The 57671-nt window shown below is 72.3% G+C and carries 41 protein-coding genes and 2 pseudogenes (1 of these 43 running past the window's edge); 25 read left to right on the forward strand and 18 right to left on the reverse strand.

Going from position 1 to position 57671, the window contains the following annotated elements; all coding sequences use genetic code 11:
- The 8 genes from ACIGQF_RS19795 to ACIGQF_RS19830 all read left to right on the forward strand — a co-directional run.
- Positions 1 to 2093, forward strand: a 2093-nt coding sequence (locus tag ACIGQF_RS19795) for a type I polyketide synthase (RefSeq protein WP_399711694.1), incomplete at its 5' end; no start/stop codon positions are given.
- Positions 2094 to 2396: 303 nt separating this feature from the next.
- Positions 2397 to 3146, forward strand: coding sequence for a thioesterase II family protein (locus ACIGQF_RS19800; RefSeq protein WP_399711696.1), 750 nt, complete (start codon positions 2397 to 2399; stop codon positions 3144 to 3146).
- A 387-nt stretch (positions 3147 to 3533) separates the two neighbouring features.
- A complete protein-coding gene (locus tag ACIGQF_RS19805; protein WP_399711698.1) occupies positions 3534 to 6428 on the forward strand; it encodes an AAA family ATPase in 2895 nt (964 codons plus the stop codon).
- A gap of 23 nt (positions 6429 to 6451) precedes the next feature.
- The gene (locus tag ACIGQF_RS19810) at positions 6452 to 9304 is read left to right on the forward strand and encodes a LuxR C-terminal-related transcriptional regulator (RefSeq protein ID WP_399711700.1); all 2853 of its coding nucleotides are present in this window, start codon (positions 6452 to 6454) and stop codon (positions 9302 to 9304) included.
- The gene (locus tag ACIGQF_RS19815; protein ID WP_399711702.1) at positions 9294 to 12089 is read left to right on the forward strand and encodes an ATP-binding protein; all 2796 of its coding nucleotides are present in this window, start codon (positions 9294 to 9296) and stop codon (positions 12087 to 12089) included. Before ACIGQF_RS19810 ends, ACIGQF_RS19815 begins: the two co-directional genes overlap by 11 nt.
- Positions 12090 to 12590: 501 nt before the next feature.
- Positions 12591 to 13172, forward strand: a complete 582-nt coding sequence (locus tag ACIGQF_RS19820) for a LuxR C-terminal-related transcriptional regulator (protein WP_399712592.1) — start codon at positions 12591 to 12593, stop codon at positions 13170 to 13172.
- Between the two features lie 677 nt (positions 13173 to 13849).
- Positions 13850 to 14611, forward strand: a complete 762-nt coding sequence (locus ACIGQF_RS19825) for a DeoR/GlpR family DNA-binding transcription regulator (RefSeq protein ID WP_399711704.1) — start codon at positions 13850 to 13852, stop codon at positions 14609 to 14611.
- A gap of 356 nt (positions 14612 to 14967) precedes the next feature.
- The gene (locus tag ACIGQF_RS19830; RefSeq protein WP_399711706.1) at positions 14968 to 15432 is read left to right on the forward strand and encodes a hypothetical protein; all 465 of its coding nucleotides are present in this window, start codon (positions 14968 to 14970) and stop codon (positions 15430 to 15432) included.
- Positions 15433 to 15625: 193 nt separating this feature from the next.
- Here ACIGQF_RS19830 and ACIGQF_RS19835 read toward each other — a convergent pair.
- A pseudogene (locus tag ACIGQF_RS19835) lies at positions 15626 to 16225 on the reverse strand (class I SAM-dependent methyltransferase).
- A gap of 572 nt (positions 16226 to 16797) precedes the next feature.
- Between ACIGQF_RS19835 and ACIGQF_RS19840 the strand changes: the two are divergent.
- The 6 genes from ACIGQF_RS19840 (at position 16798) to ACIGQF_RS19865 (ending at position 21385) form a co-directional block, all read left to right on the forward strand.
- A complete protein-coding gene (locus ACIGQF_RS19840) occupies positions 16798 to 17622 on the forward strand; it encodes a HipA family kinase (protein ID WP_399711708.1) in 825 nt (274 codons plus the stop codon).
- Complete coding sequence (locus ACIGQF_RS19845; RefSeq protein ID WP_399711710.1) at positions 17619 to 18014, forward strand: DUF3037 domain-containing protein; 396 nt, start codon at positions 17619 to 17621, stop codon at positions 18012 to 18014. The genes ACIGQF_RS19840 and ACIGQF_RS19845 overlap by 4 nt, the downstream gene beginning before the upstream one ends.
- A gap of 225 nt (positions 18015 to 18239) precedes the next feature.
- Positions 18240 to 19001 (forward strand): 3-oxoacyl-ACP reductase FabG, encoded by a 762-nt coding sequence (gene fabG / locus ACIGQF_RS19850; protein ID WP_223736559.1) that lies wholly within the window; start codon positions 18240 to 18242, stop codon positions 18999 to 19001.
- Between the two features lie 94 nt (positions 19002 to 19095).
- Entirely contained in the window at positions 19096 to 19848 is a 753-nt protein-coding gene (locus tag ACIGQF_RS19855; protein ID WP_399711712.1) for an SDR family oxidoreductase, read from the forward strand.
- 206 nt (positions 19849 to 20054) lie between these two features.
- On the forward strand, positions 20055 to 20732 hold the full coding sequence (locus ACIGQF_RS19860; protein WP_399711714.1) for a uracil-DNA glycosylase: 678 nt from the start codon (positions 20055 to 20057) through the stop codon (positions 20730 to 20732).
- A 167-nt stretch (positions 20733 to 20899) separates the two neighbouring features.
- The gene (locus tag ACIGQF_RS19865) at positions 20900 to 21385 is read left to right on the forward strand and encodes a hypothetical protein (RefSeq protein WP_399711716.1); all 486 of its coding nucleotides are present in this window, start codon (positions 20900 to 20902) and stop codon (positions 21383 to 21385) included.
- Positions 21386 to 21476: 91 nt separating this feature from the next.
- Here ACIGQF_RS19865 and ACIGQF_RS19870 read toward each other — a convergent pair whose 3' ends face one another.
- On the reverse strand, positions 21477 to 21992 hold the full coding sequence (locus ACIGQF_RS19870; RefSeq protein ID WP_399711718.1) for a DinB family protein: 516 nt from the start codon (positions 21990 to 21992) through the stop codon (positions 21477 to 21479).
- 328 nt (positions 21993 to 22320) lie between these two features.
- Here ACIGQF_RS19870 and ACIGQF_RS19875 point away from each other — a divergent pair, with 328 nt between their 5' ends.
- Positions 22321 to 23226 carry a Gfo/Idh/MocA family protein gene (locus ACIGQF_RS19875; RefSeq protein ID WP_399711720.1) on the forward strand — a complete coding sequence of 302 codons (906 nt, stop codon included), beginning with the start codon at positions 22321 to 22323 and terminating at the stop codon, positions 23224 to 23226.
- A 71-nt stretch (positions 23227 to 23297) separates the two neighbouring features.
- On the opposite strand, the gene lnt is transcribed toward ACIGQF_RS19875, so the two are convergent.
- From lnt to ACIGQF_RS19895, 4 genes are all read right to left on the reverse strand, one after another.
- The gene (lnt, locus tag ACIGQF_RS19880) at positions 23298 to 24884 is read right to left on the reverse strand and encodes an apolipoprotein N-acyltransferase (protein ID WP_399711722.1); all 1587 of its coding nucleotides are present in this window, start codon (positions 24882 to 24884) and stop codon (positions 23298 to 23300) included.
- Between the two features lie 184 nt (positions 24885 to 25068).
- Positions 25069 to 25584: a nuclear transport factor 2 family protein gene (locus ACIGQF_RS19885; RefSeq protein ID WP_399711724.1), complete on the reverse strand. Its 516-nt coding sequence runs from the start codon at positions 25582 to 25584 to the stop codon at positions 25069 to 25071.
- Positions 25585 to 25698: 114 nt separating this feature from the next.
- Entirely contained in the window at positions 25699 to 27588 is a 1890-nt protein-coding gene (locus tag ACIGQF_RS19890; protein ID WP_399711726.1) for an ABC transporter ATP-binding protein, read from the reverse strand.
- A 199-nt stretch (positions 27589 to 27787) separates the two neighbouring features.
- Positions 27788 to 29845 carry a heavy metal translocating P-type ATPase gene (locus ACIGQF_RS19895; RefSeq protein WP_399711728.1) on the reverse strand — a complete coding sequence of 686 codons (2058 nt, stop codon included), beginning with the start codon at positions 29843 to 29845 and terminating at the stop codon, positions 27788 to 27790.
- 165 nt (positions 29846 to 30010) lie between these two features.
- Between ACIGQF_RS19895 and ACIGQF_RS19900 the strand changes: the two genes are divergently transcribed.
- Positions 30011 to 30388 carry a metalloregulator ArsR/SmtB family transcription factor gene (locus ACIGQF_RS19900; RefSeq protein ID WP_052863329.1) on the forward strand — a complete coding sequence of 126 codons (378 nt, stop codon included), beginning with the start codon at positions 30011 to 30013 and terminating at the stop codon, positions 30386 to 30388.
- Positions 30389 to 30421: 33 nt separating this feature from the next.
- Here ACIGQF_RS19900 and ACIGQF_RS19905 read toward each other — a convergent pair whose 3' ends face one another.
- A complete protein-coding gene (locus tag ACIGQF_RS19905; RefSeq protein ID WP_399711731.1) occupies positions 30422 to 31783 on the reverse strand; it encodes an NAD(P)/FAD-dependent oxidoreductase in 1362 nt (453 codons plus the stop codon).
- 804 nt (positions 31784 to 32587) lie between these two features.
- Between ACIGQF_RS19905 and ACIGQF_RS19910 the strand changes: the two genes are divergently transcribed.
- Entirely contained in the window at positions 32588 to 32932 is a 345-nt protein-coding gene (locus ACIGQF_RS19910) for an STAS domain-containing protein (RefSeq protein ID WP_399711733.1), read from the forward strand.
- Between the two features lie 63 nt (positions 32933 to 32995).
- Here the strand turns inward: ACIGQF_RS19910 and ACIGQF_RS19915 are convergent, their stop codons facing one another.
- Complete coding sequence (locus ACIGQF_RS19915; RefSeq protein WP_399711735.1) at positions 32996 to 33862, reverse strand: serine/threonine protein kinase; 867 nt, start codon at positions 33860 to 33862, stop codon at positions 32996 to 32998.
- 117 nt (positions 33863 to 33979) lie between these two features.
- Positions 33980 to 35023 (reverse strand): Gfo/Idh/MocA family protein, encoded by a 1044-nt coding sequence (locus tag ACIGQF_RS19920; RefSeq protein ID WP_399711737.1) that lies wholly within the window; start codon positions 35021 to 35023, stop codon positions 33980 to 33982.
- Positions 35024 to 35234: 211 nt separating this feature from the next.
- Here ACIGQF_RS19920 and ACIGQF_RS19925 point away from each other — a divergent pair, with 211 nt between their 5' ends.
- Positions 35235 to 37361, forward strand: a complete 2127-nt coding sequence (locus ACIGQF_RS19925; RefSeq protein WP_399711739.1) for a SpoIIE family protein phosphatase — start codon at positions 35235 to 35237, stop codon at positions 37359 to 37361.
- Positions 37362 to 37401: 40 nt separating this feature from the next.
- Here ACIGQF_RS19925 and ACIGQF_RS19930 read toward each other — a convergent pair whose 3' ends face one another.
- The 3 genes from ACIGQF_RS19930 to ACIGQF_RS19940 all read right to left on the reverse strand — a co-directional run bounded on the left by ACIGQF_RS19930 (position 37402) and on the right by ACIGQF_RS19940 (position 40009).
- Complete coding sequence (locus ACIGQF_RS19930; protein WP_399711741.1) at positions 37402 to 38418, reverse strand: LacI family DNA-binding transcriptional regulator; 1017 nt, start codon at positions 38416 to 38418, stop codon at positions 37402 to 37404.
- A gap of 116 nt (positions 38419 to 38534) precedes the next feature.
- Positions 38535 to 39125 carry a flavin reductase family protein gene (locus ACIGQF_RS19935; RefSeq protein WP_399711743.1) on the reverse strand — a complete coding sequence of 197 codons (591 nt, stop codon included), beginning with the start codon at positions 39123 to 39125 and terminating at the stop codon, positions 38535 to 38537.
- Positions 39126 to 39349: 224 nt separating this feature from the next.
- The gene (locus ACIGQF_RS19940; protein WP_399711745.1) at positions 39350 to 40009 is read right to left on the reverse strand and encodes a GntR family transcriptional regulator; all 660 of its coding nucleotides are present in this window, start codon (positions 40007 to 40009) and stop codon (positions 39350 to 39352) included.
- Between the two features lie 95 nt (positions 40010 to 40104).
- Between ACIGQF_RS19940 and glyA the strand changes: the two genes are divergently transcribed.
- From glyA to ACIGQF_RS19970, 6 genes are all read left to right on the forward strand, one after another.
- The gene (glyA, locus tag ACIGQF_RS19945) at positions 40105 to 41403 is read left to right on the forward strand and encodes a serine hydroxymethyltransferase (protein ID WP_399711747.1); all 1299 of its coding nucleotides are present in this window, start codon (positions 40105 to 40107) and stop codon (positions 41401 to 41403) included.
- Positions 41400 to 42620, forward strand: a complete 1221-nt coding sequence (locus tag ACIGQF_RS19950) for a sarcosine oxidase subunit beta family protein (RefSeq protein WP_399711749.1) — start codon at positions 41400 to 41402, stop codon at positions 42618 to 42620. Before glyA ends, ACIGQF_RS19950 begins: the two co-directional genes overlap by 4 nt.
- Before the next feature lie 11 nt (positions 42621 to 42631).
- Positions 42632 to 42928, forward strand: a complete 297-nt coding sequence (locus tag ACIGQF_RS19955) for a sarcosine oxidase subunit delta (protein ID WP_399711751.1) — start codon at positions 42632 to 42634, stop codon at positions 42926 to 42928.
- Positions 42925 to 45819: a sarcosine oxidase subunit alpha family protein gene (locus ACIGQF_RS19960; RefSeq protein ID WP_399711753.1), complete on the forward strand. Its 2895-nt coding sequence runs from the start codon at positions 42925 to 42927 to the stop codon at positions 45817 to 45819. The genes ACIGQF_RS19955 and ACIGQF_RS19960 overlap by 4 nt, the downstream gene beginning before the upstream one ends.
- Positions 45812 to 46441: a sarcosine oxidase subunit gamma gene (locus ACIGQF_RS19965; protein ID WP_399711755.1), complete on the forward strand. Its 630-nt coding sequence runs from the start codon at positions 45812 to 45814 to the stop codon at positions 46439 to 46441. The genes ACIGQF_RS19960 and ACIGQF_RS19965 overlap by 8 nt, the downstream gene beginning before the upstream one ends.
- Positions 46442 to 46611: 170 nt before the next feature.
- Positions 46612 to 47799 (forward strand): glycoside hydrolase family 6 protein, encoded by a 1188-nt coding sequence (locus tag ACIGQF_RS19970; protein WP_399711757.1) that lies wholly within the window; start codon positions 46612 to 46614, stop codon positions 47797 to 47799.
- Here ACIGQF_RS19970 and ACIGQF_RS19975 read toward each other — a convergent pair.
- Together ACIGQF_RS19975 and ACIGQF_RS19980 are read right to left on the reverse strand one after the other, a co-directional pair.
- Positions 47747 to 49675: a galactose oxidase-like domain-containing protein gene (locus ACIGQF_RS19975; protein ID WP_399711759.1), complete on the reverse strand. Its 1929-nt coding sequence runs from the start codon at positions 49673 to 49675 to the stop codon at positions 47747 to 47749. The genes ACIGQF_RS19970 and ACIGQF_RS19975 overlap by 53 nt on opposite strands.
- 733 nt (positions 49676 to 50408) lie before the next feature.
- Positions 50409 to 52277 (reverse strand): annotated as a pseudogene (locus ACIGQF_RS19980) (glycosyltransferase family 2 protein); the annotation flags it as partial.
- A 298-nt stretch (positions 52278 to 52575) separates the two neighbouring features.
- Between ACIGQF_RS19980 and ACIGQF_RS19985 the strand changes: the two are divergent.
- Entirely contained in the window at positions 52576 to 52869 is a 294-nt protein-coding gene (locus ACIGQF_RS19985; protein ID WP_399711761.1) for a chaplin, read from the forward strand.
- A gap of 136 nt (positions 52870 to 53005) precedes the next feature.
- Here the strand turns inward: ACIGQF_RS19985 and ACIGQF_RS19990 are convergent, their stop codons facing one another.
- The 4 genes in view from ACIGQF_RS19990 to ACIGQF_RS20005 are tightly spaced (at most 29 nt apart) and all read right to left on the reverse strand, a layout consistent with a single transcriptional unit that may run on beyond the window.
- A complete protein-coding gene (locus tag ACIGQF_RS19990; RefSeq protein ID WP_399711763.1) occupies positions 53006 to 54046 on the reverse strand; it encodes a 2-hydroxyacid dehydrogenase in 1041 nt (346 codons plus the stop codon).
- 29 nt (positions 54047 to 54075) lie between these two features.
- The gene (locus tag ACIGQF_RS19995; protein WP_399711765.1) at positions 54076 to 54702 is read right to left on the reverse strand and encodes a histidine phosphatase family protein; all 627 of its coding nucleotides are present in this window, start codon (positions 54700 to 54702) and stop codon (positions 54076 to 54078) included.
- Positions 54699 to 56201 (reverse strand): FGGY-family carbohydrate kinase, encoded by a 1503-nt coding sequence (locus ACIGQF_RS20000; protein ID WP_399711767.1) that lies wholly within the window; start codon positions 56199 to 56201, stop codon positions 54699 to 54701. Before ACIGQF_RS20000 ends, ACIGQF_RS19995 begins: the two co-directional genes overlap by 4 nt.
- Positions 56201 to 57671: the 3' portion of an FGGY family carbohydrate kinase gene (locus ACIGQF_RS20005; RefSeq protein WP_399711769.1), read on the reverse strand. 32 nt of this gene lie beyond the right edge of the window; 1471 of the gene's 1503 nt are visible here — the last part of the coding sequence; its start codon lies off the right edge, out of view; its stop codon occupies positions 56201 to 56203. Before ACIGQF_RS20005 ends, ACIGQF_RS20000 begins: the two co-directional genes overlap by 1 nt.

Raw genomic sequence — 57671 nt, forward strand, 5'->3', positions numbered from 1 at the left:
TGGCGTCTGCGGGCAGGGACGCGTTGTCCGTGCGGGCGGTGGATCCGGCCGGTGCGCCGGTCGTCGCCGTGGACTCGCTCCTCACCCGCACCGTCGCCGGTGACCAGCTGCGGTCCGCTGCCGGCGGAACGCACCAGGACGCCCTGTTCGGCGTGGACTGGGTCCCGGCCACGGCCGTGAACGCGGGAGCGCCCACGTCCGTAGCCGTCGTCGGCGCCGACAGGTTCGGCATCGCCGACGCGCTCATGGACGCCGTCCCGGCCGTCGGTGCCCACGCCGATCTCTCCGCACTCGCAGGTGCCGAGGCGGCGCCGGTACCGGACGTCGTCCTCGTACCGGTCGGCGGTGCGCCCACCGACGGCGATCCGGCCGACGTGCCGGCCGCCGTCCGGGAGACCACCGCCTACGTGCTGGAACGGGTCCAGCAGTGGCTCGCGGAGGACGCGTTCACGGCGGCGCGGCTGGTGTTCGTCACGCGCGGTGCGGTTCCCGCCGACGACGCCGGCACCACCGCGGACCTCGCGGGCGCGGCGGTGCACGGACTCGTCCGCTCGGCACAGTCCGAGAACCCGGGCGTCTTCGGCCTCCTCGACCTCGATCCGGCCGGGGCCGTGTCCCCGGCGGGGCTCGGCGCGGCCCTGGCCGCGGTGGCCGAGGAGCCACAACTGGTGCTGCGCGGTGAGGAGGTGCGGGCCGCGCGCCTGACCCGGGTCGCCGCGGCGGCGTCCACGAGCACGGACCAGGCACATGACACCGTGCCCGGCACCGCGTCCGGCACCGTGCTCGTCACCGGCGGCACCGGCGGCCTCGGCGGCATACTCGCCCGGCACCTGGTGGCCGAGCGGGGCGTACGGAGCCTGGTGCTCGCCAGCCGCCGGGGGCTCGCGGCCGACGGCGCCGCGGCGCTCGTCGCCGACCTCGAAGCGCTCGGTGCCGAAGTATCGGTGCGGGCCTGCGACGTCGCCGACGCGGATGCCGTGGCGGAGCTCGTGGCGAGCGTGCCGGAGGACCGCCCGCTGACCGCGGTCGTGCACACCGCCGGCGTCCTGGACGACGGTGTCATCGGTTCGCTGACGCCGAAGCGCCTGGACGCGGTGCTGCTGCCGAAGGCGGACGGCGCGTGGTACCTGCACGAGGCGACGCGCGGACTGGACCTGGACGCGTTCGTCGTGTTCTCGTCCGCCGCCGGTGTCTTCGGCGGCGCGGGCCAGGCGAACTACGCGGCGGCCAACGCGTTCCTCGACGCCCTGGTGGCACAGCGCAGGGCCGAGGGCCTGCCGGGTGTGTCCCTCGCCTGGGGCCCGTGGGAGCAGTCCGGCGGTATGACGGGCACGCTGACGGACGCGGAGGCCGAGCGCCTCGCCCGCTCCGGGATGCCGCCGCTCTCCGTCGAGCAGGGCCTCGCGCTGTATGACGCGGTCACGGCCGGGAGCCGGGCCCTGGCGGTCCCGGTGCGGCTGGACCTGGCCGCGCTGCGGGCGCTGGGCGAGGTGCCGGCGCTGCTGCGCGGCCTGATCCGGACGCCGGCCCGGCGGGCAGCGGCCGGCGGCGCGGCACCGTCCGCCGGCACGCTCTCCCAGCGGCTCGCCGGACTCGGCGCGGCGCAGCAGGCGGAGGTCCTGCTGGAGTTGGTGCGGGGCCAGGCCGCTGCGGTGCTCGGGTACGCCGACGGGGCGGCGCTCGGTGCCGACCGGCAGTTCCAGGAGCTGGGCTTCGACTCGTTGACGGCGGTGGAGTTCAGGAACCGGCTCAACGCGGCCACCGGGCTGCGGTTGCCGGCCACCCTGCTCTTCGACCACCCGACGCCGGCCGATGCCGTCCGGTACCTGCGGTCCCAGCTCGTCACGGAGGAGGTGACCGGCGCGGGCTCCGTGCTCGCGGCGCTCGACAGGCTGGAAGAGGCCATCGCCGGCCTCACCGCCGAGGACGCGGGGGAGCACCAGCGGGTGGCCGGCCGGATCGAGGTGCTGCGGACGAAGTGGGCCGAGCTGCGGCAGGCGGAGAAGGACGGCGATGCCGCTCGGGTGGACATCGAGGACGCGTCCGACGACGACATCTTCGCCCTGCTGGACGACGAACTCGGACTGAACTGACCCAGTCGGCAGAAATGGCGTGAACAACAGAGAAAGCCTGGTAGGGCGGTCGGACCTGGTGTCCGGCCGCCCTACCGGCCGGTTCGCCGTCGAAAATTTAGGGATTCACCCACTCTCCGGCCCCCGGGGCGGGAACTCCGCCGCTCAGATGCCTCGTCGCGGACGAAGTGACTTACGGTGTGAGACGCATGTCCCGGTCGGCGGAAGGGTGTTGCGAGATGTCGCGGCCCGTCCCGTCGCGGCGTCCCGTCAGGACCGTCCGGCAGTACGTACCGCTCGGTCCGTCCCTAGGAGGATCCTCACATGACGACGTCCACAGAGGAGAGCCTGTGGGCCCGGTGCTTCCACCCGGCACCGGCCAGCCCCACCCAACTGTTCTGCTTCCCGCACGCGGGTGGCTCGGCCCCCTTCTACTTCCCCGTGTCGGCCCAGCTCTCCTCGGTGACCGAGGTGTTCGCGGTCCAGTACCCGGGACGCCAGGACCGCCGCAAGGAAGTGGCCCCCGCCGACCTCAACACCCTGGCCGACCAGGTCTACGAGGCGCTGCGTCCCTCGCTGAAGGCCCGCCCCACGACCTTCTTCGGGCACAGCATGGGTGCCACCCTCGCCTTCGAGGTGGCCCACCGGCTGGAGGCCGATGGAGGCGAACTCAGCCACCTCTTCGCCTCAGGGCGCCGCGCCCCCTCCCGCGTACGCGACGAGAGTGTGCACCGGCGGACCGACGAGGGCATCGTCGACGAGCTGAAGCTGCTGGCCGGGACGGACACATCGCTCCTCGGCGACGAGGAGATCCTGCGGATGATCCTGCCCGCGATCCGCAGTGACTATCAGGCCATCGAGACCTACCGCTGCGCACCCGACGTCACGGTCGGAGCGCCGGTGACCGTCCTGACCGGCGACAGTGACCCGAAGACCTCGCTCGACGAGGCCGAGGCGTGGCGCGGCCACACCACCGGCCCCTTCGACCTCAAGGTCTACCCCGGTGGACATTTCTTCCTCAGTGCCGAAGCTCCCGCGATCATCGCCCTCCTCAGGAAACACCTCACCTCTTAGGACGGGCGGACGCCGTCCGGCAATCCCGCAACCGGAAGGCCCGGGAGCCGTCGGGCCGGCGCCCAGGGGCGCCCGGAAGGCCCGGCCGGCGAAGCACCCGGCGTCCGTGTCCGACGGCGGCACGCGGCCCCGCGTACGACGGGGCGGCCGCTCGGGCATCCGGCGGCCGGCCGTGGAGGGAACTTCGAGTGTCCTCGGTGATGTTCTGTTCCTGCTGGACAGAGCCATGATCAAGTGATGTGGCAGGAACGGAGCGTGCTACTTTCTAGCTCCTTGCATGCATGCATTGGGATATTCGGGTTTTCGTGCACTCCGGTTCCGGGTTCCCCGGGAAGGCGGCGGCACAAGCCCGACCCGTCCGATGCCCTGAGGGGAGGCGAGAACGTGATGCGGAACCGGCTCCTTCCTTCCGGTGCACCGGCCACGCTGGTGGGGCGCGATGAAGAACTGCGCACCCTCGTCCGCCATGCAGAGGCCGCGCGCGGCGGACACGCGGGCCTGGTGATGCTGTACGGGCCGGCCGGCATGGGCAAGACCAGCCTGCTGCGCGCCTTCGCCGCGAGCGGCGCCTGCCGCGGTGCGACCGTCCTGTACGGCTCCTGCGGTGAGACCGCCGCGGGTGCCGGGTACAGCGGCGTGCGCGAACTCTTCGGGTCGCTCGGGCTCAGTGGTGAGGAGGCGCGTAACTCACCCCTGCTGTCGGGGCCGGCGGCCCGTGCGCTGCCCGCGCTCACCGCCGCCCCGGCAGGGCGTGACGCCGCCGCTTCGGCCGCCTACCCGGTCCTGCACGGCCTGTACTGGCTGGCGGCCGACCTCATGTCCGAGCGCCCGCTCGTCCTGATCCTCGACGACGTGCACTGGTGCGACGCGCGCTCCCTCGGCTGGATCGACTTCCTGCTGCGGCGCGCCGAGGACCTGCCCCTGCTAGTGGTACTGGCCCAGCGCAGCGAGGCCGAGCCGCTGGCATCGGACTTACTGGCCGACATAGCGGCGCAGCGCCGGCCCACGACCATCAGCCTCACTCCGCTCGGCCACGACGACGTCGCGGAGCTGGTGCGCCAGGTCTTCGGCACCACGGCCGCGCCGGCCTTCGTGCAGCGCGTCGCCGCGGTGTCCGGCGGCAACCCCCTCACCCTCGCGCGCCTCTTGGCCGAACTGCGCGCCGAAGACGTCAAGCCGGACGCCGACGGTGAGCGCCGGGCCGCGGAGGTGGGCAGCCACGTCCTCGCCCGCTCCGTCCAGGCCCTGCTGGACCGGCGGCCGCCCTGGGTACGGGACGTGGCACGCGCCATCGCCGTACTCGGCGAGGAGGCCACCGAGTTGGTCGCCGCCCTCGCGGGCGTCCCCGCGGCCATGGTCGACGAAGGCGTACAGATCCTGCGCCGCGCCGGCATCATGGCCACCGAGCGCGCCGACTTCGTGCACGACGTCGTCCGCTCCGCCGTCCTGGACTCCGCCGCCCCGCGGACCCTCGCCGAATGGCGCACCAGCGCGGCGCTGTTACTCAGCGACGCGGGCCGGCCCTCCGAGGAACTGGCCAGCCAGCTCATGCTGTTGCCCGTTCTCGACCAGACGTGGATGGCCGGTGTGCTGCGCGACGCCGCCACCCAGGCGGAGAACCGCGGGGCTCCGGAGGCCGCGGTGCGCTGCCTGTACCGCGTCCTGGAGGTCGAGCCGGACAGTGTCTCCGTCCGTATCCAAATGGCCAGGGCGCTCGCCGAGATGGACCCGCCGGAGGCCATCCGGCTGCTGAAGGAGGCCCTGCCGCTCGCCCCCGACCTGCACACCCGCGCACAGGTCGCGGTGCAGTACGGCTTGACCTGCCTCAGTGTGCAGCAGTCGCCGTCCGGTGTGCGGATGCTCGAAGGCGTCCTCGCCGAGCTGGAGGCCGAGCCGGGCCCCGGCCCCGCCGACCGGGAGCTGCGCACCCTCGTCGAATCCGTCCTGCTCATAGTCGGCGCCGACGAGAAGGAGACCATCGGGTCCGTCCGGGACCGCGCGGCCCGTCTCACCGTGCCGCCCGGCGACACCCCGGCCCAGCGCCAGATGCTCGCCATGACGACCGTCCTCACCGCGATGGACGGCCGGGACGCCGAGCAGGCCGTCGGCCAGGCCCGCCGCGCGCTGGGCTTCCCCGGTGTCGAACTGGAGACCTGGTCGCTGCTCACTTCCTCTTTCGCGCTCATGCTCGCCGACGAGATCGACGACGCCCAGTACGCCCTGGACCGCATGATGCAGTACGGGCAGGACAACGCGGCCGTGTGGACGTACGTCCTCGCGCTGTCCACGCGCGCCTTCCTGCACCAGAGCACCGGGGCCTTCCCGGACGCCCTCGCCGACGCCCAGACCGCCATCGAGATCATCGGTGCGGAACGCTGGCGCGACACCGCCGTCATGCCGCACGTCGCCCTCGCCACCGTGCTCACCGACCGCGGCGAGCCCGAGCGCGGCGAAGAGGTGCTCGGCAGCATCAAGCGCGGCAACCTCGACCGCTTCGTCATCGAGTACCACTGGTACCTGACCGCCCGCGCCCGCGCCCGCTGGGCCCGTGGTGACCTCCAGGGCGCCCTGGACCTCTTTCTCGCCTGCGGGAAGTCCCTGGAGGAGGCGCGCTTCAGCAACCCGGCGTTCCTGCCGTGGTGGGCCGACAGCGCGATCCTCCTGGCCGCTCTCGGCCGCCACGGTGAGGCCAGGGAGACCGCTGAGTACGGCAGCGAGCTCGCCGCACGCTGGGGCACCGCGCGCGGACTCGGCCTCGCCCGCATGGCCCACGGTGTCGCCGCGCCCGTCAGCGAGGGCATCGAGCACCTCACCGAAGCGGTGTCCCTGCTCGCCGACTCCCCGGCGCGCGCGGTGGAGGCCCAGGCCGAGTGCCTCCTCGGCCGGGCCCTGCTGCGGGCCGGCGACCAGCGCACCGCCCGGGAGCACCTGCGCACGGCCGGCGACCTCGCCCAGCGCTGCGGCGCGGTGCTCCTCGGCGCCGAGGCCAGGCGGCTCCTGGTCGCCGCCGGCGGCCGGGCCCGGAAGATGACCACCTCGCCGCTGGACATGCTCACCGGCATGGAACGCACCGTCGCCGGCCTCGCCGCGAAGGGCGCGAGCAACCGTTCCATCGCGGAGACACTCTTCGTCACTGTGAGGACCATCGAGACCCACCTGACCAGCGTGTACCGCAAGCTCGGCGTCGCACGGCGCACGGAACTGGCCGCCATCCTCCAGATCAGGGACACCGCCGACCGGCAGCCGCCGGCCTGGGTGTCCCAGGGCCGGAGGCGCGGTTGAGAAGGACAGCACGAGAGGAACCGGTGACGATCAGCAGCAACGAGACGCCGGCCGGCCGGAGCACCTGCACGCCCGAGTGCCCGCCCGATGCGCACGGCGATCCGACGATGCTGCTCGAATGCGGCCGTGAACAGGAAATCGTCGGCGGCCTCCTGGACCGGCTCGGCCAGGGCACCGCCTCGATCCTCACCCTCACCGGCCGGCCCGGCCACACACAGAACGCGCTCGTGCGCTGGGCCGCCTGTCGCGCACGGTCCGGAGGCTTGCGGGTCCTGCGGGCCCGGGCCACCCCCATGGAACGCGAACTGCGCCACGGCGTCGTCCTGCAACTCCTGACGCCCGTCGACGACATCGTGCCCGGTGCCCTGCCCGGTCACCGACTGCCCGACCCCACGACCGGGGTCGACGGGCTGCTGACCGCCGCCCGCACCACACCGACCCTGATCGTGGTCGAAGACATCCAGTGGCTCGACGAAGCCTCGTTGACCTGGATGCAGGCCCTGCTGCGCCGTCTCAGGCCGCGCACCCCGCTCGCCGTGCTCGCCAGCAGCAGCGCGGGCGACATCGCCGTCCACGGCACCGACTGGTGCGGCGACGAAACCTCGCTGGAGACCACCGTGCCCGTCCAGCGCACCGCGGTGCCGGCCCTCACCGACCGGGGCGTCGCCGCCACCGTACGGGCCCGCTGCGGCAGCGCGGGGGACCAGGAGTTCGTCGCCGCACTCACCTCTGCCACCGCCGGCAACCCGGCGATCCTGCTCGACGTCCTGCACGAATTCACCGCCCAGGGCCACCCGCCCGTCGCCGCCCGCCTGCCGGAGCTGCACGCCATCACCGCGGACGTCGTCGGCGACCACACCGTGCGGGCCCTGGACGGACTGCCCGGCGAGGTGAACTCGGTCCTGCGGGCCCTGGCCGTCTGCGGTGACCTGCTCGACTTCTCCCTCGTACGCACCCTCGCCGGCTCCCGCACGATCCCGGAGGACAGGATCCGCGTCCTGCTCGAAAGCGTCGGCCTGACGGTGTCCGTCGGGGACAAGGTGCACATCCGCTTCCCCGTGGCCAAGGCGCGGGTGCTGGAGGACATGCCCGCCGGGGAACGCGCCGGCCTCTACGCCCGTGCCGCCGATCTCGCCCACCGCTCGTCCGTCAACGACGAGGACCTCGCCCACATCCTGCTGCGATCACCCGAGCTCGGTGCGGCCTGGGTGGTGCCCGTCCTGCGCCGCAGCTTCGCCGCCGCACTGCGCCGGGAGGACCACCACCGCGCCTGCGCGTGCCTGACCCGCGCCCTGCAGGAGCCCCTCGACCCCCGCGAACGCACCCGGCTCACCCTGGAGCTCGCCGCCGCCGAAGCCGTCGCCCGGCCCGAAGCCGGAGACCGCCGTCTGGGGGAGCTCGTGCGCGGTGCGGCCCCCGCCACCACGTCGTCCGCAACCGCCGGCGTGCGGGTGCGTGCGGTCGACCTGGGCTTCGCCCGCGGCAACGGCGACTGGGTGCGCCGCACCGCGGCCGAGGCCCTGGCGGACGCCGGGCCGGCCGACCGCGAGGACCTCATCGCGCTGTTCTGGCTGGCCGACTCCTTCCGTGACGACGACGAGCCGATGGTCCCCGGAGTGCCCAGGCTGCCCGACCGGCCCGTACCGCCCGCGCAGGCCGGGGTCCGCGCCTGGCAGCTCGCCGCCGCCGGGGAGGACGCGGACAAGGCGAGGAAGCTCGCGCGGATCGCGCTCGCCAAAGACCCGACCAGTGACACGCCGATGATGCCGCGGCTCGCGGCGTGCAACGCCCTGATCTGCACCGACGACTACGACGAGGCCGGCGAGATGCTCGACCGCATGCTCGCCACCGCCCGCGGCGCCCACCTGCGCGGCATCGCCGCCCGCATCCTGACTGTCCGGGCCGGCCTGCACCTGCGCGCGGCCCGCCTGGAGGCCGCGGAACGCGACCTGGACGGCGCCGAACGCTCCCTGCCCACGACCAGCTGGCACCCGATGGCCCTGCCCGGACTCCTCGCGGCCAGGATCTGCGTGTCGCTGGAGACCGGTCGCCCGGCCCGGGCCCGCCGCCTCGCCGAAGCGCCGGTGCCGGCGGGCGCCGAGGACGGCGTGTGGTGGGCGACGCTGCTCTTCGCCCGCGCCCGGATCGCCGCCGAGGACGGCAACTGGCAGGAGGCCCTGCGGCTGTCCCAGGAGAGCGGCCGCCGGCTGCTGCGCCGACGGTGGCTCAACCCGGCCCTCCTGGGCTGGCGACCACTGGCTGCCGAGGCCTGTCTGGAGACCGGCGACCGCACCGAGGCGTACCGCCTGCGGGACGAGGAGCTGGCCCTCTCCGACCGCTGGGGCACCCCCTGCGTCCGCGGTCTCGCCCGGGTGCGGACCGGGCGGCTCTTCGACGACACCCCGAAGCGTGCCGTCGAGCGGGCCCGCGAGGCCACCGCGATCCTGCGTGGCTCGCCTGCCCGCCTGGCCTGTCTGTGGGCCCTGCTCCGGCAGGCCGGCGCGGAGACCGTACGCGGGGACACCGCCGCGGCCGCGCGCTCCCTCGACGAGGTGTCGGTCATGACCACCGCACACCCGGCCAGTCGCCTCGCCACCGTGCGGGCTCTCATCGCCCCCGGCGCCGCCCCGGACACGCCACCGCCGGCGCCCGTCGTGCCACGGGGCTGGCAGGCGCTGTCCGAAGCGGAGAAGAGCACCGTGCGGCTCGCCGGCCGCGGCCACGGCAACCGCCAGATCGCCGAACAGCTCAGCGTCAGCAGACGCACCGTCGAACTCCGCCTGAGCAACGTCTACCGCAAGCTGCAGATCGGTGGCCGCAAGGAACTGCGCAGACTCCTCGGCTCCATGGAAGGACCGGTGGCGGATGCTTCTTGAGCGGGAGGACGAACTTGCCCGGGTGCGTGCCGCACTGCACGCCGCGGACTCGGGCGACTCCTCGCTCACCTTGCTCACCGGCCCCCTCGGGAGCGGCCGTTCGGCGCTGTTGCGCGCCCTGCCCGAGCTCGTCGACGAGGAGACCCGGGTGCTGCGTGCCAACGCCGCGCCGATGGAGCGCGACTTCACCTTCGGCGTGGTCCGCCAGCTCTTCGACCACCTGTGGTCCGGGACGGGAGCCGAGGAGTACGCCCGAGGCACCGCGGGGGCCGGCCGTGCGGGCCACGCGCTGTTCACCGGTCACTGCCCGCCCGGCGATGCCGACTGCGCCGACACGGTCTCCGAAGCGATCCTGCACGGCGCGCAGGCGCTCCGTGCCGACGCCGGTGACCAGCGGCTGCTGGTCCTGATCGACGACCTCCAGTGGGCGGACGCGCCGTCGCTGCGCTGGCTGGCGCACCTCACCCGGCGGCTGCACGGGCTGCGCGCCGTCCTGGTGTGCACCCTCGCCGACGGCGACCGCCGCACCCGCCACCCCTTGGTACGGGAAGTGGCCGGCGCCGCCCACCACGTGCTGCGCCTCGCGCCGCTCACACTCGACGCCACCCGTGCCCTGCTCACCGAAGCACACGGACGCCCACCGCGGGAGACCCTCGTCCGCGCCCTGCACGACGCGTCCGGCGGCAACCCGCTGTTCCTCACCGCGTTCCGGCACGCACTGCGGACGGCGGGCCTCCCCGACCCCCACGACCAGGCCGCCGTCCGCGAACTGCGCCCCACCGCACTGCGCGACCGCATCGCCGGCCACCTCCGCGTCCAGTCCCAGCCGGTGCGTGACGTCGCCGCCGCCGTCGCCGCGCTCGGCGACCACCGCGACCCGGCGCTCCTCGCCCAGCTCGCCGGGATCGACGAGGTCGGTTTCGCCGGTGCCCGGCGCGCACTCGTCGAGGCCGGCCTGCTCGCCCCGGAAAGCGCCATCCGCTTCGTCCACGGTGTCGTACGCGACGCAGTGGACGCCGCCTCGTCGCCCGACGAACGGGAACGCTCGCACGACGCCGCCGCCGACCTGCTCTATCGCTGCGGCCGGCCCGCCGAGGAGGTCGCGGCCCACCTCATGGCCGTTGTCCATCCCGGGCGGCCCTGGTCGGCGACTGTGCTGCGGTCCGCAGCCGATGCCGCCCTGCGCGACGGGCGGGCGGCTGACGCCGCCCGGTACCTGCGCCGTGCCCTGCTGCACCACCGCGTTCAGGACGGGAGCCGCGCCCGCGTCCTCGTCGACCTGGCCACCGCCGAGCGCGCCGTCGACCCCGAAGCCTGTGAGCGCCACATCACTCAGGCCATCGCGCTGCTCGACACCCCGGAGGACCGGGCCGCCGCCGCCTTGCGTATCCCGCCGGCACTGCTCGGCACGTCCAGTCCGTCCGCCGCCGAACTGATGCGGAACGCCGCCGCCGCGCTCGCCGCCGTGGAGGCGACCGACGGCACTTCCGCCGAGCTCGCGCTGCGCTTGGAGGCATGGCTGCGGCACCACGGCCACGAGAACCCCGTCGAGCTGGAATCCTCGTCCGAGCGGCTGCGCGAGCTCGGCCCGGAACCGTCGCTCGACACCTCCGCCGAACGGGAACTGGTCTCCGTCCTGCTGTGCGCGGTCACCCTCACCGGCCGGCGCAGCGCGGCGGAGATCGCCAGGACCGGCAACCGCGTCCTGGAACGCGAGCCGGCCACCGCGGCCCGGGCGCACACCACCCTGCCGCTCGTCATGGCCACGTTGTTCGCCGCCGAGTCCGTACACGGCGCCTCCTCCTGGCTGGCGAGCGAACAGCGCACCCGACGCCTGTACGCGACCGGTGCGGACGACGCGCTGCTCTGCGCTGAGCGGGCGTTCGTCCTCATGGCGAAGGGGCGCCTCGCACCGGCCCGCGAACACGTCGAGCGTGCCCTGGCCTTGGACGCGGCCGACTGGCTCGAACCGGCCGTCATCATCCTCGCCTCGGTCTCCTTCGAGCTGCGCGACCAGGCGCTCAGCGAACGCATACTGGAGCGGATCCGCGACCGCCGCCCGGCCGGACTCGCGCTCACCGCCACCGCGCAGATCCTCCAGGCCGTCGCCGACACCCAGAAGGCCGCCGCCGACCAGCAGAGCGGCCTGCACCGCAGGGCCCTGGACACGCTCCTGGCCTGCGGCCGCCAGCTGGAGATCTCCGGCTGGCGCAACTCCGCGCTCTTCCCCTGGCGGCCCTACGCGATCGGCCTGCACCAGCGGCTGGGGGAGTCCGCCGCCGCACTGCGGCTCGCCGAGGGCGAACTGAGCTGGGCACGCGAGTGGGGCGCACCCGCCTGCCTGGGCCGCGCCCTGCGGCTCAAGGGCTGGCTGCTGCGCGGCGACGGCCTCGACCTGCTGCGCGAAGCCGTCGAGACGCTGCGCACCTCGTCGTACGAGGTCGAGCTCGCCCGTACGCTCGTCATCCTCGGCCGGCGGCTGCGCGGCGGCGCCGAGGCCGAGGCCGTATTGCGGGAGGCCGCCGACATCGCGGCCTCGTGCGGTGTGCCGTGGCTCGCCCAGCGGGCCGAGCACGGCCTCGACAGCGCAACCGTGCCGCCGACCGCCACGCTCACGCCGAGCGAGCGGCGCGTGGTGTCGTTGGTGGGTCATGGACTCACCAATCAGGAAATCGCGAAAGAACTCGGTGTGAGTTCCCGTGCCGTGGAAAAGCACCTCACGAGCTCTTACCGAAAGCTCGGGGTCTCCGGTCGGCGCGAGCTCGTGGCCGCGCTGCCCAACTGAGGTGCCCGAACGGGCAGTCCACGCGCGCCGAAGCGGCGCTCCGCACCTCATCTGTGAGTCGATCCGACGCGGCATGCCCGTACGGGCACAGACAGGAACCTCAGAGGAACCTCAAGTGGAGGCTTCGATGTCCGGCTTCCATTCAGGTGATCTTGCCCGGAGTGCCGGATTTGGCCCACCGCAGTACCTCGCTTGCGCACCGAACCTCGTGGAGTGCGGACCACAGGTTTAGCTTCCTGGCCAGTGCTCGCGTTGACGCACGGACCTGCCTCTTACTAGTCTCTTTTTTAGGAAATAGAAATTCATTCGACTCTTCACGCAGTCGAATACAATCGAATTTCTGGCGAAGTTCTTTCTCAAGGAATTTGAATTACGGGGGTTATCCGAAAGGATGGCGGTCTCGTGGCAATGGCTTCCCTCACTGAAAAGACCCGCGGCAAGGGCGGCGAGGCGATACCCGAGCAGGTGGCACCGGCCGGGGAACCCGGTCGCCCGGGCCTGATGGCATCACTCGACCGCAACCTCACCGTCCAGCAGGCCAACCAGGAGTTCTACCGCCACTTCGGCGACTCCTCCGGCGACGTCTGCGGCCGCAGCTTCCGCGACCTGATGCACCCCAGCGTGCGGCAACCGCTGATGCGCCAGTTCTCCCGCCTGATCGAGGGGAAGCGGCACCGCTTCGCCTCGCACGTGGTCGCCGTGGGGGCCGAGGACTCGGCGTTCGCCGGCACCCTCACCGCGTCGGCGGTGACCGGCGAGACGCCGGACGTGGCGGCGATCCTGGTCCTGATGCATTCGTCCGACAGCGCCGAGTCCGCGGACACGGGCCTGGTGGCCGGCCGGAAGAAGATCCTGACCGAGATCGACGCGCGAATCCTCGAAGGCATCGCCTCCGGGCTCTCCACCATCCCGCTCGCCTCGCGGCTGTATCTCAGCCGGCAGGGCGTGGAGTACCACGTCACCGGACTGCTACGGAAGCTGCGGGTGCCCAACCGCGCCGCGCTCGTCTCGCGCGCCTACTCGATGGGCGTGCTGAACGTCGGCGCCTGGCCGCCGAAGGTGGTTGACGACTTCATCAAGTAGCCCCGGCGGGCCCATCGCCCGCACGTCACTCCGACCGTCCACCCGACCGCCACCCTCCACGCCTGTGTCGCCGTCGCCCCGCCTCCTCCGAGGCCGTGCACGGCGACACGAGTGTTTCTGCACCCTCCATTCCTTTGGTCATTCGCCCTTAACGCGGACGCAATAGACCTGTGCTGCCGCGCGGCGTCCGATGTCTATGGGCATCGCACGGGAGCGTGCCGACCGTTCGGCGGCCCACCCTGACTGTTTGGTGCTTCCTGGTGCCGCGGTCCGAATGTTCCCTCTGTGGCAAGTCGGCAAGGGGCCGCGCCCGACGAGGCCGGTCGCCTGCCGCGCAATGCGTGTTCCGCCGGATGTTTCGCGTAGCTCACCGGCGATTTTTACGCCGGACTGCCCGCGGTTCCGTTTCGCCGTGCAACCTCCAATCGGTAGTTGCGTGTTGAACATTCAGGTGAGACGAGGAAACGGAACAACAAAGCTTTGGGTTTTCCGGGGTATCGCTGTGGACTTAGTGACCGTTTCCATCAAGTCGTATCCGTGCAGAGCCGTCCGGAGACGCTCGGAGCGGTCGTGCGGCGTCCGAGGTCGATCGGGTGGCCAGCGGCGCAAGAGCTTGTTTGAATCACCTCACTTGCCCGTATGGGCGAAGTGCCGGCCCGAAGCGCAGGAGGAGAGTCGTGGACGCCGAAGAACGCCGCAGGGGCATGCTCGAACTGGTCCGCCGTACCGGATCGGTCGACGTCGTACGGCTGGCCGAGACGTTCGAGGTGTCCAAGGAGACGGTCCGGCGGGACCTGAACGTCCTGGAGAATCACGGGCTGGTGCGCCGCACGCACGGTGGTGTGTATCCGGTGGAGAGCGCGGGCTTCGAGACCACCCTGGCGTTCCGCGCGACCCAGCAGGTGCCGGAGAAGTCCCGGATCGCCGCCGCGGCAGCGGAGTTGCTCGGCGAGGCCGAGACGGTTTTCATCGACGAGGGCTTCACCCCGCAGCTCATCGCCGAGGCGCTGCCGCGCGACCGCCCGCTGACCGTGGTGACGGCATCGCTCGCGGTGGTGAGCGCCCTCGCGAAGAACGACCGGGCGAACGTCCTGCTGCTGGGCGGCCGGGTCCGCAGCGGCACGATGGCCACCGTCGACCACTGGGCGGTCGGCATGTTGTCCGGCTTCGTCATCGACCTGGCGTACGTCGGTGGCAACGGCATCTCGCGCACCCACGGCCTGACCACCCCGGACCCGGCGGTCGGTGAGGTCAAGGCGCAGGCGATGAGATCGGCCCGGCGGCGGATCTTCACCGGTGTGCACACCAAGTTCGGCGCCACGAGCTTCTGCAGGTTCGCCGACGTGCCCGAGTTTGAAGCGATCGTCACCGGTGCGGGGTTGCCGGCCTCGGAGGCCCACCGCTATCAGCTGATGGGTCCGCGGGTGCTGCGGGTTTGAACCCCGGTGCCGCGCGGGACCGGGCTTCGGGCCGGGGTGTGCGCCCGGCCCGAGATCCGAGGTCTCCTTCCTCAAGCCGGTGCGGGTGGCGCGTCAGTTGCCCGTACGGTCCTTGAAGTCCGCCGCGCAGCGCTGCGTTGGGTCTGCGGGCCCGCGTGCTCGATGCAGTCCCGGTAGCTCTTGAAGGGGCCGGAGCTCGGGAACGAGACTCCGGCGGCCAGGATGGCGGCACCGCCCAGCGCGCCCACCACGCTCGGGACAGTGAGCCGGGCAGTCGCCCACGCCCGAGGCCGCCGAACGGCTTGGGGCCCCGACCGTGCAGAACCGGTCCATCCTGTCAGCATGTCCTCGAAGTCATGGCAGTCAAAGTCGTAGAAGGCGAGGGTGACCATGGCTTGGCGGTGGCGGGCATTGTCCGTGTGGTGTTGAAGAAGCTCTGGCCGTACTGGGGGCTCATCACTTTTGTCGTTGCTGTGTCGGGGTGGTTGACCGCCGACACAGGCCCTGTTGGGCTGACAGCACTGTTCGTCCTCAGTCTCCTGTGGTTCCTGGTGCAGGCTCCCATGCCGTGTGGCGCTGGTATCCGCAAGGCCGACCAAACCTGTCGCCGTAATGGGCACGGGCTGCTCCGTGGCTGTCATCTGGAGCAGCGCAAGTGGCAGCGAGCACGCAACCTACTGCTACGGCCCGGCCTTCGTCGCAAGGTCAACGAACTCTTTCCCAACCCGCTCACCGGGCTGGCTGGCCCGGGAGCGATCGATGCACTCATCGGCACAGTGACAAACACGGTGATGACGCTGATGGGCAGGGGCAGCGGTTGATGGGCGGCCGTGCTCAGCTGTCCCGAGCCCCGTCGGTTCCTTCACCCGGTGACAAAGCATTTCAGTCTGCGGCGCATTGAAGGTCCTCCTCCGGATACTGCCCGTCGGGTGCTGCTACAACTCGACGAGTCTCCGCCAACGCCCTCGAGGCCGCCTGCAAGTCTGGGCATGTCTCTCAAGAGGGCGCTGTCGGTCAGCGGCTCGCTTGCACGATCAGCATGCCGATGTAGTCCTCTTCCGGGCCCGGAGTACCTGTCCGGTGACTTCTTTGAAGCTGGTTGCGGTCAGGAAGTTCTCCCACCCTTCCGGGCGTAGGAGTAGCGGTAGAGGAAGGTCTCCTTGCCGGCGAATCCGCCCTTGTACATGCCCTGTGGGCCGTACGCGCCGGGGATGGTGGGAGGCTGGGAGAAGACGAACCGGCCTCCGGGGTTGAGCCGTTCGTGCACCAGGGGGAAGAGGCGGGTGGGATCGGTGAACCAGGCCGCGCCGAAGATGGAGTGGATGGCGTCGTAGGTCTCGGTGGTCGACCTCAGGAAGTCGAGTGCCTCGGCGCAGTGGAGCTGCCCGCCCAGCGGTCCCCATTCCTCCTTCGTCTGCTCGACGGCGACGGGGGAGATGCCGACGCCGGTCGTCTTGATGCCCGTTTGGTGAGGTGGGCCAGGTGCCGGCCGGGGCCGTGGCCGGTGTACAGGGTCCAGCAGAAGACGGGCTCGGCGTCGTCGAAAACCTTTTCGCGGGTGCTGCGGGCGTAGGCGTCCCAGTTGTCGCGTTCGTCGTCGTAGCGGTGCTGCACGGGCGACGTGCATCCTCGGGGTGCGTCATGGGTCGGGAGGGCGGCGCCCCGCCCGCGGGGAGGCGGACGGGGCACGCACTGTAGTGCCTGTGGGGTGCGGGGTCAGTGGCTGTCGGGCACCTTGTTGTCGCACGGCGAGCAGTCGGACCCATCGGACGCACACGGTTCGGTGTCGACTTCGAAGGCGTGGTGGCCGTTGAGGTCCGCCGCTGACGGTAGTGCTCATGGCGGCATGTTTCGGTACTCCGTGCCTGTGCCCCTGAGGTCGGGGAGGAATCACCTGCTGAGACTCAGACGCCCTCTCGTCGCCGTACGACTGGGCAGATAGTCCTGTCCGTGGCGGGTGAGCATCAAGCCGGCGCGGTCTACCCCACCCAGTTCGTGCCGAAATCCGGGCGGGGCGTCGACGCTGTGTTCAGTGGCGGGGACGTTGCTGGAGAGGGGGCGGACGGTCGGCAGCAGCTGAAACTCCCCAGATTCTCCCCAGGCGTGATCATGGTGGGATGCCAGGTGGGGATGGGCCCGGCGGCCCGTCGTGGGTCCGGACGTGAACGGCCCTATAACCTGGGCAAATGCTTACAGAAGTCATTGCGACTCGTTATGTCACGCCCTTGCGTGAAGGCGGGTCTCTTCCCGGGATCGTCGAGGGTGACGATTTGGGGACGTACGTCATGAAGTTCACCGGGGCCGGGCAGGGGCGGAAGACGCTTGTTGCCGAGGTGGTCTGCGGACAGCTCGGGCGGCGGCTGGGGCTGCGGGTGCCGGAGCTGGTGCGGATGCAGCTGGATCCGGTGATCGGGCTGAGTGAACCCGATCAGGAGGTGCAGGAGCTGCTCAAGGCCAGCGGGGGCCTCAACCTCGGCATGGACTACCTGCCGGGGTCGCTGGGGTTTGATCCGCTTGCTTTTGAGGTGAGTGCGCGCGAGGCGGGGCGTGTGGTGTGGTTCGACGCCTTGATCAATAACGTTGATCGGTCGTGGCGGAATCCGAATCTGCTGGTGTGGCACGGGGAGCTGTGGCTGATCGACCACGGGGCCACGATGATCTGGCACCACAACTGGCCGGGTGCGGAGAAGGCGGCCGTGAAGCCGTATGACGCGTCGGATCATGTGCTGGCCACCTTCGGGCCGGATGTGGCGGCAGCGGCCGAGGAATTTGCTCCGCTGGTCACGGAGGAGCTGCTGGCCGAGGTCGTGGCGGATGTGCCGGACGAGTGGCTGGTGGATGAGCCGGGGTTCGAGTCGGCCGAGGAAGTGCGGCAGGCGTACGTGCGGACGCTGGCCGCGCGGGCCGCGGTGATCAGCGAGAACATCAAGGTCGGTGAGCGTACGGAGGAGAAGCCTTCGCAGGTGCCGGGCTGGCTGGCCGGCAAGCTTCCGCGGAGGGCAGTGAAGTGAGCGGACTGCACAACGGACGGGACGTCTTCGAGTACGCGCTGCTGCGGGTGGTGCCCAGGGTCGAGCGCGGCGAGATGATCAACGCGGGGGTGGTCGTCTACTGCCACGCGCGGCGCTTCGTGGAGGCGCGTACGCATCTGGATGAGGCGCGGCTGCGGGCGCTGGATCCTTCGGTGGATATGGAGGGGGTGCGGGCCGCGCTGAGTGCCGTCGAGGGCGTCTGCTGTGGTGGTGAGCGGGCCGGACAGGCGGCGGCGGACGACGTGGGCCGCCGGTTCCGGTGGCTGATCGCGCCGCGCAGCACCATCGTGCAGCCCGGGCCGGTGCACACCGGGCTCACCGCCGATCCGTCCAAGGAAGCGGAGCGGTTGCTGGATCTGCTGGTGCGGTGAGTGCAGGTGCGGTGAGCGTACGGGGGCTGCGCCATGGGGGCGGGTACGGACGTTCCGTGCCCGCCCTTGTCGTCCGATGTCGCAGGTGAGGTGCGCAACGGCTGGCGGCGGGGCGTTGACAGCGGGTGGCCTGGCTTCTAGCGTCAGCTCTGCTGAAGCGACTAAGCGGTTGCTCACCCGCCTTCCGGGAGCGGTGAGCCGCTTTCGAGGTGAGGAGAACCCCGCATGTCCACCACCGAGCAGCGCGTAGCCATCGTGACGGGCGCCGCCCGCGGTATCGGCGCCGCCACCGCCGTGCGCCTGGCCGCCGAGGGCCGCGCCGTCGCCGTACTCGACCTGGACGAGGCCGCCTGCAAGGACACCGTCGAGAAGATCACCGCGGCCGGCGGCAAGGCCATCGCGGTGGGCTGCGACGTCTCGGACTCGGCGCAGGTGGAAGCCGCTGTCGCCCGCGTCGCCGACGAGCTGGGCGCGCCGACCGTACTCGTGAACAACGCGGGTGTGCTCCGCGACAACCTGCTGTTCAAGATGAGCGACAGCGACTGGGACACCGTCATGAACGTGCACCTGCGCGGTGCGTTCCTGATGTCCCGCGCCTGCCAGAAGCACATGGTGGACGCCAAGTTCGGCCGCATCGTGAACCTCTCCTCCAGCTCCGCGCTCGGCAACCGTGGCCAGGTCAACTACTCGGCCGCCAAGGCCGGCCTCCAGGGCTTCACCAAGACGCTCGCCAAGGAGCTCGGCAAGTTCGGCATCACCGCCAACTCCGTCGCGCCCGGCTTCATCGTCACCGACATGACCGCGGCCACCGCCGAGCGGGTAGGCATGGGCTTCGAGGAGTTCCAGGCCGCGGCCGCCACCCAGATCCCGGTCCAGCGCGTCGGCAAGCCCGAGGACATCGCCAACGCCATCGCCTTCTTCACGGGCGAGCAGGCCGGGTTTGTCTCCGGCCAGGTCATGTATGTCGCGGGCGGCCCGCTCAACTGACGCGTACGCAGGTACATCGACTGACGCGTACGCAGGTACATCAAAAGGTCAGCCGACGGGACACGGTCAACCGACGCCAGGAGAGCCAAAGAACATGACTGAGCAGGACAACGCCAAGGTCGCCCTCATCACGGGCGCCAGCCGCGGCATCGGGTACGGCGTCGCCGAGGCAGTGCTCGCGCGCGGCCACCGCGCCGTGATCACCGGCCGCAACGAGGACGCCCTCAAGGAGGCCGTCGAGAAGCTCGGCGCCGACCGGGTGATCGGCGTGGCCGGCAAGGCGCACGACGAGGCCCACCAGGCGGCCGCCGTCGAGCGGGCCATGGAGGCCTTCGGACGGGTCGACTACCTCGTGAACAACGCCGGTACCAACCCGGTGTTCGGACCGATGGCCGAGCTGGATCTCGGGGTCGCGCGCAAGGTGTACGAGACCAACGTCGTCTCCGCGCTCGGCTTCGCCCAGCAGACGTGGAAGGCGTGGCAGAAGGACAACGGTGGGGCGATCGTCAACATCGCGTCCATCGCGGGTGTCTCCGCCTCGCCCTTCATCGGCGCGTACGGCATGAGCAAGGCCGCGATGATCAACCTCACGCAGCAGCTCGCGCACGAGTTCGCGCCCACGGTACGGGTCAACTCGATCTCGCCCGCCGTGGTCAAGACGAAGTTCGCGGCCGCGCTGTACGAGGACCGCGAGGCGGAGGCGGCGGCGCAGTACCCGATGGCGCGGCTCGGCGTGCCGCAGGACATCGGCGGGGCCGCGGCGTTCCTGCTGTCGGACGACGCGGGTTGGATCACGGGTCAGAACCTCGTCATCGACGGCGGGCGTTTCCTGAACGCCGGGGTGTGATCTCCCGGCCAGGTACGTAGGTACGCTCCGCCGGTTGCGGAGTTCTGGCGGCGGTGGCGGCGGTCCCCAGGGGGCGCCGCCACCGGCTTTTTCGTCTCTCCTCGCGGGTTGTCCACAGGCCCGGGTCCCGGCGGACCGCGTTGTCAGTGGTCGCCGGTAGGTTCTCCAGGGAAAGACGCGGAACCCACCCGGAGGTCGTTGACGTGATGCCCGACATGCTGCCCGAATCCTGGCGCGGCGTACTCGGCGAAGAGCTGGCCAAGCCCTATTTCGAGGAGCTGGCGGCCTTCGTGGAGGAGGAGCGCGCCCGGGGCCCGGTCTACCCGCCGCGCGAGGAGGTCTTCGCCGCGCTGGACGCCACGCCGTACGACCAGGTGAAGGTGCTGGTCCTCGGCCAGGACCCGTACCACGGCGAGGGCCAGGGGCACGGCCTGTGCTTCTCGGTGCGGCCCGGCGTCAAGACGCCGCCGTCGCTGCGCAACATCTACAAGGAGATGCACGAAGAGCTGGGCACCCCGATCCCGGACAACGGCTATCTGATGCCGTGGGCGCAGCAGGGGGTGCTGCTGCTGAACGCGGTGTTGACCGTGCGGGCCGGTGAGGCCAACTCCCACAAGGGCAAGGGGTGGGAGAAGTTCACGGACGCGGTGATCAGGGCGGTCGCGAGCAGGCCCGACCCGGCGGTGTTCGTGCTGTGGGGGAACTACGCCAAGAAGAAGCTGCCGCTGATCGACGGGCAGCGGCATGCGGTCGTGCAGGGGGCGCACCCCTCGCCGCTCTCCGCGAAGAAGTTCTTCGGCTCGCACCCCTTCACGCAGATCAATGATGCGGTCGCCGCCCAGGGGCACACCCCCATCGACTGGCGCATTCCCGACCTGGGCTGAGCGAGGTAGGCAGGTGGGTGCCGGCCGCCCGATGCCGGTCGCCCGTCTGCCCGCCCGGGACTCCCGGGCTCCGCTCCGTCCGGACCGTTCGCCGTGCCGGGGGAGCGGGGCGCGGTTAGCGTCGGGAGAGCAGGTGGCCGGGCGGCGTACGGATGCGGGAGAGCGCAGTGGCACAGAGTCGGCAGGGGATGACGGCCGAGCACGCCGTCCTGACCAGAATCGGACAGGCCGTCATGTTGCACCGGGGCGGTGACCGGGAGGAAGCCCGCAGCCGGATGACCCTGTTGTGGCATGAGCTGGGGCCGTCCGCCGACGCGTACCAGCGCTGCACGCTCGCCCACTATCTGGCCGACACCCAGGACAGCCCCATGGAGGAACTGCGCTGGGACCTGCGGGCGCTGAGTGCGGCTCAGGGGAGCCGGGGGCACGCGGACGCCGGGCGTGCCGAGCTGCGGGCGCTGCTGCCCGCGATCCATCTCGACCTCGCGGCGGATTACGCCCGGCTGGCCCGGCACCCCGAGGCCCGCTGGGAGCTGGGCCGGGCTCGTACCGCGCTGGACGCGCTGGAGGACGACCCGCACCGGCAGGGCATTCGCGCCGCCATCGAGCGCCTTCAGCGCCGCCTGGACCGGGCGGGCGGCTCCCGTGCGTAGCGGCCCCCGCGGGAGTGGCCCCCGCGCGTAGCGGCGGCCCGGTCAGCCCCGGGGCAGAAGGCTGGTCAGGTACCGGCCGGTCAGCCGCCGGTCAGACGCCCGTGTCGCCGTCGAGGCGTTCGCGGAGGAAGTCGGCGTGGCCGTTGTGGCGGGCGTACTCCTCGATCATGTGGAGGTAGATCCACCGCAGCGTCAGTTCCTTGCCCGGCAGCCGGTCGGGCGCCGGCTCGTCCAGCGTGCGGCCCTCCGCGGCCTTCGTGGCCAGCTCCACCTCCGTCTGCCAGGTGGCCAGCGCCTCGGCCGCGGTGTCCTGCTCGCCGAAGTGCCAGTCGCGGTCCCAGTCCTCCTCGTCGCAGTAGATCCACGGGAGGTCCTCGCCGGTCATGATCCGCCGGAACCAGTGCCGCTCCACCTCCGCCATGTGGCGCAGCAGGCCGATCAGGGTCAGTTCCGAGGGCGGCACCGAGGCGGTCCGAAGCTGTTCCTCGGTGAGCCCCGCGCACTTCATGGCCAGGGTCGCGCGGTGGTAGTCCAGCCAGCGCACCGATTGGGTGAGTTCGTCGCCGGTTCCGGTGGGGATGGTGCGTGCTGGATCGGTTGCTGTCATGCCGCCCAGCATGGCCGCTGCGGCGCGTGCCGACCCGGTTTTTCCCGGTTCGGCCATCGCGGCCCGCAATTTTGCGCCAGCCTGCGGGAATGGGATGCGGCGGACGGCCCGGGCTGCTTGCGGAAGGAGCCGCCCGGCCACGCGCCCGCGCCGCTCACCCGGCCTGCTTGCGGAGGGGGTCGCCCCGGCCGCTCGCCCGCGCCGCTCGCCCGGCCGTCCGCAGTAGTCCCCGCCCACTCGTCCGCCGCCCTCGCCCGTCCGCGTAGGCTCGGGGACGATCAGCAACCCCGGCCCGTTTCCCGGCCCGATACCTCAGAGGTGAAGCACAGTGAAGCTAGGCTGCATCGGCCTCGGTGACATCGCGCGGAAGGCGTATCTTCCGGTGCTCGGGGCGCAGCCCGGGGTCGAGTTGCACGTGCAGACCCGTACCCCTGCCACCCTCGAACGGGTCGCCGACACGCTGCATCTGCCCGCCGCACAGCGCCACGGCGACCTGGAGTCGCTGCTCGGCGCCGGGCTGGACGCGGCCTTCGTGCACGCGCCGACCGGGGTGCACCCGGAGATCGTCAGCCGGCTCGTCGACGCGGGCGTTCCCACCTATGTCGACAAGCCGATTTCTTACCATTACGGCGAGAGCGAGCAGATCGTGCGGCGGGCGGCCGACCGCGGCGTCAGCCTGGCCGTCGGCTTCAACCGCCGCTACGCGCCCGCGTACGCGCAGTGCCTGGAGCACCCGCGTGAGCTGATCCTGATGCAGAAGAACCGCGTCGGGCTGCCCGAGGACCCGCGCACCCTGGTGCTGGACGACTTCATCCACGTCGTCGACACGCTGCGGTTCCTCGCCCCGGGGACCGTGGACGACGTCCACGTACGGGCGCGCGTCCGGAACGGGCTGATGGAGCACGTCGTGCTGCATCTGGCCGGCGACGGGTTCTCCGCCATCGGCACCATGAACCGGCTCAGCGGCTCGGCCGAGGAGGTCCTCGACGTCTCGGGGCAGGACACCAAGCGGCAGGTCGTCAACCTCGCCGAGGTGATCGACCACAAGGGGCAGCCGAGCGTACGGCGGCGCGGCGACTGGGTGCCGGTCGCCCGGCAGCGCGGCATCGAGCAGGTGGCGCTGGCCTTCCTGGACGCCGTACGTACCGGAAAGCTGCTCACCGCCGAGGACGCCCTCCGCACGCACGAACTCTGCGAACGAGTGATCAACGAGGCGCTCGCCCAAGCCGCCTAGCGCTCGCGCAGGCCGCCCAGCGAGGAATCAGGGGCCCTCGCGCAGGCCGCAAGCGAGTGATCAGTGAGTGATCAGCGAGGCGCCGGCGCAGACCGCTCGGCGGGCCGCGCCGTCGCCGACGGCTTCCGCACGGCCCGGGCACCCTTCCGCAGGCAGTAGACCGCGACCGCGAGCAGGGCCGCGTACAGGGGCCAGTCGCCGAGGCGGACGTACGGGCTGGTGCCGTGGGCCAGGGGGACGTCGTAGACGGCGGCGGTGGCGCGGTCGGTGCCCAGCCGGGGGCCGACCCGCTCGCCGCGCGGGCCGTGCACCGCGCTGACGCCGGTCAGCGTCGCGTGCACCATCGGCCGCCAGGTCTCGGCGGCGCGCAGCGCGGCCAGGGAGGCGTGCTGCGCGGGGGCCCAGCTCTCCTGGAAGGAGGACGTGGCGGACTGGGCGACCAGTACGCCCGCGCCCTGGCGAACCAGCCGGCGGCTCATGTCGGGGAAGGCCGTCTCAAAGCAGACGAGGGGACCGAAGCGCAGGCCCGCACCGGCCTGCGTGTCCGCCGTCATCACGACCTGGCGGGTGCCGCGGTGCCGGTCCTCCGTGGCGGCCTTGCCGACGCTGGTGGCCCAGCCCAGTATCGAGCGGGCCGGTACGTACTCGCCGAACGGCACCAGGCGCATCTTGTCGTAGCGGTCACCGGTCGGGCCGTCGGGGCCGATCAGTACGGACGACTTGTAGATGCCGGGGCGGTCGGCGCGCCGGGCGTCCACGTTGACCAGCAGGTCGGCGTCCACCTCCCGGGAGAGCGCGGCCAGCCGGGCCCGCAGGTCCGGGCGGCCGCTGAGGTCGGCACCGACGCTGCTCTCGCCCCAGACGACCAGGTCAACGCCGCGGCCCGCGAGGCGACGGGTGAGCTGCTCGCCCCGCGCGAACCGGGCGTCCGGGCCGGCCACCACGCCCGCCTGCACCACCGCGATCCGGGTCGTGCCGGCGGGCTGCGGGCGCGGCGTCCACAGCCAGGCGGCGCCCGCCGCGACGGCGATCGTCAGCAGCCCGGCGAGCGCGGTCCGCCACGCGGTCCGGGTCAGGAGAAGGGCCAGCGCGGTGTTCACCGCGACGAGCAGCAGCGTCAGCAGCCAGACGCCGCCGAGGGAGGCGAGCCGCAGCGCCGGCGCCACCTGCCACTGGCTCGCGCCGAACACGCCCCACGGCCCGCCCAGGTACTCCCAGGAGCGGACCAGTTCGATCAGCAGCCAGCCGGACGGTACGAGGACCAGCGCCGCCGCGCACCGGCCCGGCCCGGGCCCGGGGGCGCGGGCGCCCGCCGTGGTGCGCCGCAGCAGGTCGCGGACGAGCAGGCCCCAGGGCGCCCAGAGCGCGCCGAGCAGTGCGGCCAGGACGAGGAGGAAGATGTGCAGGCTGGGCAGCAGCCAGTGGTGCACCGCCAGCATGAACGCGGTGCCGCCCAGCCAGCCCTCCAGCGCGGCACGCCGCGGTGTGGCGGCCGTGGCGAGGAGGGCCAGCCAGGGAACGAGCGCGATGTACGCGAGCCACCAGAGGGCGGGCGCGGGGAAGCACAGCGCCGGCAGCGCGCCCGCCACCAATGCGGCGACGGCGCGCCACCAGGGGGAGCCGGGGCTCCCGCCCTCTCGGGCGGCCGGGCGGCGCATACCGTGTCTCCCCTCCGGGACCTCCGGGACCTCCGGGACCGCTGCGATCGGCCCCCTCTCGGGTCGGACGCCCAGTGTGCGCCACGACGGCGATCAGGCACAGGGGGCGCGGCGTCCCGTGCTCAGAGGAAGCCGTGCGGGGGAGCGGCCGGGGCGTGGTCCGGAGGGCGGCCAGGAGGGCTACTCATGCCTTCTTCGCCGGTCCGATCTGGCGCCATCGCTCGTGGACGACGACCTCGGCCAGGCGCCAGCCGTCCGCGGTGCGGTGGGCGGCGAAGTCGTAGCGGCCCGCGCAGGTGTAGTTCGGCGCGAGTGCGGCGTGGCCGTGCGGGTCCGTGCTGGTCGGGGCGGTGGCGGGCGGCGCCGACGGGTCGGCGAGCAGCATCGGGTTGAGGTAGTCGGCCCGTACGGTGGCGGTGTCGCCGGGGGCGCCGTCCCGGCTGTCGAGGGTGATCCGGCGGTTGACGATCAGATGTTGGCGGACGGGGAAGTGCCGCATCATCTCCGCGAGCCAGGCGGCGATCTCCTCCCAGCCGCCTTCTATACCGCCGGCCGAGCGATAGTCCGCCCGGCCGTCCTTGGTGAACAGGTGCCGGTACGCGGCCCAGTCGCCGTCGTCGACGGCGATGGCGTAATCGGTGACGAGGTCGTCGATCGCGAGGCGGTCCATGACGGTCGAGTGTTCAGCGCGCTGAGTCACCCTTCGAGTGTTCGGCATCGGCCGGTCGCCGCCAAGAGGCGGGACCGGCCGGTGCTGTCGTACTTGATCGGATGTCGTACGTGATCGGATGACTCCGGCCGCCCGGGGCCGCGGTCAGTTCACGACCACCTTCCGCTCGGCGGCCGAGTCGGCGAACTGGGTGCGGTACAGCTCCTCGTAGCGGCCGCCCGCGGCGAGCAGCGCCTCGTGGGTGCCGCGTTCCACGATGCGGCCGTCTTCGAGGACGAGGATGAGATCGGCGGACCGTACGGTGGACAGCCGGTGGGCGATCACCAGGGAGGTGCGGCCCGCCAGCGCCTCGGCCAGCGCTTCCTGCACCGCCGCCTCGGAGGTGTTGTCCAGGTGGGCGGTGGCCTCGTCCAGGATCACGACCCGGGGGCGGGCCAGCAGCAGGCGGGCGATGGTCAGCCGCTGCCGCTCACCGCCGGAGAGCCGGTAGCCGCGTTCGCCGACGACCGTGTCCAGACCGTCGGGAAGGGAAGCGATCAGGCCGTCCAGACGGGCCCGGCGCAGGACGTCCCACAGCTCCTCCTCGGCCGCGTCGGGCCGGGCCAGCAGCAGGTTCTCGCGGAGCGAGTCGTGGAAGAGGTGGCCGTCCTGGGTGACCATGCCGAGGGTGTCGCGCAGCGAGGCGGCCGACAGGTCGCGCACGTCCACGCCTCCGATGCGTACGGCGCCCTCGTCCGTGTCGTACAGCCGGGGCAGCAGCTGCGCGATGGTGGACTTGCCGGCGCCGGAGGAGCCGACCAGGGCGATCATCTGGCCGGGCTCGGCGCGGAAGGACACGCCGTGCAGGACGTCGTCGCCGCCCCGGGTGTCGAGCGTCGCGACCTCTTCGAGGGAGGCCAGGGACACCTTGTCGGCGGCGGGGTAGCCAAAGCGTACGTCGTCGAACTCCACGGCCAGCGGGCCGTCGGGGACCGGGCGGGCGTCCGGCTTCTCGCTGATCAGCGGCTTGAGGTCCAGTACTTCGAAGACCCGCTCGAAGCTCACCAGGGCGCTCATGACCTCGACGTGGGCGCCGGAGAGCGCGGTGAGCGGCGCGTAGAGGCGGGTCAGCAGCAGGGCGAGGGAGACGATCGCGCCGGGGCCGAGGCTGCCGCTGAGGGCGAGGTAGCCGCCGAGCCCGTAGACGATGGCCAGCGCGAGTGCGGAGACGAGGGTGAGGGCGGTGACGAAGTACGTCTGCACCATGGCCGTACGGACGCCGATGTCCCGTACCCGGCTCGCCCGTGCGGCGAATTCGGCGGACTCGCGGTCGGGCCGCCCGAACAGCTTGACCAGCGTGGCGCCGGGTGCGGAGAAGCGTTCGGTCATCTGGGTGCCCATCGTGGCGTTGTGCGTGGCGGCCTCCCGGCGCAGCTGCGCCAGGCGCCGGCCGACGCGCCGGGCCGGCAGCACGAACACCGGCAGCAGCACGAGGGCGATCAGGGTGATCTGCCACGACAGGGCCATCATCACGACGAGTGTCAGGACCAGGGTGACGATGTTGCCGACGACTTGGGAAAGGGTGTCGCTGAACGCCCGCTGGGCGCCGATGACGTCGTTGTTGAGGCGGCTGACCAGGGCGCCGGTGCGGGTACGGGTGAAGAAGGCGACCGGCATGCGCTGGACGTGGTCGTACACGGCCGTCCGCAGGTCCAGGATCAGGCCCTCGCCGATGGTCGCGGACAGCCAGCGGGTCAGCAGGCCGAGCCCGGCCTCGGCGACGGCGATGGCGGCGATCAGTCCGGCGAGGCCGAGTACCAGTCCGGTGGAGGAGCGGTGCTCGATCGCGTCCACGACCTTGCCCGCGAGCAGCGGGGTGGCCACGGCGAGCACGGAGGTGACCGTGCTGAGCAGCAGGAACGCCACCAGATTGCGTCGGTGCGGGCGGGCGAAGGCCGCGATGCGGCGCACCGTCCCGCGCGAGAACGGACGCTTGTCCTGTTGCGCGGTGATGGTGCTGTGCATCGAATGCCAGGCGGCGACTTCCATGTCCATCGCGGACCTCCGGGATGCGGTCATCCGTCGCGGTCGGGACTGACCGGCGACACATCAGGAAGCTATGACCTCAACCAATGTTGAGGTCAATTGCTTCCTTCGAAGACTCAGCAGAAGGGATGAATCCCGGAGCTCGTCGAGCAGGGGCGGACCGGCGGGACGGGGTCGTAAGGGACCCCGCCACGAAAGTGCCGGCTGCTCAGGCCGCCGCGCGCCGCCACGCTGCCGTACGCAGCAGCCGCAGGCCGTTCAGGCCCACCAGGACGGTCGAACCTTCGTGCCCCAGTACGCCCAGCGGCAGCGGGAGGTGGCCCGCCAGGTCCCAGACGACCAGGCCGCCGATGCACACCGACGCGATGACGAGGTTCTGCTTCACCAGCTGCCGGGCGCGACGGGAGAGCGCGACCACGGTGGGCACGGCGCCGATCTCGTCCCGGACGACCACCGCGTCGGCGGTCTCCAGCGCCAGGTCCGAGCCGGCCCGGCCCATCGCCACGCCGCTGTCGGCGGCGGCCAGCGCGGGCGCGTCGTTGACCCCGTCGCCCACGACGAGCACCCGCTCGCCCTGCTCCTGCCAGGCGCGTACCGCCGCCACCTTGTCCTCGGGCAGCAGCCCGGCGCGTACGTCCGTCATCCCCGACTCCTCGGCGGTACGGGCCGCGGTACGGCCGTTGTCACCGGTCAGCAGGGCGGGCTCGGCGCCGGCCAGCGCACGCAGCCGGGCGACGGCGCGCGGCGCGCCGGGGCGCAGCCGGTCGGCGAGCGCGAGTACCGCGGCGGGCGTGCCGTCGATCAGTACGACGACGGCGGTGCGGCCGTCCTCCTCGTACTCCGCGACGGCCTGGCGGGCGGCCTCGGGTCCGGCGACGGGCTTCCCGGCGGCTGCCGCGCCTCCCGGGCTCGCGGCGCCTGTTGGCAGACCGTCCGTCTGCAGAACGCCCGTCGGCTGCTCGTCCGTCAGCAGGCCCGAGGGGCTGCCGACCTCGACCGTGCGGTCCGCCACCGTGGCGCGGACGCCGCGGCCCGGTACGGAGGAGAAGTCCGTCGCGTCCGCCGGGCGCAGGCCGCGGTCGCGGGCCGCGGTGACCACCGCGCGGGCGAGCGGATGTTCGCTGGGGAGTTCGGCAGCGGCGGCCGCCGACAGGGCCTCGTCCTCGTCGAAGCCGGGCAGCGCCCGGACGGCGGCGACCCGCGGCGTGCCCTCGGTGAGGGTGCCGGTCTTGTCCATCGCGACGCGGGTGACCGAGCCCAGCCGCTCCATCGCCACCGCCGACTTCACCAGCACGCCGTGCCGTCCGGCGTTGGCGATGGCGGAGAGCAGCGGCGGCATGGTCGCCAGCACGACCGCGCACGGCGAGGCCACGATCATGAAGGTCATGGCACGCAGCAGCGTCGGGGTGAGGGCGGCGCCGAAGGCCAGCGGGACGGCGAAGAGCGCGAGGGTGGCCACGACCACGCCGACGGAGTACCGCTGCTCGATCTTCTCGATGAACAGCTGGGTCGGCGCCTTGGTGCCGCTCGCCTCCTCGACCATCGTCACGATGCGGGCGATGACCGATTCCGACGCGTCCGCTTCGACCCGCACGCGCAGCGCTCCGGTGCCGTTGAGGGTGCCGGCGAAGACGGTGTCGCCGCTCCGCTTCTCGGCGGGCAGCGGCTCGCCGGTGATGGACGCCTGGTCCACCTCGCTCGCGCCGTCCAGCACGGTGCCGTCGGCCGGCAGCCGCTCGCCGGGGCGCACCAGGACGGTGTCGCCGACCGCCAGCGCGGTGGCGGCCACGGTCTCCTCGCCGTCGGCGGTCAGCCGTACGGCGGTGGACGGGGCGAGGTCCAGCAGGCCGCGTACGGAGTCCTCGGTGCGCCGGGTGGCCAGCGCCTCCAGCGCGCCGGAGACCGCGAAGATCACGATGAGCAGCCCGCCGTCGAGGTACTGGCCGATGGCGGCGGCGCCGATCGCTGCCACGACCATCAACAAGTCGACATCGAGGGTGCGTTCGCGCAGCGCCGTCAGGCCTGCCCAGCCCGGTTCCCAGCCGCCCGCCGCGTAGCACACGGCGTACAGCGGGCCCCATGCCCAGGCGGGCGCGCCCGCGAGGTCGAGCGGGAAGGCGATCAGGAAGGCGAGCGCGGCGAGCGCGGCCCAGCGGACCTCGGGCAGCGCGAAGAGCCGGGTGCGGCGGGGGAGCGCCGCGGGGGCCGGTGGCGCCGGAGCGGTGGCCGCGGTGGCCGTGTGCTCGTCGGCCAGCGTGGAAGCCATGGGAGACACCTCGGGAGCGGGGACGTGCGCGGGCGGGGCCCGGGGCACGAGGGTGCGGACGGGGAGACACGTACGCATGAAGAGGGCTTCATGCGTACGCATCGGTGCCACCATAGCGGAATACATGAAGAGGTCTTCAAATATGCTGGTCGTTACGATGGGCGCATGGGACATGGAGTCGACGCCCGGGTCACGCCGGCCGAGCACTTGGACGCGGAGTCCGCCGCGACCATCGCCGCCACACTTCAGGCGCTGGCCACGCCGTCACGCCTGATGATCCTCACGCGGCTCCGGCAGGGCGCCTGTCCGGTGGGGGAGCTGGCCGAAGCGGTGGGCATGGAGCAGTCGGCCGTCTCCCACCAGCTGCGGCTGCTGCGCGCGCTGGGCCTGGTCACCGGCGCCCGCCGGGGCCGCCGCATCGTCTACAGCCTGTACGACAACCATGTCGCGCAGCTCCTTGACGAGGCCGTCTACCACATCGAGCACCTCCGCCTGGGCGCCCGTGACCTGCCGTCGGACGACGAAGCGGCCGAGCGGGACTGAGCCCCGCCCGGCCGCTGCCGAGGTGTCCGGCCGTCAGCTCTTTCTGCGACTGCCGCCGTTCTGCGCCCGTACGTCGTCCGGCGAGATATAGACGTCCGTGCGTTCGAAGTCGCGCAGCGTCGCGTCCCGGCCCGACTGGAATCCGGTCCGTACGAAGTCATCGCCCGCCGTGGCGTTGAGCAGCCAGTTCGCGACGGTACGGAACCGCGCGGTACCGGTCCGCAGGGCCATCAGGTGATAGCCGCGGGCCACCACCTGCGCGGGGAGGCCGACCAGTTCCTTGCCCAGCGGCCGGGACACCGCGTCGGCGCCGCCCAGGTCGACCACCAGCCCCAGGTCCTTGTGCCGGTACGGCGTGCAGAGCTGTCCGCGCAGCGAAGCGATGATGTTCTTCGCGGCGTGCTTGCCCTGCCGCTGCGCGTGCTGCGCCGTGGGCGGGCAGACCGCGCCGCCCTCCTTGGTGATGTCCGGTACGGCGGCCGCGTCACCGCAGGCCCACACGCCGGGCATGCGCGGCACGGACAGATCGGCGTGCACCGCCAGCCGGCCCTTCACCGTCTCCGCGCCGAGCGTCCCGATCAGCGGGCTCGCGGCCACCCCGGCGGTCCAGATCAGGGTGTGGCAGGGCAGTACCCGGCCGTCCGTGAGCGTCACGGTGTCGGCGGTGACCGACTCGACGGACACCCCCAGCGACACCTCCATGCCCCGCTTCTGCACCAGCTCCATCGCCTTGGTGCCGAGCCGTTCGCCCAGCTCCGGCATGAGCCGCGGCGCGATGTCGATCAGATGCCATTTGATCTCGTCCGGTTCGATACGGCCCGCGTACCGCTCGGCCGCCGCACTGGTCAGCCGCTGCAGATACGCCGCCGTCTCGGTCCCCGCGTAACCGCCGCCGACCACCACGAACTGCAATCGGGCCGCCTTCTCGGCCGGGTCGGCGCAGCACGCGGCGATGTCGAGCTGTGCGATGACGTGGTCGCGGATGTACGCGGCCTCGGCGAGTGTCTTCATGCCGAGCGCATGCTCGGTCAGGCCCGGGATGTCGAAGGTCCGGGTGACGGAGCCGGGGGTGAGGACGAGGTGGTCGTAGGACAGGTTGACGGTATCGCCGGTGATCTGGCGGACCGTGCACACGTTGTTGGCCGTGTCCACGCCGATCACACCGCCCGGTACGAGCCGGGTCCGGCGCAGGATGCGGCGCAGCGACGGGGCGATCGACTGGGGGGTGACCACGCCGGCCGCGAGGTGCGGCAGGAGTGGCAGATACAGCTGGTAGTTGGTGGGGGAGACCAGAGTCAGCTCGGCCTCGCGGGCCTCCAGGCCGTGCTCCAGGGCGCGGGCGCATTCCACGCCGGCGAAACCACCGCCCACGATCAGCACTCTGGGTCGTTCCATCACGGTCCTCGCAATATCGGCAGCAGGGGCCCGGTGGCGACGCCACCCCTGGACACGCTGGCACGCACCCCTCCGGCCCGCCATCGGGCCGGGGCCGGTCGTGCGACCGGGTGAGTACCGGCATTCCAGGTGCGCCGGGTGCCCCGCGAGGACAGTGGTAATCACCCGAGTGATGACGATTCGCGACACGTAGGTACGGGGGACGGACTCGCGTCCGTACGGGTGACGGGCCGTGGGCACCGGACCGCCGCACACGTACGCGCATTGATAAGCACCGGCGCATCAATGCGCGCCGAAGGCCTATCAGGATCTTCTTCCCACGGGCCCGTCGCAGGCGGCAGGCTGGTGCCCAGCGGCGCCGGGGTGCGCCGCACGGGGGAAGGCGGGGGCGCCGGCACATGTCTGTTTGGGCCGGCGCTCCCCGCCCACCCGGACATTCCACGGCACGCGGGCCTTCCCTCTGTGCATACGCGGAGAGGAGCAAGCGCGGGGGGTGGCGAGGAGTGGCGTGAGGGGGTCAACAACTTTCCGGTAGAACCAAGTTGTTGACTCAGGCCAGCAGAGCCGGGTACACCGTATTCACACGTAACGGACCGGCCGATGACCCGGACCCTGCCGACGGCCGGCACGGCGCGGATCCCCGAACGTCGACGGTGGTCGTTGCTGACCTTTCTCCGCGGGTGTCCCCCACCTCCGCAAGCCTCCATCGCCGGTGTACGGCGCGATCGCGCGTCTCGGCCGAACAGTGAAGTGGGGACGGGGATGGCCGAAGAGAGGCGGTCCTTCGGGGGCCGTGAAAGGGCCGTGGGAGCCACCACGGTCATCGAACTCTGTGGGGAACTGGACATTCTGGCGAAGGTCAATCTCGCCGACCGGATGGACGTGCTGACCAGCGTGGGCAGCCCCGACCTGGTCGTGGACCTGCGGCAGGTCACGTTCGTGGACTGCAGCGGACTGTCGCTGCTGTGCCGGGCGCGGCTGCGGATCCTGGCGCGCGAGGGACGGCTGCGACTCATCTCGGACGGCGACAGTGCCTGTGTCGTCCGCGTGCTGCGCCTGACCGGCCTGCTCGAATCCTTCGAGGTGCATCCGGATCTGCTCTCCGCGCTCGACCCGCTGGGTACCACGTCCGACGACGCCATAGCCTGACCGGCGCCGCCGCGGTGCGCGCATCCCTCCTCGATGCATTAATGCACCGTGCTGCTCGGTAGATTAATGCATCAACTCGCCGTGGCCAAGGGGTGCGTGGGAGCCGCCGACCGCCGGTTCGCGGCACGCCGCACGCCACTCCTCGACGAACTGCTGCACACCGGAGTGGCGGTGCGGCGGGTCGGCGCAGGTCGCCCGGGTTATCACGGCACGCTGCCGCGGTGTGCCGCGCCAGGCACGCTCCTCGTCGCCCGCGTCCAGCAGCAGCCGCGCCGTCCGCCCGAGGGTGAACACCGTCGTGCGGATGTCGATGACCGCGCCGCGCACCGACTCCTCCGGCGCCATGAACCGCCGCGACCCCGGTAACCGGTCCGCCTGCACGGCGAACGGGCCGCGGCGGTACTCGTCCAGGTCGACGAGGTGCGGAGTGTGCGTGGCGAAGTCGTACAGCACCGCGCCGTCGTAGAAGTCCACCGCGACGTACCCGGCCTGCTCCACCGCGAGGTGCGCGTCCAGGATCGCGTCCAGCGCCGCCAGCACCCGCGCCACGGGGAGCGCGCGAAAGCGCGCCAGCGCACCGCCCGGCCGCTGCCCGGGGCCGGCCGCCGGCACCCGGTGGTACAGCGACTCGCCGTCCCGCCAGGGCAGTACCACCGCCGACCGCGCACCCACCCGCAGCCGGTGCACCTGCGGCACGATCACGGGGTGCCGCACCGCCCGGTGGAACGCCCAGCCGCGGTCCAGCGACTCCTCCGCCGCGTCCGTCACGGCCTCCTTCACGCACCAGCGTTCGCCGTCCGGCAGCCGTACGCCGTACGTCCGGCACCCCGAGTCGTGGACCGGCCCGGCGGCGAACACCTCGCCCACCCGGGCGAGCAACGGTTCCAGCGCGGGCACCTCGTGCGTTCCGAGCAGCGGATGGTCGGTCATGCCGAGCATCCTGCCAGCGCTTTCGGCACGGCCGGCGTGCCCGCGCGCCGGGCCGACGGTTTCCGGCCGGTGCACGTCACTGCCGTCCGGCACCCCCGAAAATCCCGCCGGCGCCGCTCAGCGGACGGTCTCCGTGGCGCCGGACTCCGCGGCACGCTGCGCCGTCTCGATCAGGGCGAGGGTGCGCGCCGCGTCCGCGACCGAAACGGCCGGTTCCGCCTCGCCGCGCACCACCGCGAGGAAGTGCCGCAGCTGGTTCGTGTACGAATCCCCGGTGCCCTTCGGCACGAACCGCGTGCTCAGCGGCCGGGTCCAGTCCGAGGTGCCCTCGTGGTGGTAGTGCGCCAGCTGCGGGAAGGACAGCGAGCCGGTGGTCCCGGCGATCGAGTAGCAGGAGCCGTCGGGCCGGTACGGGAACGCCGGATCGTCCTCGGTGGCCTGGTCCCAGCCCCACGGCGCCACCACGGTGTCGGAGATCAGGAACGACCCCAGCGCACCGGACTCGAAACCCACGATGACGCTCGCCGTTTCCTCCACTTCGTGGCCCCGCACCGCGTTGCTGGTACGCGCCTGCACGGTGGTGATCTCCCCGCAGATGTGTCGCAGCAGGTCCAGATCGTGCACCAGGTTGATCAGCATGACCCCCGCGCCCTTGCTGCGCCGCCACTCCTGGTCGAAGTACGCCTCGTCCTTCTTCGTCAGCCAGAGCCCGTTGACGGCCACCAGCCGTCCGAGGCCGCCGCCGCGGACGAAGTCGCGGGCCGCGGCCACGGCGGGGTGGTGCCGGCGGTGATGTCCGACGAGCAGCGGGACGCCGTGTTCCCGCTCGGCGGCGAGCAGCACGTCGGCCGCCGCGCGCGAGGTGGCCACCGGCTTCTCCAGCAGGGCCGGGATGCCGGCCGCCAGGCAGTCCACCGCGGTCGTCACGTGCGCCTGGTTGGGGCTGGCGATGATCACGGCGTCCACGTCGCCCCGGGCCAGCAGCTCCTGATGCGATCTCACATGCGGTACGCCGCACCGTTCGGCCAGCGCGGAGCTGTACGGGTCGGCCACGGTGACCAGCCGGGCGTCCTGCTCCCGGGTGAGGAATCCGGCGTGCTTGGCGCCCATGAGCCCGGCGCCGATGATCCCGATGCGCAGCGGACCGTTACCTGGACACATCGCCGGCTTCCTCACTCTGGATGACAGTGCTCTATGGGCGCTATGACTGCGCAGTCATACGGGTGCGTCGAAGCTAAGGACGGGGTGGCGCCGACGTCAAGCCCCGACGGCGGGTGCACCCGGGGTCCGCCCCGCCCGTTCACGCGTACTTTTCAGCGGAAACCTGCTCTATTGAGTGGATAATGACGCTTAGGCGACGTGGAAGGGCGCGATGGTGACTGAACAGCCGCACGGGAGCGGGCGCAGCACGTCCCCCGTCATCCCGGCGCTGGACGTGTTCGACCCGGCGCCGGTCGCCGTGGCCGTCTTCCGCGGCCCCGACCACGTCCTCGCGTACACCAACGCCGTCTACCGCAAACTCTTCGGCGACCGGCCGCTCGGCGTGCCCGCCCGCGAGGTCATGGCCGATCTCGAACGGCAGGAGGCCTTCACCCTTCTGGACGAGGTGTACCGCACGGGCCGGCCGGCGCGGATCGGTCCCGACCGGCCGGTGCGCATCGAGGACGCGCAGGGCGAAGTACGCGATCGCTGGTTCAGCCTCAGCCTCTCCCGGGCCGCGCCCGAGGGGCGGGCCGGCACCCCGGACGAGGTCGGCGTCCTGCTGGTGGCCATGGAGGTCACCGGCGAGGTGACCGCCAAGGAGCGGGCCCGCATGCTGTCGGAGAAGCGGCTGCGCGTCCTCCACCGCTACCAGAGCCTGGTCACGGCCGGTGCCCAGCAGGTGTGGGTCACCGACCGGGACGGCGGGCTCGTGGAGGGCAGCCCCGGCTGGGAGCGGGTCACGGGCATGCCCTGGGACCGGCTCTGCGGGCGCGGCTGGCTGGACGCCGCGCACCCCGAGGACCGGCCGGCGCTCGCCGAGGCGTGGGGTCGCGCGGTCCAGGAGGTGCCGCAGCTGTTCCAGCACCGGTTCCGGCTGCGGCACCGGGACGGCTGCTACCGCCACTGCGAGCTGCGCGCGGTCCCCATCCGGGAGAACGGTCAGGTCGTGGAGTGGGTCGGCGCCTGCGCCGACATCGAGGACCAGTGGGTCGCGGACCGCCGCAAGGAGCTGCTGGCGCGGGCCTCCGCCGCGGTGACCGAGTCGGCCCACGCCGACCGCGCCTTCGCGGCGGTCGGCCGGGTGATCGTGCCGGAGCTGGCCGACGCCTGCGGCGTGTACCTCTTCCCCGAGAGCGAGCCGGGCGCCGAACGGGGGGCGGGCATCATTCACCGGATCTCGTCCACCATCCGGCACGGGCTGCCCGCGGCCGTGGCCCCGCTGCGCCCGGAACGGGTCACCCCTGGCTCGGCCTTCGACCAGGTGATCCACGAACGCCGCCCGATCCACCGCAGGCTCCGCCCCGGCCCCGTGCCGCCCGAGAAGGTGCCGCCGGGCGTCGCGCCGTGGGCGGAGCTGGCGGAGGTGCACGACGTGGTGATGTTTCCCGTCACCATCGCCGGCAGCGTGCATGCGGTGGTCGCCGTCTACGCGTGCCGCGAGCGGGAGTCGTTCGGCCGCGGCGAGCTGAGCCTCGTACGCGCCGTCCTGGACCAGTCGCTGCCGGTCTTCAGCAACACCCTGGAGCTCCGGCACACCCAGCGCATCGCCCTCGCGCTGCAGCGGAGCCTGCTCACCGATCCACCGCTGGTCGACGGCCTGGAGATCGTCGCCCGCTATCTGCCCAGTTCGATGGCGGACGAGGTGGGCGGCGACTGGTACGACTCCTTCGTGCTGCCCGACGGCGCCACCACCCTGATCATCGGCGATGTCGCCGGGCACGACCTGACCGCCGCCGTCGCCATGAGCAAGATGCGGAACATGCTGCGCAGCCTGGTCGTCGACAGGCAGGAGCCGCCCGGCGACATCCTGCGCCGGCTGGACGTGAGCACCCAGATCCTCGGAACCGAGGAGGGCACGGCGACCTGTGTGTACGCCCGTATCGAGGGCCCCGAGGGCGGGCCCCGGCAGCTGCACTTCAGCGTCGCGGGACATCTGCCGCCGCTGCTGGTCACGGCCGAGGGCGAGGCCCGGTTCCTGGACGCCGCCCAGGACATCATGCTCGGCGGGCTCGCCCCCGAACAGGAACGGGCGAGCAGTATCGAGCCGCTGCCGCCGCGCAGCACCGTCCTGCTCTACACCGACGGCCTGGTCGAGCGCCCCGACGAGGACATCGACGAGGGGCTGGAACGGCTGCGCCGGCAGGCGGCCGGGCTCGCCACCGAGCCGCTGGACGACTTCTGCCGGGCCCTGGTCGTGGGGCCGTCGGCGGACAGCAGCGACGACATCGCGGTGATCGCCGCCCGGATGCCGGGGCACGAGGGGCAGGAGCCCGAGGGCTCGGCGACGGTCGGCTGAGCCGGGCCGCGGCCCGGCGCGGTGCGATCAGTGCGGACGGTCAGTGCGGCGCGGGACCCGATGTGCCGCGCTCGATCAGCTCCACGTCGAAGACCTGCCGCCGCGGGGTGTGGGCCGCCGGCTGCTCGATGCGGTGCAGCAGCGTCGTCGCCGCGGCCCTGGCCATCTCCGCCAGCGGCTGGCGGACCGTGGTCAGTCCGATCATCGACCAGCTGGACATCGCGATGTCGTCGAAGCCGATCACCGACAGGTCCGCCGGGACCCGCAGACCCCGGCGCCGCGCCGCGTCCAGCACGCCGTACGCCACGATGTCGCTGCCGCACAGCACGGCTGTCGGCGCCGGGTCGAGCGCCAGCAGTTCCGCCGCGAGCGCGAAGCCGGTCTCGTGCGAATGGCTGCCCCAGTGCGCGTACTTCGGGTCCAGCGGGCACCCCAGCTCTGCCAGCGCATCTTCGAAGTGCTGCCGTCGGTACCGCCCGCTGGAGGTGTCCGGCGGCCCGGTGAGCACGCCGATCCGCCGGTGGCCCAGGCCCACCGCGTACTCCGCCGCGAGCCGACAGCCCGCCCGCTCGTCGCTCAGTACCCGGTCCACCTCGCCCCGCTCGGTGTCGCGGTGCAGCAGCACCAGCGGCATGCCCGACGCCAGGAACTCGGCCACCGCCGGTGATTCGACGGTCGCGGCGGCGAACACCACCCCGTCCACCGCCCGGCCGCGCAGCGCGTCCAGGTCGCGCGGCGCGCTGTCCTCGTCCGCGCCCGGAGCGCCCCGGGTGAGCAGCATCGTGCGGTAGCCCGCCGCGCTGAACTCGCCGTGCAGCGTGGTGATCTCCTGGGGGTACAGGGGGTTCACCACGTCCGGGGTGATCACGGCGACGGTGTACGCGCGATTCGTGGTCAGGGTCCGGGCCGCGAGGTTGGGGGCGTACCCGAGGCGCCGGGCGACCTCCAGGACGTGGTCGCGGGTGCGTGCGGCGACGAGGGTGTCGCCCCGGAAGACCCGGGACACCGTGGTCTGCGACACCCCGGCGGCGCGTGCCACGTCGTACCCGTTCGGCACCGGTCCTCCCCTGTCTCTCGGCCTCGCCCGCTCACCCTATAGCCGCCCGTCGAACCCCCTCCTGCGGACAGCTTCTGCACACAGACTTCTGCACGCGGGCCTTCCTGCGGGCCTCCTCACGCGGGCCGGGACCGGGCCCAACTCGGCGGCGGCGCGGATGTGGTTCCGACGAACTGGCCGCGGAGGTAGAGGAGCGGGCGGGCCTCGCGTCCCGGTTCCAGGGCGAGGACCCGGCCGATGACCACGTCGTGGTCCCCGGCGCCGTACACGTCGGCGATCTCGGCGTGCACGCGCAGCAGCACCCCGGGCAGTGACGGTGTGCCCCACCGCGACAGGTCCCAGCCCAGCCCCTCGTACTTCCGTCCCGTCCGCGACCCGAAGCGTGTGCTCAGCTCCGTCTGGTCCTCGGCCAGCACATTGACCGTGAACCGGCCGGCGGCCCTGATCCGCGGCCAGCTGCGGCCGTCGTGGCCGGCGCAGAAGAGCACCAGTGGGGGAGCGAGGGAGACCGAGGCGAAGGTCTGGCAGGTGAAGCCGACCGGTTCGCTGCTGTCCAGGCCGGTCACCACGGTCACCCCGGTCGCGAAGGTGCCCAGGGCGCGCATCTGCCGGGGTGTCGGGGGAGCGGCGACGGGCGGCGGCTCCGCCTGGGGCAGGGCCGTCGTCACGTGCGGAGCCGCTTTTGCGGGCTGGGCTGTGGTCGTCATCCGGGTCACCTCGACTGGTCCGGCGCGGGGCGTGGCCGCCGCGCTGTGGCTCGACGGTGGACCGTCGCCGCCGGGCCCCGCCGCGCCGCAGGCCAGTGCCGCGCGGTGCTGTCGAGTTCCCCCGGTCCCCTCCGGTATACGGTCCCAAAACCGTCCCGCCCCAGGGAAATCAAGGTCAGAACATCACGGACCGGAGTGGGCTGGTGCGCCCGTGCCGGAGGCGGTCAGAGGGCCTCGCGGATCGCGCGCTCGAAGCCCTGGACGTGGCTGTGGGCCAGCTCGGCGGCCTTGTCGGGGTCGCCCGCTGCGATGGTGCGCAGCAGCGGGCCGTGCTCGCCGATGTGGCCGGCCATGCCGGGCAGCCGGTCGACGAAGAGGCACCAGACCCGGGTGGCGAGGTTGTCGTACTGGACGAGAGTGTCCTCCAGGTACGGATTGTGCGTGGCGGCGTAGATCGCGCGGTGCACCGCCAGGTCCAGGCGCATCAGGTCGTCCGGGCTGCGGCCCTGCTCGCTCGCGCTCTCCAGTTCGTGCAGCAGGGCGGTCAGCCGGGACCGGTCCTCGGCGGTGGCGCGCCGGGCGGCCTGGGCCGCGGCCATCGGCTCCAGCTCCCGGCGGACCTCGGAGATGTGGGCGAGGTCGGTGATGTTGACCTCGGTGGCGAAGGTGCCGCGGCGGGGGAACGTCGCGATCAGCCGCTCGTACTGCAGCCGCTTGAGCGCTTCGCGTACGGGGGTCCGGCCGAAACCGAGGGACTGGGAGAGCTGTTCCTCGTTGATCGGGGCGCCGGGTCTGATGTCCAGCATGACCAGCCGGTCCCGGATCGCGCGGTAGGCCCGCTCGGCGAGCGACAGCTCCTCCGCGGGGGACTCGGAACCATTCATCGGGGCACCTCTTGACCTGTTCTCCGGGCTCACATACGTTACCGCACAGTCTGATATATCAGTCGGGCTTCAAGCGGATTCTAGGAGCGCCGCAGATGGCAGCGAAATCTTCGAACGCCCTCAACTCCCCGCTCGGCGCGCTCGACCCCGAGGTCGCGGCCGCTGTCGATGCCGAACTCCACCGCCAGCAGTCCACCCTCGAAATGATCGCGTCGGAGAACTTCGCGCCCGCCGCCGTCATGGAGGCCCAGGGCTCGGTCCTCACCAACAAGTACGCCGAGGGGTATCCCGGCCGCCGCTACTACGGCGGCTGCGAACACGTCGACGTCGTCGAGCAGCTGGCCGTCGACCGGGTCAAGGAACTGTTCGGCGCCGAGGCCGCCAACGTGCAGCCGCACTCCGGCGCGCAGGCCAACGCCGCGGCGATGTTCGCCCTCCTCAAGCCGGGCGACACCATTCTCGGACTGGACCTCGCGCACGGTGGCCACCTCACCCACGGCATGCGCATCAACTTCTCCGGCAAGCTCTACAACGTCGTCCCGTACCACGTCAGCAAGGACGACCTGCGCATCGACATGGACGAGGTCGCGCGGCTCGCCCGCGAGCACCGGCCGAAGCTGATCGTCGCGGGCTGGTCCGCGTATCCGCGACAGCTGGACTTCGCCGCCTTCCGCCGGATCGCGGACGAGGTCGGCGCCTACCTGATGGTCGACATGGCGCACTTCGCCGGGCTGGTCGCCGCCGGACTGCACCCCAGCCCCGTCCCGTACGCCGATGTCGTCACCACGACCACCCACAAGACGCTCGGCGGCCCGCGCGGCGGTGTGATCCTGTCCGGGGCGGAGCTCGCCAAGAAGATCAACTCGGCCGTCTTCCCCGGTCAGCAGGGCGGCCCGCTGGAGCACGTGATCGCCGCCAAGGCCGTCGCGTTCAAGGTCGCCGCCTCCGAGGAGTTCAAGGAGCGGCAGCGCCGCACGCTGGAAGGCGCCCGCATCCTGGCCGGGCGGCTGCTCTCCGACGATGTCGCCGAGACCGGCGTCTCCGTCCTCACCGGCGGCACCGAGGTCCACCTCGTCCTCGTCGACCTGCGCAACTCCACCCTCGACGGGCAGCAGGGCGAGGACCGGCTGCACCGCGTCGGCATCACGGTCAACCGCAACGCCGTCCCCTTCGACCCCCGCCCGCCGATGGTCTCCTCCGGCCTGCGCATCGGCACCCCGGCCCTGGCCACCCGCGGCTTCGGCACCGAGGAGTTCCGCGAGGTCGCCGACATCATCGCGCAGACGCTGATGGACGAGCCCGACGAGGCGCGCGCCGCCGCGCTGCGCGGCCGCGTCGCGGCGCTCGCGGACGAGTTCCCCCTGTACCCGGGCCCGAACGGAGCCACCGCATGAGCACGAAGCCGTTGCCCGAGCACCCCGATCACCTCTGGCGCAATCCCGAGCCCCGGTCCTCCTACGACGTGGTGATCGTCGGCGGCGGCGGACACGGTCTCGCCACGGCCTACTACCTCGCCACCGTCCACGGCATCACGAACGTCGCGGTCCTGGAGAAGGGCTGGCTCGCGGGCGGCAACATGGCCCGCAACACCACCATCATCCGCTCCAACTACCTCTGGGACGAGAGCGCGGCGATATACGAGCACGCGCTGAAGCTGTGGGAGGGCCTGCCGGCCGAGCTGGACTACGACTTCCTCTTCAGCCAGCGCGGTGTCCTCAACCTCGCGCACACCCTCCAGGACGTGCGCGAAGGAGTCCGCCGGGTCGGCGCCAACAAGCTCAACGGCGTGGACGCGGAGTGGCTCGGCCCTGACGAGGTCGCCGAGGTCTGCCCGATCCTCAACACCTCCAGCGACACCCGGTACCCCGTACTCGGCGGCACCTACCAGCCGCGGGCCGGCATCGCCAAGCACGACCACGTGGCCTGGGCGCTGGCCCGCCGCGCCGACGAACTCGGCGTCGACATCATCCAGCACTGCGAGGTCACCGGCTTCGTGAAGGACGGCGACCGGGTCGTCGGCGTGGAGACCAACCGCGGCCGCATCAACGCCGGCCGGGTCGGGCTCGCGGCAGCGGGCCACAGCAGCGTCCTCGCCGAAATGGCCGGCTTCCGCCTCCCCATCCAGTCCCACCCGCTCCAGGCCCTCGTCTCCGAACTGCACGAACCGGTCCACCCGACCGTCGTGATGTCCAACCACGTGCACGTCTACGTCTCCCAGGCGCACAAGGGCGAGCTGGTGATGGGCGCGGGCGTCGACTCCTACAACGGATACGGGCAGCGCGGCGCCTTCCACGTCATCGAGCAGCAGATGGCCGCGGCGGTCGAACTCTTCCCGATCTTCGCCCGCGCCCATGTGCTGCGGACCTGGGGCGGCATCGTCGATGTCACCCCGGACGCCTCGCCGATCATCTCCACCACGCCGGTGGAGAACATGTACGTCAACTGCGGCTGGGGGACCGGCGGCTTCAAGGGCACGCCGGCCGCAGGCTGGACCTTCGCGCACACCATCGCGACCGACTCGCCGCACCCCCTCAACGCCCCCTTCGCCCTGGACCGCTTCGTCACGGGCGCCCTGATCGACGAACACGGCGCCGCCGCCGTGGCCCACTGAGAGGACGCACGGTGCTCCTGCTGAACTGCCCATGGTGCGGGCCCCGCGACGAGACCGAATTCCACTACGGGGGCCAGGCCCACCTTCCGTACCCCGATTCCCCGGCGGATCTCGACGACCCGCAGTGGGCCCAGTACGTCTTCTACCGCGACAACCCCAAGGGCCCCTTCGCCGAACGCTGGTCGCACGCCATCGGCTGCCGCCGCTGGTTCAACGCGGTCCGCGACACCGTCAGTTACCAAGTACTGGCCACCTACCGGCTCGACGAGCCGCGCCCCGACGTCCTGTCCGAGGGAGGGAACCGATGACCGAGCAGCCCTGCCGCCTTCCCCACGGAGGCCGCGTCGACCGCGCCACCACACTGCGCTTCACCGTCGACGGACGCGAACTGACCGGTCACCCGGGCGACACCGTCGCCTCCGCGCTGCTGGCGGCCGGCGCCGTCGAGGCGGCGCCCTCGATCTACCGCGGCCGGCCCCGGGGCATCACCGCCGCCGGTGTCGAGGAGCCCAACGCGCTCCTCCAGCTCGCCGGGCCCTGCTCCGAGGGCATGCTCCCGGCCACCACGGTGGAGCTGTACGACGGCCTCGCCGCCACCACGCTCTCCGGGCTGGGCCGGCTCGACCCGACGCCCGACACCGCCGTCCACGACAAGAAGTACGTCCACACCGACGTACTGGTCATCGGCGCCGGGCCGGCCGGACTCGCGGCCGCAGCGACCGCCTCGGCCACCGGAGCCCGGGTCCTCCTCATCGACGAACAGCCCGAGCCCGGCGGGGCGCTGCTCTCCGGCCGCCGCGAGACAATCGACGGCCGGGACGCGCGCGACTGGGTGCGCGAGACCCGGGCCGCGCTGGACGCCGCGCCCGAGACGACCGTACTCACCCGCACCAGCGCCTTCGGCTCCTACGACGACAACTACGTGCTCGCCGTGCAGCGGCGCACCGACCACCTCGGCGCCGAGGCACCCGAAGGCGTCTCGCGGCAGCGGCTGTGGCACATCCGGGCGTCGCGGGTCGTGCTGGCCACCGGCGCCCACGAAAGGCCGCTGGTCTTCGCCGACAACGACCGCCCCGGCATCATGCTCGCCTCCGCCGTCCGGACGTATCTCAACCGGTACGCCGTGGCGCCCGGCGCCCGGGTCGTCGTCACCACCACCAACGACAGCGCGTACGAGACGGCCGCCGACCTCTGCGCGTCCGGCGTCGCGGTCGCCACCGTCGTCGACACCCGCACCGAACTGTCCGACCGCGCAGGCGAGTTCGCCACGGAGACCGGGGTGGAGGTGCTGACCGGCAGCGTGGTCACCGGCACCGAAGGTGACCCGCGGCTGACCGGCGTCACCGTGCGCGCCCTGGAGGAGGACGGGCGGGTGAGCGGCCCGGCCCGGTCCTTCGACTGCGACCTCCTCGCGGTCTCCGGCGGCTGGACCCCGGTCGTCCACCTGCACTCCCAGCGGCAGGGCAAGGTGCGCTGGGACGAGGACGTGGCCGGGTTCGTGCCCGTGGCCGCGGTGCCCGGACAGCACCTCGCGGGCGCGGTGTGCGGCACGTACGGCCGGGCGGACTGTGCAGCGGCCGGGGCCCGGGCCGGTGCGCTGGCCGCCGCGGAAGCGGGCTTCGCGACCGTCGTCCCCGACGCGCCGGCGCCCGAACCGCCCGCGCCCGTACGGCCGGTCTGGCTGGTCCCCGGCGAGGGCGACGACCCCGGCGCCTGGGACACCCACTTCGTCGACCTCCAGCGGGACGTCACCGTCGCCGACGTGCGGCGCTCCACCGGCGCCGGGATGCGCGGCGCCGAGCACGTCAAGCGGTACACCTCGCTGGGCACCGCCAACGACCAGGGCAAGACCTCCGGCGTCAACGCCATCGGGGTCATCGGCGAACTGCTGAAGGAGGCCGGCTCCCCGGCGTGCTCGCCGGGCGACATCGGCACCACCACCTACCGTGCGCCCTACACGCCCGTCGCCTTCGCGGCCCTGGCCGGGCGTGAGCGCGGGGAACTCTTCGACCCGGTGCGCCGGACCCCGGTCCACGACTGGCATGTCGAGCAGGGCGCGGAGTTCGAGGACGTCGGGCAGTGGAAGCGGCCGTGGTACTACCCGCAGTCCGGCGAGGACATGGACGCCGCGGTGGAGCGGGAGTGCCGGGCTGCCCGCGAGGGCGTCGCCTTCATGGACGCCTCCACCCTCGGCAAGATCGAGATATGGGGCGCCGACGCCGGCGAGTTCCTCAACCGCATCTACACCAACGGCTTCAAGAAGCTGAAGACCGGCTTCGCGCGCTACGGCGTGATGTGCAGGCCGGACGGCATGATCTTCGACGACGGCGTGACCCTGCGGGTCGCCGAGGACCGCTACTTCATGACCACCACCACCGGCAACGCCGCCACCGTCCTGGACTGGCTGGAGGAGTGGCTGCAGACCGAGTGGCCTGAGCTGGACGTGAAGTGCACCTCGGTCACCGAGCAGTGGACCACCGTCGCCGTCGTCGGTCCGAAGTCCCGTGACGTCATCGCGCAGGTGGCGCCCGACCTGGACGTCTCCAACGATGCCTTCCCCTTCATGACCTTCCGCGAGACCACCCTCGCCTCCGGGGTTCCGGCGCGGGTCTGCCGGATCTCCTTCTCCGGCGAGCTGGCCTTCGAGATCAACGTCTCGTCCTGGTACGGCCGGGCGGTCTGGGACGAGGTCCACGAGGCGGGCCGCCCGTACGGCATCACCCCGTACGGCACCGAGACCATGCACGTGCTCCGGGCCGAGAAGGGCTTCATCATCGTCGGCCAGGACACCGACGGCACGGTCACCCCGCAGGACGCCGGGATGTCCTGGGTGGTCTCCAAGCTGAAGGACTTCATCGGCAAGCGCTCGTTCACCCGGCCCGACACGGCGCGCGCCGACCGCAAGCACCTGATCGGCCTGCTGCCCACCGACCGCACCACCCGCCTCCCCGAAGGCACCCAGATCATCGACCAGGGAGTGCCCGTGACACCGGAGGCCGGGCCGGTCCCGATGCTCGGCCACGTCACCTCCGCCTACTACAGCCCGGCACTCGGCCGCCCGTTCGGTCTGGCGCTGGTCAAGGCGGGCCGCGACCGGATCGGGGAGACGCTGCTCGCCGTCGTCGGCGACGACCTCGTACCCGTCGAGGTGGCCGGACCCGTCCTCTACGACCCCGAAGGGACCAAGCGCGATGGCTGAGCCGACCTTCACCGACACCGCCGCCGGGCCCGCGGCACTCCGCCGCAGCCCGCTCGCCCACCTCGCCGGCCTGCTCCGGGACGCCACCGTCACCGGACCGCGCGGGGTCGCCGTCAGCGAATGGCCGTGCGCCACGATGGTGAGCCTGCGCGTCGACCCGGAATCGTTCGCCGGCGCCCGGGTCGAGAAGTGCCTCGGTGCCGCGCTGCCCGCGCGCTGCGGGGAGACGGCACCGGCCGGGCCACGCACCATCCTGTGGCTCGGGCCCGACGAGTGGCTGGTCGTCGCGCCGCCCGGCGCGGACCCGCTGACCGCCGAACTCCAGGAGGCGCTGGCGGGCGAGCCCGGCTCGGCCGTCGACGTCTCCGGCAACCGCACCGTCCTCGAACTGCGCGGCCCGGCGGCCCGCGACGTGCTGGACAAGGGCTGTCCGCTCGACCTGCACCCGCGGGTCTTCGCCCCGGGCCGGGCGGTGAGCACCCAGCTCGGGCCCGTCCCCGTCATCCTCTGGCGGACGGCCGAGGACACCTACCGGCTGCTCCCGCGCTCCTCGTTCGCCGACCACCTGGCGCACTGGCTGGTCGACGCGATGTCCGAGTACGCGCGGCCCGAGGTGCCCTGACGGGGTGCCACTCCCTCGCGGTCCGGCACGGTCGGGCAGTAAATAACACGAACGACGGTCATTCCGTGTCACTCTGAAGGGGTATGACATGGAATGACCGTTTCGTTGTGCGGTGTGCCGTACGGCGCGCACCGCGAAGGAGAGGACGCCGATGACTGGGCAGGCCGCTGATGAGTTGGCGAAATAACCGGGCGGGCGTGGCCCTCGGTGTGCTGCCGCTGCTCGGCACGCTGACCGCCGCGTGCTGGGCCGCGGCACCCGAGGGAAAGCAGACCGGCTTCTGGGTCGACCCCGACACCGCGGGCGCCCGCAAGGCACGGGTGCTCGCCGAACGGGGCCGGGAGACGGAGGCGGGCCTGCTGCGCCGGATCGCCGACCGGCCCGTGGCCGTCTGGCTGACCGAGGACAACCCCGCCTCCCGCGTCGCGCGCATCACCAAGGAGGCGGCCGTCGACAGCCAGGTACCGGTCTTCGTCGCCTACAACATCCCGCAGCGCGACTGCGGCCACTACTCCGCCGGCGGCGCCGGCAGCGACGACGCGTACCGCCAGTATGTCGCCCGGCTGGCCCAAGGGCTGGGCAGCCGCAAGGCGGTCGTCGTGCTGGAGCCGGACGCGGTGCCGCACGCCGTCGCCGGCTGCCGCAACCGCGCCCGCGCCGACCGCCTGGCCCTGCTGAACGAGGCGGTCCGCACGCTCAAGACGCGCCCGGGCACCTCGGTCTACGTGGACGCGGGCAACGCCTCCTGGATCAAGGACATCGACGCGCTCGCCAGATTCCTGTCGTCGGCGGGCGTCAAGTACGCCGACGGCTTCGCGCTCAACGTCTCCAACTTCCAGACCACCAAGGCCAGCGAGGAGTACGGCGACAAGCTCTCCCGGGCGCTCGGCGGTGCCCACTACGTGATCGACACCAGCCGCAACGGCAACGGCCCGCCCCCGCCCGACCAGGACCCGGCGAGCGGCGAGGAGAGCTGGTGCAACCCGCCCGACCGCGCGCTCGGCACACCTCCCACCACCCGCACCGGGCACCCGCTCGTGGACGCCTACCTGTGGATCAAGCGGCCCGGTGAGTCCGACGGCACCTGCCGCGGCGGACCGCCGGCCGGCCAGTGGTGGACCGACTATGCGCTGCAGCTGGTCCGCGGCTCGCTGGAACGCCCGCAGGCCCCGGAGCCGCCGCGCCGCCCGGCCCCGCCGTCCCCTGAGCAGCCGTCCCCGGAGCAGCCGTCCCCGGAGCCGCCGCAGCGGCCGGAGCAGCAGCAGGCCGGCGCCGCGCCCTCCCCGGCACCGGCCGCGGCCCCGGTCACTTCACGTGCACCCACTTCGCCTGCGACGGCGTCCCCCGCGCGTCCATGAGGAAGAGCATGTACCACCCCCGTGGCACCAGTGAGTGACTGCCGGGCACCTTCACCGACAGCGTGCCGCCCCGGCGCGTGAAGTCCAGCGCGATGGACCGCTGCTCCACATCGGTGACATGGGTGACGGCGCTCGGGCGCATCAGCCGGGCGGTCTTCACCTTCCCGGCGCCGGCGACGGTGAAGCGGGTGGTCCCGCCCCGCTCCACCTCGACCGGGCCGTGCGCCGCCGCCGGGCGCGTCCGCTCGTAGAGGTACGGCGGCGTGTACACCTCGATGCGCTTCTCGAACTCCCCGCCCCGGCTGTCCGCCCGGTCCGAGAAGAGCGGGTCGGAGCCGAAGACCGCGATCCGGCCGTCCGGCAGCAGCAGCGCCTCGGAGTGGTAGTTGCGGCCCACTGTCGGGTCGGCGACCCGGGTGAAGGCCCGGGTGCGCGGGTCGAAGATCTGCGCCTTGTGGTTGTCGCTGGCGCCCTTGCCCCGGTAGTCGCGGGACCCGCCGCTGGTGAAGACCTTGTCGTCCGGGGTGAGCACCGCGTTCAGGTAGCGGGTGCCCTCCGACAGGTCGGGCCCGGGGCGGTACCGCGGGTTCTTCTCGGTCAGGTCCACCAGCGCGGTACGCCCCGTGGAGCGCGGGGACTCGCCGACTCCGCCCCCGCCGAACAGCATCACCTGCTGCTTCTGCGCGGGCGGCAGCAGCACGGATGCGGAGGTCTCGGTCCGGTCGGCCTCCGTCAGGCCGGGAACGGGCTTGAAGGTGTTCTTCTTGGGGTTCCAGATGCCGGGCACGCGGCCCTTCTCGGCCGGGCCGTAACCGGCGTTGGAACCGGAGTAGAAGAGCTTGCCGTTGCCGGTGAGGAAGAGCGCGGGATAGGTCGGGAAATAGCGGTTCGGCCCCTTGGACCACTTGCGGGTCTTCGGGTCGTAGATCTCGTTCTTGCCCGGGATGATCTCGCCCATGTCGTCCAGCCCGGACACCGCGAGGACCTTGCCGCTCTTGAGGGTCACCAGCGTCGGGTACCAGCGGGCCTCGCTCATCGGGTCGACACGGAGGTACCGCTCGGCGACCGGATCGAACTCGTACGCGTCCTTCAGCCCCTGGAAGTCCTTCTTGTCCAGGCCGAGCTTGGTCGCCAGACCGTAGTGGTTGCGGGCGTCCGCGCCCTTGAGGCCCTTGATGTCGTACTGCGCCGCCGTGTTGGTCACCCCGGCCTTCCCCCGCCGCACGGCTTCGACGAACACGCGTGCCTCGCGCGCGGTGACCCGCATCTTCCCGCTCCCGTCGCGGGCGGGCGTCTTCTTGGCGCGCGGCACGACCACCGGGAACTGCGAGCGGTACTCGATCCCCTTCGGGCTGCGGAAGACGGTGCCCTTGGGCAGGGTGCGCGGCTTGTCGGGGTCCTCGTTCTTGACGACCATCAGGCCGCCGGCCCGGGTGACGTCGCCCTTGAGCTTCTCGTACCGGCGGGTGCCGCCCGCGACCAGCAGCTTGCCGTCCGGCAGCTGGGCGTGGCCGGCGCAGAACATGTCCTTCGGTGTGTGGATCTCCTTGAAGGTGTTCTTCACCGGGTCCCACAGGACGCTCTGGAACGTGCCGGCGTCGAAGTTCTGCTCGTCATTGCCGGAACCGGCGATCATCAGCACCTTGCCGGTGTGCAGCAGCGCGGCGTGGATGGAGTTGATCCGGAAGCGCTCCGGGACGTCCGCCAGGTCCCAGTGGCCGTACTGCGCCTTGTAGGAGGGCTGGTTGATCTTGTAGTCGTGGTACTTGTGCGAGGCGAAGCCGATGACCGCGGGCGCGTTCATCGCGCCGACCGCACTCAGCGCGACGGCGCCGACCGCCACCTTGCGGGTGCGGGGGCTGGGCCTGAATCTCACGTGGGGGCCTCCTGAGGGTGAGGCGGTCCCGGAGGACCAGAGAGAAGGGATGGGAGCTGCCCGGGTGTCAGGACGGCGCGGACGCGTCGGCCCCGTCGAGGACGGGCGGACCGCCCCCGGTGTCCGGACTGCGCAGGAACTCCTCCACCGCCCACCGGCTCGACGCGACCTTCACCAGGTCCGTCAGCCGCGCGGCCGACGGCCCGTAGCAGACGTAGTAGGCGATCCGCTGCGGGTCGCCACCGTTCCGCCGGGCCAGCACCCAGCGCCCGAACCCGTCCTGCGGGGCCGGGCGGATCGTGACCCGCGCCCAGGCGTACTCGCATGCCTCCCGCGGGTCGATCCGGCCCCGCACGTACTTCCACGCCTGCACGGGGAGCGTGGTGACCAGCGCGTCCACGCGTGCGTCGGCGCCGTCCGCGGTGTGCACCGTGTCGTCGCCCCCGAGCGCCAGGACGTACGGGACGCGGGACTCCTCCAGCCAGTCGCGGAGCGGCCGGTCCCGCCCGTACGCCGCGTCGGCGGTGACCCAGGAGAACGGCGCTTCCGAGTCGAGGGCGTGCCGCACCAGCTCCCGGAACCGCTCCGCTTCGTCGTCCTCGGTCTCGTCGGTCCCTCCGGTGTCGCCGGTCTCGCCGGGCGTGCCGGGAGTGCCGGCCTCGGGCCCCCCGGCGGCATCGGCGACACCGGAGGATTCGGTGGCTTCGGTGGTGGGTTCCTCAGGAACGTCGGTAGCGGGTGCTTCGGCGGGTCCGGGCGCGAGCTCCCCGGCGGCGGCCGGGACCGGGGCCGGGGCGGGGGCCGGGGCCTGCTCGGCGCGGCGCCGTTCGAGGACCGGGGACAGGCGCCAGACCGCCAGCGGGGCGACGGCGATCACCAGCGCGATCGCGGCCCAGGTCCGCATGGCCACGTGGGTGTGGCCGAGGAAGACCGAGGCGATCAGCGTCATGGAGAACAGCCCGGCCCACGCCAGGTGGGTGGTGAACGTGCGCAGCCGGTCCGGATTGGCGGTGTCACCCTTGGAGGTGACGACGAAGCCGGCCTTCCGCCGCAGCACCGCCCCCGTCAGCGAGCGCGCGTACAGCGGCGCCGACATCGCGGACATCGCCATCCCTGCGACGCCCGAGGAGCCCTGCGGCTCGTGCGGGCTGACGTTGTGCCGCCGGTTCCACATGTACAGCCCGATCTGCAGGGCCGCGGCGTCGCTGTACAGCATCATCCACATCTGCGACTCGACCTGGACGCCGGAGGCGCCCAGACAGAGGAACAGCGCGCAGGACAGGCCGCCGATCACCCAGTTGATCCCGGCGATCGGGTAGTAGGTCACCATCAGCCCGTAATTGAGGGCCTGGCCGGGGGAGAGGCGGACGACCGCCCGCCAGAACTGCCGGATGATCGACTCGTAGGTGCCGCGGCTCCACCGCAGCTGCTGGTTGAAGAAGTCGGTCCAGGTGGCGGGACCCTCGCCCACCGCCAGCACGTCGGGGGTGTAGACCGAGCGCCAGGGGCGGCCGGTCGCGGGATTCTCCCGGCGGTGGATCTCCAGCCCGGTGGCCATGTCCTCGGTGATCGAGTCGTAGAAACCGCCGGCCTGCTTCAGGGCGCTGATCCGTACGCAGTTGTTGGTGCCGACGAACATCGGTGAGCCGTACGCGTTACCGGCGCGCTGGATCAGCGCGTGGAAGAGGAATTGCTGGCTCTCGGAGGCCCTCGCGACCGTGCTGTCGTAGTTCCCGTAGACCTGCGGGCCGACGACGAACGCCACGTCCGGGTCCCGGAAAAAGCCCATCATGCGTTCCAGGTAAGCGGGCAGCGGCACATGGTCCGTGTCCACCCCGGCCATGAATTCATAACCGTCGCCGTGCGCTTCGAGCCAGGCATTGTAATTGCCGTGCTTGGTCCTCGCACGGAACGGGCCGGCCGGCTGGTTCCATTTCTCCACTCCTTTGCGGGAGAAGTGCCGGACGCCCAGCTCCTCGCACAGCTCCCGCACTTCGGGCACATTTCCCTCGTCCAGCAGCCACACGTCCAGCGGTCCGTCGTGCCGCAGCGCGGCGGCCCCCGTCAGCGTCGCCCGGACCATCTCCAGGGGCTCCTTGCCGGGGACGAAGGTGGTCAGGAACGCCACCCGGGTGCCGGGCGCCGCTCTGACCGGTACCGGGTCCCGGGCGACGAGCGTGGCATGGGCGATGGAGACGACGTTCAGAACGCGGAAGGCCTCCAGCAGCCCGATGGAGACGAGCATGACGGTGTCCGCGAAGATCTCCCAGCCCGCCGCGTACTCCCGGTGCACCCAGTGCTGCGGCCGCATCAGCCAGATGAGCAGCGCCAGCGAGGCCAGCGGCGCGCTCGCCAGCAGCAGGGCCGTCAGCAGCCGGTGCGAACTGCTGCTCAACAGCGGGCGGTACTGCACCCGGTAGGGCCCGGCGTCGGTGTCCGGCACCGTCAGCGGCCCGGCCAGCCGGCTGAATTTCTCGTAGTCGTAACGAGGAACGGACGGCGTTTCGTCGGCCGAGCAGCGCACTTCGGTTTCCGCACCGTCCTCCGTTTGCGCTGAACGGCTGCTGACCGCGACCGACGGGTGGCCACCGCGCTGATCCATGACAGTTTTCCGGGAGAACGGCACGCTACCCCTCGTTACGTATGTCGCTCATAGGTCGAACGGGTCACTAAAACGCTAAGCTAACAAACCTTCTGTATGGCGGTCGGCTGCCAGCGCCGCGGGCACGCCCGAATGGCGGGGAAGCGGCCGGACGGAAAGCCGGGTGCGGCAATATGTGCGGCCGAACAGGTGAAAAATGGTTGGCCGCGCAACTATGGACGCGACTGACCCGATCAAGAGGGAGAAGGTAAGCGGCAGTACGGCCGCCTCTCACTCTTTTGCAGAAAGGCCAGTTGTCATGTCACGAATGGCGAAGCTCACCGCTCTTACGGCTCTTGCGACCACCGCGCTCTTCGGCGGGGCGACGGTCGCCTCCGCGCACGGCACCGGCAGCGGGGGCGCGTCGGCCTCCGCCGCTGCCGTGGGCTCCCCGGGCGTGCTGTCGGGCAATGTGGTCCAGGTTCCGGTCAGCGTCCCGATCAACGCCTGCGGCAACACCGTGGACGTCATCGGCCTCCTGAACCCGGCCTTCGGCAACAGCTGCGCGACCACTGCCCCTCACCAGAAGAACCACCACCACAAGAAGCACTGAATCAGCGGTGGTGTGAAGCCCCTCCCCTCCGGTGCTCCCAGCCCGGCACCGGACGGGAAAAGCCGCCCCCGGCCAGGTACCGGCCGGGGGCGGCACGGCCTTCCGCTTCCGGCGTCGGAAGCGGCGGGCCAGGTGGTCAGCGGTGCTCCAGCACCTCCGGGTTGGCGCAGTGGGCCAGGGCCTCGCCGCGGACGAAGCGGCCCACCTCGGCCCCCACGATCCGGGCGGCCTTGTGGGCGACGCCCTGACTGCCGCCCGCAATGTGCGGGGTGAGCACGACACCCGGCGCGGTGAGCAGCGGCGACCCGGCCGGGACCGGCTCCTCGGGGAACACGTCGAAGCCGGCCGCGGACAGCCGGCCGGTGGCGAGCGCCTCGCACGCCGCGTCGTAGTCGAGCAGCGCGCCGCGGGCGCAGTTGACCAGTACGGCCCCCTCGGGCATCAGGTCCAGCTGCTTCCGGCCGATCATCCCGGTGGTCTCCTCCGTGACCCGGGCGTGCAGCGAGACGATGCGCGAGCGGCGCAGCAGCTCCTCCAGCGACACCTGCTCGGCGACGCCCGCCAGCCGCTCCGGACCGGCGTACGGGTCGTGCACCAGGACCGTCGCACCGAGCGCGAGCAGCACCTTGGCGACCCGGCTGCCCACCGCACCGAAGCCGATCAGGCCGACGGTGGCGCCCTCGATCTCGATCCCGCAGTTGCCGTAGTCGAAGTAGTCGCCGCGCCAGACGCCGCGCCGCAGATCGGTGTGGACGTCACCCAGGCCGCGGGCCGCGGCGAGGATCAGCGCGAGGGTGTGCTCCGCGGTGGCCACGGCGTTGCGGCCGGGGGCGTAGCAGACGGCGACGCCGTGCCGGGTGGCCGCTTCGAGGTTGGCGTTGACCGGGCCGCCCCGGCTGGCGCAGAACAGCTCCAGGTCCGGACAGTTGTCGAGGATGCGCTCGGTGAGCGGGGCCAGCTGAGTGACGCAGACGCGGACGCCCTGGAGCGCCTCGATCATCTCGTCCTCGGTCCCGGAGGCCTCCTGGACCTCGGCGACCGGGCCGAAGGGGGTGTGCGGCCAGGGCAGCAGCAGCTCGCGGACCTCGGCGGCGCCGCCGGTCGCGGCGGTGACCTGCTCGGTGAACAGACGGGGCAGGACGAAGTGGTCGCCGGCGGCGAGGACGGTGGTGGACATGCGTGGTCTCTCCGTGGGTGCGGTACGGGTCAGTGGGTGCCGGCCGGGGACACGGCACAGGGGGCGTTCAGACGCAGCAACGACGCCTGACCGCGGCGGAGGCGCAGTTCGGTGAGCGCGCCGTTCTCCAGGGCCGGGAAGACCCTGCGGTAGGTACCGAGGGGAATGCCCAGCTCGCGGCAGAGCAGCAGGCGGACGAGGGTGGAGTGCGCGACGACGAGGACGCGGCCGTCCGGCAGCTCCTCGGCGAGACCGGCCAGGCAGCCCGCCGCCCGCGCCGCGGCCGCCGCCGGGTCCTCGCCGCCGGGCAGATGGTGAGCGACGGGATCGGCGAGAAACGCCTCCAGCCGCTCCGGGAACACCTCCCGCATCTCGGTACGGGTGAGCCCGTCACCGCGCCCGAAATCGACCTCCACCAGGCGCTCGTCGGTCCGCAGCGGCAGCCCGAGGGCGCGCGCGGCGGGGTCGGCGGTGAGCCGCGCCCGGGACAGCGGGGAGGAGACCACCGCGTCGATCCGCGCCCCGGCCGCCCACGCGGCCAGCTCGGCGGCCTGCGCGTGGCCCCGCTCGGTGAGGGCGACATCGGTGCGCCCGGCGTAGCGGTTCTCCGCGTGCCAGACGGTCTCGCCGTGGCGTACGAGAAGGAAGTCGGTCACTGCTGGGCCTTTCTGACGGCGTACTCGGCCAGGTCGGGGCCGATCCGGCCGCGGTCGTTCAGGGCCGCCACGAACGCCAGGTAGGCGGGGCGGAAGCGGGCGGTGCGCTCGGGATCGGGACGGTGTTCGGCGCGTACGCGGACCATCGCGGCGGCGGCTTCGGTCAGCGGGGTGCCGTCGGCGGTGGCGGCGAGCACGGCCATGCCGAGGGCGCCCTCGGCATGCTCCGGCAGGGTGACGGTCCTGCCGAGCACGTCGGCGCGCAGCTGGTTCCAGTACGCGTTGCGGGTGCCGCCGCCGGTGAGGGTCAGCGGGCCGTCGACCGGGGCGCCGAGGCGGTCGAGGTAGTCGAAGCAGAGCCGTTCGAGGCAGGCGACGCCGAGCAGATGGGCGTGGAAGCGTTCCGCCTCGCCCGCCGGGTCGCCCAGGACGAACGGCTCCGCGTCGGACGCCCGGAACGGGAACCGCTCGCCACTGGTACCCGCCAGCGGATACGCGACCGGGTCGTGACCTGCCGGGGCCGGCCTGCCGCGTACGGCCCGCTCGGTGAGGTCCGCCAGGTCCGCGCCCGGGAACTCGCGGGTCAGCGCGCCCGCGCCACTGCTGGACGCGGCACCGGGCAGCCAGGTGTCACCGGGACCGCGGTGGCAGTACACGAGACCGCCGGGGTCGCGTACCAGGCGCGGGCTGACGCCCTTGAGGACGAGCGTCGTGCCGAGGACGGAGTTCCACGCGCCGGGCGCCAGCGCACCGGCCCCGATCTGCGCGGCGCAGCCGTCCGTCATGCCAGCGACGATCTCCACGCCCTCGGGAATGCCGGTGGCGCGCGCCGCGGCGGCGCACACCGTACCGAGCACGGTCCCGGGCCGCACCACCTCCGGCAGCAGGGAGTCCGGTACGCCGAGCGCGGCCAGCTCCTTCTCCGGCCAGCGCTCCGCGAGGAGGTGGTAGCCGGTCTTCAGCGCGTGGCTGGCGTCGCTCGCCACCTGATGGCCCGCCAGCCGCCAGGTGACCAGATCCACCTGGTGCAGCAGCCGGGTGCCCGGCGCCGCGGCGGCCGCCGAGTGCTCCAGCAGCCACCCCAGCTTCGGCAGCGCCCACGAGGGCTGCATGGTGCGGTAGCCCAGCTCCTCCCAGACCGCCGCGCCCGCCTCGTTGACCCGTACGGCCTGCGCCGCGGCGCGCCCGTCGTCGTACATCAGGCCCGGAGTGAGCGGGGCGCCACCCGCGTCCGCCAGCAGGATCGTGCCGGACGTGCCGTCCGGGGCGAGGGCCGTCACCCGCTCCGGGTCGATGCCCGCGAGCGCCTCGCGGCAGGCAGCGGCCAGCGCGTGCCACCACTCCTCGGGGTCCTGCTCGTGGCGCTCGCCGGCCCGGCTGCTGCGCAGCGGACGGGAGGCGGCGGCCAGCACCCGGCCGGCGGCGTCCACCGCGACGGCGCGGGCGCTCTGGGTGCCCAGGTCGAGGCCGAGCCGGACGGGGTCGGCGGGGCGGGGCATCAGATCTCCTCCTTCGGTGCGTGCGGCTGCCACCCGGCCTCGCGGGCCAGCGCGCGCCAGGACAGGAACGCCGCGTACCGCTCGGTGTACAGCGCGGCGCGCTCGGCGTCGGGCTCCCAGGCGGGGCCCATGTGGACGTACTTGTCGGCGGCCCGGTGCATGCTGGACTCGGCGCCCGTGAGGACGAGACCGGTGAGGAAGGCGCCCTTCGCGCCCAGCTCGGTGTCGGTGGAGCGGGTGGTCGGCACGCCCGTGACGTCCGCGATCAGGCCGCACCACGCGTCGCTCCGCGCGCCGCCACCGCACAGCCGCAGCTCGCTGACCTCCGTACGGGAGGCGGTGAGCGCGTCGCGCAGGGTGAGCGAGAGCCCTTCGAGGACACCGCGGGCGATGTCGGCCCGGGAGTGCTCCAGGCTCAGCCCCCAGAAGGTGCCGCGGGCGCGCGGGTCGAGGAAAGGCGCGCGTTCACCGGCGGGGGAGAGGTACGGCAGGAAGGCCAGGCCGTGGGCGCCGGGCGCGGAGCGGAACGCCTCGGCACACAGCTCCTCGGCTCCGGACAGGCCGAGCACCCCGGCGGTCCAGTTCAGGACCTCGGTGCCGGAGAGGGTGGGGAAGGCGCGCAGGACGCGTTCCCGGCCGCGGTAGGCGATATTGATGCCGCTCGGCTCGCCGGCGGTGTCGACGGCCGTACGCACGACCTCGGCGCAGAGCGTGGTGCCGAGGATGGCGCACGCCTGCCCCGGATTGACCACGCCGATGCCGCGCGCGGTGGCGGCGATGTCGTACGGGGCCAAGACGACCGGCAGCCCGGCGGGCACGCCGAGCTCGGCGGCGGCCGCCGGGGTGATCTCGGCGATGCGCCGCTCGTCACCGACCACCTCGGGCAGCAGCCCCGCGTGCCGGCGGAGCCCGAACAGGTCGATGACCTCCTGGTCGTACGCGCCGGTGGCGTGGTCGAGGAAGGGCGCCGAGGCGTCCGACTCGTCCATCACCCGTTCGCCGGTGAGCCGCAGGAAGAGCCAGCCGGCGGCGGTGAGAGCGGTCGCGGAACGGGCCAGGCGCGCGGGGTCGTGCTCGCCGAACCAGGTGAGGATCGCGTTCGGCAGGCCCGCGAAGGTGAGCGACCCGTTCCGGCGGAAGGCATCCGCCAGCACCCCGGCACGCTGCCATGCGGTGACCGTGTCCGCGGCCCGCCCGTCGGACCACAGGACGGCGGGGCCCGTGGGCCGCCCGTCCTCGTCCACGAGCCAGCAGCCGTCGCCCTGAGCGGTGAAGGTGACCAGCCACACCGGCTCAGCGCCCCGGTCCCGCACCGCGGCCAGCGCCTCGCGCACGGTGTGCACCACCGCGTCCCACACGGCGTCCATGTCCTGCTCGGCCCACCCCGGGTGCGGCCGGTCGACCTCGGTGGCCCGCCGGGCGACGGCCACCTCGTGGCCCCCGGCGTCGTAGACCACGGACTTGATCAGC

This window comes from Streptomyces sp. NPDC053560 (assembly GCF_044544605.1).
Classification (GTDB): Bacteria; Actinomycetota; Actinomycetes; order Streptomycetales; family Streptomycetaceae; genus Streptomyces.

What these genes read in the sequence shown, in the direction of transcription:
- ACIGQF_RS19800 (WP_399711696.1), top strand. Translation starts at nt 2,397, where the DNA reads ATGACGACGTCCACAGAGGAGAGCCTGTGGGCCCGGTGCTTCCACCCG.
- ACIGQF_RS19805 (WP_399711698.1), top strand. Translation starts at nt 3,534, where the DNA reads ATGCGGAACCGGCTCCTTCCTTCCGGTGCACCGGCCACGCTGGTGGGG.
- ACIGQF_RS19815 (WP_399711702.1), top strand. Translation starts at nt 9,294, where the DNA reads ATGCTTCTTGAGCGGGAGGACGAACTTGCCCGGGTGCGTGCCGCACTG.
- ACIGQF_RS19820 (WP_399712592.1), top strand. Translation starts at nt 12,591, where the DNA reads ATGGCATCACTCGACCGCAACCTCACCGTCCAGCAGGCCAACCAGGAG.
- ACIGQF_RS19830 (WP_399711706.1), top strand. Translation starts at nt 14,968, where the DNA reads ATGGCAGTCAAAGTCGTAGAAGGCGAGGGTGACCATGGCTTGGCGGTG.
- ACIGQF_RS19840 (WP_399711708.1), top strand. Translation starts at nt 16,798, where the DNA reads ATGCTTACAGAAGTCATTGCGACTCGTTATGTCACGCCCTTGCGTGAA.
- fabG (WP_223736559.1), top strand. Translation starts at nt 18,240, where the DNA reads ATGTCCACCACCGAGCAGCGCGTAGCCATCGTGACGGGCGCCGCCCGC.
- ACIGQF_RS19855 (WP_399711712.1), top strand. Translation starts at nt 19,096, where the DNA reads ATGACTGAGCAGGACAACGCCAAGGTCGCCCTCATCACGGGCGCCAGC.
- ACIGQF_RS19860 (WP_399711714.1), top strand. Translation starts at nt 20,055, where the DNA reads ATGCCCGACATGCTGCCCGAATCCTGGCGCGGCGTACTCGGCGAAGAG.
- ACIGQF_RS19870 (WP_399711718.1), bottom strand. Translation starts at nt 21,992, where the DNA reads ATGACAGCAACCGATCCAGCACGCACCATCCCCACCGGAACCGGCGAC.
- lnt (WP_399711722.1), bottom strand. Translation starts at nt 24,884, where the DNA reads ATGCGCCGCCCGGCCGCCCGAGAGGGCGGGAGCCCCGGCTCCCCCTGG.
- ACIGQF_RS19890 (WP_399711726.1), bottom strand. Translation starts at nt 27,588, where the DNA reads ATGGACATGGAAGTCGCCGCCTGGCATTCGATGCACAGCACCATCACC.
- ACIGQF_RS19895 (WP_399711728.1), bottom strand. Translation starts at nt 29,845, where the DNA reads ATGGCTTCCACGCTGGCCGACGAGCACACGGCCACCGCGGCCACCGCT.
- ACIGQF_RS19900 (WP_052863329.1), top strand. Translation starts at nt 30,011, where the DNA reads ATGGGACATGGAGTCGACGCCCGGGTCACGCCGGCCGAGCACTTGGAC.
- ACIGQF_RS19905 (WP_399711731.1), bottom strand. Translation starts at nt 31,783, where the DNA reads ATGGAACGACCCAGAGTGCTGATCGTGGGCGGTGGTTTCGCCGGCGTG.
- ACIGQF_RS19915 (WP_399711735.1), bottom strand. Translation starts at nt 33,862, where the DNA reads ATGACCGACCATCCGCTGCTCGGAACGCACGAGGTGCCCGCGCTGGAA.
- ACIGQF_RS19920 (WP_399711737.1), bottom strand. Translation starts at nt 35,023, where the DNA reads ATGTGTCCAGGTAACGGTCCGCTGCGCATCGGGATCATCGGCGCCGGG.
- ACIGQF_RS19925 (WP_399711739.1), top strand. Translation starts at nt 35,235, where the DNA reads ATGGTGACTGAACAGCCGCACGGGAGCGGGCGCAGCACGTCCCCCGTC.
- ACIGQF_RS19935 (WP_399711743.1), bottom strand. Translation starts at nt 39,125, where the DNA reads ATGACGACCACAGCCCAGCCCGCAAAAGCGGCTCCGCACGTGACGACG.
- ACIGQF_RS19940 (WP_399711745.1), bottom strand. Translation starts at nt 40,009, where the DNA reads ATGAATGGTTCCGAGTCCCCCGCGGAGGAGCTGTCGCTCGCCGAGCGG.
- glyA (WP_399711747.1), top strand. Translation starts at nt 40,105, where the DNA reads ATGGCAGCGAAATCTTCGAACGCCCTCAACTCCCCGCTCGGCGCGCTC.
- ACIGQF_RS19950 (WP_399711749.1), top strand. Translation starts at nt 41,400, where the DNA reads ATGAGCACGAAGCCGTTGCCCGAGCACCCCGATCACCTCTGGCGCAAT.
- ACIGQF_RS19960 (WP_399711753.1), top strand. Translation starts at nt 42,925, where the DNA reads ATGACCGAGCAGCCCTGCCGCCTTCCCCACGGAGGCCGCGTCGACCGC.
- ACIGQF_RS19965 (WP_399711755.1), top strand. Translation starts at nt 45,812, where the DNA reads ATGGCTGAGCCGACCTTCACCGACACCGCCGCCGGGCCCGCGGCACTC.
- ACIGQF_RS19970 (WP_399711757.1), top strand. Translation starts at nt 46,612, where the DNA reads ATGAGTTGGCGAAATAACCGGGCGGGCGTGGCCCTCGGTGTGCTGCCG.
- ACIGQF_RS19985 (WP_399711761.1), top strand. Translation starts at nt 52,576, where the DNA reads ATGTCACGAATGGCGAAGCTCACCGCTCTTACGGCTCTTGCGACCACC.
- ACIGQF_RS19990 (WP_399711763.1), bottom strand. Translation starts at nt 54,046, where the DNA reads ATGTCCACCACCGTCCTCGCCGCCGGCGACCACTTCGTCCTGCCCCGT.
- ACIGQF_RS20000 (WP_399711767.1), bottom strand. Translation starts at nt 56,201, where the DNA reads ATGCCCCGCCCCGCCGACCCCGTCCGGCTCGGCCTCGACCTGGGCACC.